Annotated in this window: 48 protein-coding genes and 1 other RNA gene (2 of these 49 only partly in view); 18 read left to right on the plus strand and 31 right to left on the minus strand. The window is 74.4% G+C overall.

Features of this window, described 5'->3' with window-relative positions:
• The 3 genes in view from E8D37_RS03265 to E8D37_RS03275 are tightly spaced (each overlapping or abutting the next) and all read left to right on the plus strand, a layout consistent with a single transcriptional unit that may run on beyond the window.
• A protein-coding gene (locus tag E8D37_RS03265; RefSeq protein ID WP_136568322.1) for an arylsulfatase crosses the window boundary here: on the plus strand, positions 1-810 show its 3' portion. 1,578 nt of this gene lie to the left of the window's left edge; only the last 810 of its 2,388 coding nucleotides appear in the window; its start codon lies off the left edge, out of view; its stop codon occupies positions 808-810.
• Positions 807-1,490 (plus strand): GAP family protein, encoded by a 684-nt coding sequence (locus E8D37_RS03270; protein ID WP_136568323.1) that lies wholly within the window; start codon positions 807-809, stop codon positions 1,488-1,490. Before E8D37_RS03265 ends, E8D37_RS03270 begins: the two co-directional genes overlap by 4 nt.
• On the plus strand, positions 1,487-3,163 hold the full coding sequence (locus tag E8D37_RS03275; protein WP_206055541.1) for a SulP family inorganic anion transporter: 1,677 nt from the start codon (positions 1,487-1,489) through the stop codon (positions 3,161-3,163). The genes E8D37_RS03270 and E8D37_RS03275 overlap by 4 nt, the downstream gene beginning before the upstream one ends.
• Before the next feature lie 149 nt (positions 3,164-3,312).
• Here the strand turns inward: E8D37_RS03275 and E8D37_RS03280 are convergent, their stop codons facing one another.
• The 6 genes from E8D37_RS03280 to E8D37_RS03305 form a co-directional block, all read right to left on the minus strand.
• Entirely contained in the window at positions 3,313-3,786 is a 474-nt protein-coding gene (locus E8D37_RS03280; RefSeq protein ID WP_240770154.1) for an SHOCT domain-containing protein, read from the minus strand.
• Between the two features lie 80 nt (positions 3,787-3,866).
• Positions 3,867-6,518 (minus strand): LuxR C-terminal-related transcriptional regulator, encoded by a 2,652-nt coding sequence (locus tag E8D37_RS03285; RefSeq protein ID WP_168929591.1) that lies wholly within the window; start codon positions 6,516-6,518, stop codon positions 3,867-3,869.
• Between the two features lie 173 nt (positions 6,519-6,691).
• The gene (locus E8D37_RS03290; RefSeq protein WP_136568325.1) at positions 6,692-7,162 is read right to left on the minus strand and encodes a hypothetical protein; all 471 of its coding nucleotides are present in this window, start codon (positions 7,160-7,162) and stop codon (positions 6,692-6,694) included.
• 89 nt (positions 7,163-7,251) lie between these two features.
• Positions 7,252-10,794 (minus strand): SbcC/MukB-like Walker B domain-containing protein, encoded by a 3,543-nt coding sequence (locus E8D37_RS03295; RefSeq protein WP_240770155.1) that lies wholly within the window; start codon positions 10,792-10,794, stop codon positions 7,252-7,254.
• Entirely contained in the window at positions 10,791-11,633 is an 843-nt protein-coding gene (locus E8D37_RS03300) for a DUF4194 domain-containing protein (RefSeq protein ID WP_136568326.1), read from the minus strand. Before E8D37_RS03300 ends, E8D37_RS03295 begins: the two co-directional genes overlap by 4 nt.
• Entirely contained in the window at positions 11,630-13,240 is a 1,611-nt protein-coding gene (locus E8D37_RS03305) for a DUF3375 domain-containing protein (RefSeq protein ID WP_136568327.1), read from the minus strand. The genes E8D37_RS03300 and E8D37_RS03305 overlap by 4 nt, the downstream gene beginning before the upstream one ends.
• Before the next feature lie 385 nt (positions 13,241-13,625).
• Between E8D37_RS03305 and E8D37_RS03310 the strand changes: the two genes are divergently transcribed.
• Positions 13,626-13,928 (plus strand): hypothetical protein, encoded by a 303-nt coding sequence (locus E8D37_RS03310; protein ID WP_136568328.1) that lies wholly within the window; start codon positions 13,626-13,628, stop codon positions 13,926-13,928.
• A 303-nt stretch (positions 13,929-14,231) separates the two neighbouring features.
• Positions 14,232-18,080, plus strand: a complete 3,849-nt coding sequence (locus E8D37_RS19685) for an Ig-like domain-containing protein (RefSeq protein ID WP_168929592.1) — start codon at positions 14,232-14,234, stop codon at positions 18,078-18,080.
• A 167-nt stretch (positions 18,081-18,247) separates the two neighbouring features.
• On the opposite strand, the gene E8D37_RS03325 is transcribed toward E8D37_RS19685, so the two are convergent.
• Positions 18,248-18,517, minus strand: coding sequence for a metal-sensitive transcriptional regulator (locus tag E8D37_RS03325; protein WP_136568329.1), 270 nt, complete (start codon positions 18,515-18,517; stop codon positions 18,248-18,250).
• 218 nt (positions 18,518-18,735) lie between these two features.
• Here E8D37_RS03325 and ilvD point away from each other — a divergent pair, with 218 nt between their 5' ends.
• Entirely contained in the window at positions 18,736-20,586 is a 1,851-nt protein-coding gene (gene ilvD, locus E8D37_RS03330) for a dihydroxy-acid dehydratase (protein ID WP_136568330.1), read from the plus strand.
• 97 nt (positions 20,587-20,683) lie between these two features.
• Here the strand turns inward: ilvD and E8D37_RS03335 are convergent, their stop codons facing one another.
• From E8D37_RS03335 to galE, 13 genes are all read right to left on the minus strand, one after another.
• Positions 20,684-21,100, minus strand: coding sequence for a pyridoxamine 5'-phosphate oxidase family protein (locus E8D37_RS03335; RefSeq protein WP_136568331.1), 417 nt, complete (start codon positions 21,098-21,100; stop codon positions 20,684-20,686).
• Positions 21,101-21,105: 5 nt separating this feature from the next.
• Positions 21,106-21,501 (minus strand): pyridoxamine 5'-phosphate oxidase family protein, encoded by a 396-nt coding sequence (locus E8D37_RS03340; RefSeq protein ID WP_136568332.1) that lies wholly within the window; start codon positions 21,499-21,501, stop codon positions 21,106-21,108.
• 200 nt (positions 21,502-21,701) lie between these two features.
• Positions 21,702-22,559, minus strand: a complete 858-nt coding sequence (locus E8D37_RS03345; protein WP_240770156.1) for an FAD:protein FMN transferase — start codon at positions 22,557-22,559, stop codon at positions 21,702-21,704.
• The gene (locus tag E8D37_RS03350; protein WP_136568333.1) at positions 22,556-23,134 is read right to left on the minus strand and encodes an FMN-binding protein; all 579 of its coding nucleotides are present in this window, start codon (positions 23,132-23,134) and stop codon (positions 22,556-22,558) included. Before E8D37_RS03350 ends, E8D37_RS03345 begins: the two co-directional genes overlap by 4 nt.
• A 4-nt stretch (positions 23,135-23,138) precedes the next feature.
• Entirely contained in the window at positions 23,139-24,563 is a 1,425-nt protein-coding gene (locus E8D37_RS03355; protein ID WP_240770157.1) for a ferric reductase-like transmembrane domain-containing protein, read from the minus strand.
• The gene (locus E8D37_RS03360; RefSeq protein WP_136568334.1) at positions 24,560-25,264 is read right to left on the minus strand and encodes a hypothetical protein; all 705 of its coding nucleotides are present in this window, start codon (positions 25,262-25,264) and stop codon (positions 24,560-24,562) included. The genes E8D37_RS03355 and E8D37_RS03360 overlap by 4 nt, the downstream gene beginning before the upstream one ends.
• A 355-nt stretch (positions 25,265-25,619) precedes the next feature.
• Entirely contained in the window at positions 25,620-26,786 is a 1,167-nt protein-coding gene (locus tag E8D37_RS03365) for a beta-eliminating lyase-related protein (RefSeq protein ID WP_136568335.1), read from the minus strand.
• A 62-nt stretch (positions 26,787-26,848) separates the two neighbouring features.
• Positions 26,849-29,857 (minus strand): bifunctional [glutamine synthetase] adenylyltransferase/[glutamine synthetase]-adenylyl-L-tyrosine phosphorylase, encoded by a 3,009-nt coding sequence (locus tag E8D37_RS03370; RefSeq protein WP_136568336.1) that lies wholly within the window; start codon positions 29,855-29,857, stop codon positions 26,849-26,851.
• Positions 29,858-29,859: 2 nt separating this feature from the next.
• Positions 29,860-30,630 (minus strand): type 1 glutamine amidotransferase, encoded by a 771-nt coding sequence (locus tag E8D37_RS03375; protein WP_136568337.1) that lies wholly within the window; start codon positions 30,628-30,630, stop codon positions 29,860-29,862.
• 13 nt (positions 30,631-30,643) lie between these two features.
• Positions 30,644-31,984, minus strand: coding sequence for a glutamine synthetase family protein (locus E8D37_RS03380; protein ID WP_136568338.1), 1,341 nt, complete (start codon positions 31,982-31,984; stop codon positions 30,644-30,646).
• Positions 31,985-32,054: 70 nt separating this feature from the next.
• Complete coding sequence (locus E8D37_RS03385) at positions 32,055-32,717, minus strand: hypothetical protein (protein ID WP_136568339.1); 663 nt, start codon at positions 32,715-32,717, stop codon at positions 32,055-32,057.
• A gap of 148 nt (positions 32,718-32,865) precedes the next feature.
• Positions 32,866-34,932 (minus strand): NAD(+) synthase, encoded by a 2,067-nt coding sequence (locus E8D37_RS03390; RefSeq protein WP_136568340.1) that lies wholly within the window; start codon positions 34,930-34,932, stop codon positions 32,866-32,868.
• A gap of 57 nt (positions 34,933-34,989) precedes the next feature.
• Positions 34,990-36,027 carry a UDP-glucose 4-epimerase GalE gene (gene galE / locus E8D37_RS03395; RefSeq protein WP_136568341.1) on the minus strand — a complete coding sequence of 346 codons (1,038 nt, stop codon included), beginning with the start codon at positions 36,025-36,027 and terminating at the stop codon, positions 34,990-34,992.
• A gap of 120 nt (positions 36,028-36,147) precedes the next feature.
• Between galE and E8D37_RS03400 the strand changes: the two genes are divergently transcribed.
• The 4 genes from E8D37_RS03400 to E8D37_RS03415 all read left to right on the plus strand — a co-directional run bounded on the left by E8D37_RS03400 (position 36,148) and on the right by E8D37_RS03415 (position 40,406).
• A complete protein-coding gene (locus E8D37_RS03400) occupies positions 36,148-36,639 on the plus strand; it encodes a VOC family protein (RefSeq protein WP_136568342.1) in 492 nt (163 codons plus the stop codon).
• A 61-nt stretch (positions 36,640-36,700) separates the two neighbouring features.
• A complete protein-coding gene (gene panB / locus E8D37_RS03405; RefSeq protein WP_136568343.1) occupies positions 36,701-37,621 on the plus strand; it encodes a 3-methyl-2-oxobutanoate hydroxymethyltransferase in 921 nt (306 codons plus the stop codon).
• 88 nt (positions 37,622-37,709) lie between these two features.
• The gene (locus tag E8D37_RS03410) at positions 37,710-38,975 is read left to right on the plus strand and encodes a PQQ-dependent sugar dehydrogenase (protein WP_136568344.1); all 1,266 of its coding nucleotides are present in this window, start codon (positions 37,710-37,712) and stop codon (positions 38,973-38,975) included.
• A 132-nt stretch (positions 38,976-39,107) separates the two neighbouring features.
• Positions 39,108-40,406 (plus strand): hemolysin family protein, encoded by a 1,299-nt coding sequence (locus tag E8D37_RS03415; protein ID WP_136568345.1) that lies wholly within the window; start codon positions 39,108-39,110, stop codon positions 40,404-40,406.
• A gap of 57 nt (positions 40,407-40,463) precedes the next feature.
• On the opposite strand, the gene E8D37_RS03420 is transcribed toward E8D37_RS03415, so the two are convergent.
• Together E8D37_RS03420 and E8D37_RS03425 are read right to left on the minus strand one after the other, a co-directional pair.
• Positions 40,464-40,748 (minus strand): hypothetical protein, encoded by a 285-nt coding sequence (locus E8D37_RS03420; protein ID WP_136568346.1) that lies wholly within the window; start codon positions 40,746-40,748, stop codon positions 40,464-40,466.
• A complete protein-coding gene (locus tag E8D37_RS03425; RefSeq protein ID WP_136568347.1) occupies positions 40,745-40,951 on the minus strand; it encodes a hypothetical protein in 207 nt (68 codons plus the stop codon). The genes E8D37_RS03420 and E8D37_RS03425 overlap by 4 nt, the downstream gene beginning before the upstream one ends.
• A gap of 59 nt (positions 40,952-41,010) precedes the next feature.
• On the opposite strand from E8D37_RS03425, the gene map reads away from it, so the two are divergent.
• From map to E8D37_RS03445, 4 genes are all read left to right on the plus strand, one after another.
• Positions 41,011-41,874 (plus strand): type I methionyl aminopeptidase, encoded by an 864-nt coding sequence (gene map, locus E8D37_RS03430; RefSeq protein WP_136568348.1) that lies wholly within the window; start codon positions 41,011-41,013, stop codon positions 41,872-41,874.
• Between the two features lie 209 nt (positions 41,875-42,083).
• Entirely contained in the window at positions 42,084-43,751 is a 1,668-nt protein-coding gene (locus E8D37_RS03435; protein WP_136568349.1) for a circularly permuted type 2 ATP-grasp protein, read from the plus strand.
• The gene (locus tag E8D37_RS03440; protein ID WP_136568350.1) at positions 43,751-44,686 is read left to right on the plus strand and encodes an alpha-E domain-containing protein; all 936 of its coding nucleotides are present in this window, start codon (positions 43,751-43,753) and stop codon (positions 44,684-44,686) included. Before E8D37_RS03435 ends, E8D37_RS03440 begins: the two co-directional genes overlap by 1 nt.
• The gene (locus E8D37_RS03445) at positions 44,686-45,525 is read left to right on the plus strand and encodes a transglutaminase family protein (protein ID WP_136568351.1); all 840 of its coding nucleotides are present in this window, start codon (positions 44,686-44,688) and stop codon (positions 45,523-45,525) included. Before E8D37_RS03440 ends, E8D37_RS03445 begins: the two co-directional genes overlap by 1 nt.
• 65 nt (positions 45,526-45,590) lie before the next feature.
• Here E8D37_RS03445 and E8D37_RS03450 read toward each other — a convergent pair whose 3' ends face one another.
• Both E8D37_RS03450 and E8D37_RS03455 read right to left on the minus strand, forming a co-directional pair.
• Positions 45,591-46,154, minus strand: coding sequence for a GNAT family protein (locus E8D37_RS03450; RefSeq protein ID WP_136568352.1), 564 nt, complete (start codon positions 46,152-46,154; stop codon positions 45,591-45,593).
• Entirely contained in the window at positions 46,151-46,813 is a 663-nt protein-coding gene (locus tag E8D37_RS03455; RefSeq protein ID WP_136568353.1) for a GNAT family protein, read from the minus strand. The genes E8D37_RS03450 and E8D37_RS03455 overlap by 4 nt, the downstream gene beginning before the upstream one ends.
• Positions 46,814-46,843: 30 nt before the next feature.
• Here E8D37_RS03455 and rnpB point away from each other — a divergent pair.
• Positions 46,844-47,227, plus strand: an RNA gene (gene rnpB / locus E8D37_RS03460) — RNase P RNA component class A.
• A 39-nt stretch (positions 47,228-47,266) separates the two neighbouring features.
• On the opposite strand, the gene E8D37_RS03465 is transcribed toward rnpB, so the two are convergent.
• Positions 47,267-47,584: a hypothetical protein gene (locus E8D37_RS03465; protein WP_136568354.1), complete on the minus strand. Its 318-nt coding sequence runs from the start codon at positions 47,582-47,584 to the stop codon at positions 47,267-47,269.
• Between the two features lie 417 nt (positions 47,585-48,001).
• Between E8D37_RS03465 and arr the strand changes: the two genes are divergently transcribed.
• Both arr and E8D37_RS03480 read left to right on the plus strand, forming a co-directional pair.
• On the plus strand, positions 48,002-48,460 hold the full coding sequence (gene arr, locus E8D37_RS03475; protein WP_136568355.1) for an NAD(+)--rifampin ADP-ribosyltransferase: 459 nt from the start codon (positions 48,002-48,004) through the stop codon (positions 48,458-48,460).
• A gap of 63 nt (positions 48,461-48,523) precedes the next feature.
• A complete protein-coding gene (locus tag E8D37_RS03480) occupies positions 48,524-49,183 on the plus strand; it encodes an endonuclease/exonuclease/phosphatase family protein (protein ID WP_136568356.1) in 660 nt (219 codons plus the stop codon).
• Positions 49,184-49,269: 86 nt separating this feature from the next.
• Here E8D37_RS03480 and E8D37_RS03485 read toward each other — a convergent pair whose 3' ends face one another.
• Together E8D37_RS03485 and E8D37_RS03490 are read right to left on the minus strand one after the other, a co-directional pair.
• Positions 49,270-50,343 carry an extracellular solute-binding protein gene (locus tag E8D37_RS03485; protein WP_168929593.1) on the minus strand — a complete coding sequence of 358 codons (1,074 nt, stop codon included), beginning with the start codon at positions 50,341-50,343 and terminating at the stop codon, positions 49,270-49,272.
• 162 nt (positions 50,344-50,505) lie between these two features.
• Positions 50,506-52,566, minus strand: coding sequence for a CocE/NonD family hydrolase (locus tag E8D37_RS03490; protein ID WP_240770172.1), 2,061 nt, complete (start codon positions 52,564-52,566; stop codon positions 50,506-50,508).
• A gap of 108 nt (positions 52,567-52,674) precedes the next feature.
• On the opposite strand from E8D37_RS03490, the gene E8D37_RS03495 reads away from it, so the two are divergent.
• Positions 52,675-53,826, plus strand: coding sequence for a pyridoxal phosphate-dependent aminotransferase (locus tag E8D37_RS03495; protein ID WP_168929594.1), 1,152 nt, complete (start codon positions 52,675-52,677; stop codon positions 53,824-53,826).
• Here the strand turns inward: E8D37_RS03495 and E8D37_RS03500 are convergent.
• The 4 genes in view from E8D37_RS03500 to E8D37_RS19690 are tightly spaced (at most 19 nt apart) and all read right to left on the minus strand, a layout consistent with a single transcriptional unit that may run on beyond the window.
• Positions 53,801-55,285, minus strand: a complete 1,485-nt coding sequence (locus tag E8D37_RS03500; protein WP_136568360.1) for an aldehyde dehydrogenase — start codon at positions 55,283-55,285, stop codon at positions 53,801-53,803. The two genes, E8D37_RS03495 and E8D37_RS03500, sit on opposite strands and share 26 nt — an antisense overlap.
• Positions 55,282-56,409 carry a zinc-binding dehydrogenase gene (locus E8D37_RS03505; RefSeq protein WP_136568361.1) on the minus strand — a complete coding sequence of 376 codons (1,128 nt, stop codon included), beginning with the start codon at positions 56,407-56,409 and terminating at the stop codon, positions 55,282-55,284. Before E8D37_RS03505 ends, E8D37_RS03500 begins: the two co-directional genes overlap by 4 nt.
• Positions 56,406-57,530: a M20/M25/M40 family metallo-hydrolase gene (locus E8D37_RS03510; protein WP_168929595.1), complete on the minus strand. Its 1,125-nt coding sequence runs from the start codon at positions 57,528-57,530 to the stop codon at positions 56,406-56,408. The genes E8D37_RS03505 and E8D37_RS03510 overlap by 4 nt, the downstream gene beginning before the upstream one ends.
• A 19-nt stretch (positions 57,531-57,549) precedes the next feature.
• Positions 57,550-57,671, minus strand: partial view of an ABC transporter ATP-binding protein gene (locus E8D37_RS19690; protein ID WP_168929596.1) — the 3' end only. Its footprint extends 982 nt past the window's final position; 122 of the gene's 1,104 nt are visible here — the last part of the coding sequence; its start codon lies beyond the right edge, outside the window — the gene reads right to left on this strand; the stop codon is at positions 57,550-57,552.

Consider the following 57,671-nt stretch of genomic DNA (forward strand, 5'->3'; position numbering starts at 1 on the left):
GCGTTCCGCGACGACACCTGGGAGCTCTACGGGCCCGACGACTGGACCCAGGCCCACGACCTCGCCGCCGAGCAGCCGGAGAAGCTCGCCGAGCTGCAGGACCGCTTCCTGCTCGAGGCCACCCGCTACCACGTCCTCCCGCTCGACGACCGGCAGCGCGAGCGGTTCGACCCGAACATCGCCGGCCGCCAGGACCTCATGGCGGGCCGCACCCGGATGGTGCTGCTGCCCGGCATGACCCGGCTCAACGAGAACACCGTGCTCAACGTCAAGAACACCTCGTTCACCGCCACCTGCGTGCTGGACCTGCCCGAGGCCGTCGACGGGCAGCGGGCCGACGGCGTGATCGTGGCGCAGGGCGGGGGCTTCGGCGGCTGGTGCCTGTACCTGGACGACGGGGTGCCGGTGTACGTGCACAACTACGTCGGGCTCGAGGTCACCCGCGTCCGGGCGGACGCTCCGCTCCCCGCCGGACCCATCACGCTCGTCCTGCGCTTCGACTACGACGGCGGCGGGGCCGGGCGCGGCGGCGACGTCCGCTTCCTCGCCGGGACGGGGCACCCGGACGGGGAGGCCCAGCCCACGCTGGACGAGATCGGCAAGGGCAGGCTGGAGCGGACGGTGCCCGCGTTGTTCTCCTTCGACGAGGGCCTCGACGTGGGCCTGGACAGCCTGGACCCGGTCGTGCCGGACTACCCCACGCCGCAGGGACGCTTCACGGGGACGATCCACCGCGTCGTCCTGGACATCGACCCCGAGGCGTACCACGACCCGGACATGGTGGTCCGGGCCCGGTACCGCAAGCAGTGAGCGACGCGCTGGGCGCCGTCGGCGCCACGCTCGGCGGCGCGGTGGGCGTGGCACTGAGCCCGCTGCCGGTCATCGCCCTGCTCCTCGTGCTCGTCGGCCCGCGCGGTCGGTCCGCGGGGCCGGCCTTCCTGGCGGGGTGGGCGGGCGGGCTCGCCGTCCTCCTGGTCGCCGTGCTCGTGCTCGACCCCGGTGGGTCGGGCAGCGAGAAGGGCCTGGCCGCCGGCCTGCTGGCGATCGTCGTGGGCCTGCTGTTCTGGGCACTCGCCGTGCGGCAGGTGCGCGGGCGACCACGGCCCGGGCAGCCCGCCGAGCCGCCGGCCCTGCTCGCCGCCGTGGCCGGCATGGCGCCGGGGCGCGTCGTCGTCACGGCGGCCGCCCTGGCGACGGTCAACCCGAAGAACCTGGGCCTCACCCTCGCCGCAGGCGTCGAGGTGGCCGGCCGGGGCCTCACGGGCGCGGGCACCGCGGTCGTGGTCGTCGTCTTCGTGCTGGTCGCCTCCCTCAGCGTGCTCGCGCCCGTGGGCTACCTGCTGGTGGCCGGGGAGGCGGCGCGCCCGCTGCTCGACGGGGTGCGCAGCTGGCTCGACGCCCACGGCTGGGCCGTCATGCTCGTCCTGTTCCTCGTGCTCGGGGCCAAGCTCGTCGGGGACGGCCTCACCACCGTGGCCGTGTCCTGGTGAGCACCCCGACACCGGGCGCGCTCGCCCCCTGGCGCCGCGGCTACGACCGCGCCTGGCTGCGGCCGGACGTCCTCGCGGGGCTCACCGTGTGGGCCGTCCTCGTCCCGGAGTCGCTGGCCTACGCGACCGTGGCGGGGCTGCCGCCGGTGGTCGGTCTGTACGCCGCGGTGCCGGCCCTGGTCCTGTACGCCCTCCTCGGCACCTCGAGGCACCTCGTCCTGGGGCCGATGTCGGCCACCGCGGCCCTGAGCGCCACCATCGCGCTGACCTGGTCGGACGGCACGCCCGAGGACGTCCTGCGCGTCGGCGTCAGCCTCGCCCTCGTCACCGGGGTCCTCGGGGTCCTGGCCGGCCTGTGCCGCCTGGGGTTCCTCTCCGCCTTCGTCTCCGCCCCTGTGCTCCGCGGCTTCGTCGTGGGCCTCGCGCTCACCATCCTGGTGGGTCAGCTGCCCGCGCTCATCGGGGTGGAGAAGGCGGACGGCGGGTTCCTGGCCCGCTCCTGGGGGCTGCTGCGCGAGCTCCCGCACCTCCACCCGACGACGGCCGTGCTCGGCGTCTCGGCCCTGGCCGTGGTGCTCGGCCTGCGGCGCTGGGCGCCGCGCGTGCCGGGCTCGCTGGTGGTGGTCGTGCTGGGGGTGCTCGCGGTCGCCGTCGGGCACCTGGACGCCCACGGGGTCGAGGTCGTGGGGCACGTGCCCTCGGGCCTGCCGCGTCCCGCGCTCCCGGGCTCCGACCTCGGGCAGTACCTCTCGCTGCTGGGTCCCGCGGCCGGCGTCCTGCTCGTGGGGTTCGTGGAGGGCCTCGCCGCGGGGTCGGCCTACGCGACCCGGGACGGCTACGAGGTCGTCCCCGACCGCGAGCTCACCGCCCTCGGCGCCGCCAACGCCGGCTCCGGGCTGCTCGGCGGCATGGTGGTGAACGGCAGCCTCTCCAAGACCGCGGTCAACGGTCAGGCCGGTGCGCGCACCCAGCTCTCCGGCGTCGTGTGCGCGGCGCTCACGGTGCTCACGCTGCTGCTGCTCACCGGGCTGTTCGCCGACCTCCCGGAGGCCGTGCTGGCCGCGGTGGTCGTGGCCGCCGTGATCGACCTGGTGGACGTGCGGGGCATGCGGCGGCTCTGGGCCGTGGGCTCGTCCGCAGTGACGCCCCGGCCGGCGGCCCGAGCGGACTTCGCGGGAGCCCTGGCGGCCCTCGTGGGCGTCCTCCTGCTCGACACCCTGCCGGGGCTCCTCGTGGGCGTCGGCGTCTCGCTGCTCCTGCTGCTCCAGCGGGCCTCCCGGCCCCGCGTGGCGCGGCTCGCGCGCGTGCCGGACGCCCCGGCGGGCTCCTGGGTGGACGCCGAGCGCCACCCCGACCTCGCCGTCGAGGACGACGTGGTGGTGGCCCGGGTCGAGGGCGGGCTGTTCTTCGCCGGCGCCGCCCACGTGCGGGAGCGGCTGCTGGCGCTGCCCGGGCCGGGCACGCACACGCTCGTCCTGGACGCCAGGACGATGCCCGCGCTCGACGTCACCGGCGCGGCCGCCCTCGACGGGCTGGAGCGCGACCTGGCACGGCGCGACGTCCGGCTCGTCGTGGCCGGCGCCGTGGGCCAGGTGCGGGACGTGAGCGCGGCGGGCGAGGAGGTCCTGGCCGTCGACGAGGCGGTCGCCCTGGCTCGCAGCCGTCGCGACTGAGCGGCGGGGGGTGCCCCGGCGACACCCCGCACAGGGTGTCGACGGGGCTCCCCCGAGGCGGGAGGGGTGCGGCACCCTGTGCGTGGTGCTGCTCCGCCTCGGGGGGTGAGGGCCCAAGGGGGGCTCGGACCCTCAGACCGTGACGGGGCTCAGACCGCGATCGCGCGGGCCTTGAGCGCCTCGTACTCGGACTCGCTGATCGCGCCCTGCTCCAGGAGCCGGTGGGCGTGGGCGATCTCCGCCGCCGGGCCGGAGCCGGCGACCGAGCGGATGTACTCCTCGGTCTGCTCCTCGACCTTCTTCGAGGTCGCCGCCGAGCGGGCGGCCATGCCGTTGCCCCGGGCGATGAGGTAGACGAGCGAGGTGAGCAGGGGGAAGAGGATCAGGCACACGACCCAGACCGCCTTGAGCCAGCCGCTGGTCGAGTCGTCCCGGAACAGGTCGACGATGACCGAGAACATGATCATCAGGTAGGCGACGAGGGCGAAGCCGACGAGCATCGCCCAGAGGACGTCGAGGAACGACATGTAGCACCACTTCCGTGAGGAGACGGAGGACGGTCCGCCGGCCGGCAGCGGCGATGCCGCGGCGGCTCCCACCTTCGTGAGGCGGGTGAGCGGCACGACTCACCCGACGCGGGTGAACCCTGCAGGTGTCGTGGCGGTGCACGCTCGCGCGCCCGCGCGCAAGAGGGAGAGACCCGTCACAGGAGCCCGGCACGGCGGGCCTCGACGATGGCGTCACGGCGCGACGTCACGCCCAGCTTCCGGTACACGCCCCGCAGGTGCGTCTTGACCGTGTTGACCGAGAGGACGAGGGACTCCCCCATCTCCTCCACCGTGCGCAGCGTGGCCAGCTCACGCAGGACGTCGACCTCCCGGTGCGTCAGCGGCACCGCCGGCCCGGCGTCGCGGACCGCCAGCGGGAGCAGCTCGTCGACGAACGGCTGCCACGGCCCCCACGCCCCGGACTCCTCGCGCAGCAGCCCGACCACGTCCGGGCCGCCGAGCTCGAGCAGGGGACGCGGCATCGACAGGCCCTCGGCCAGCGCCAGGGCGTCCCGGCAGCGCGAGACCGCGCGGAACCGGTCGCCCGCCTGGAGGTGGAGCCTGGCGAGCAGGACGGCGGCCTCGAGCCGCGTCGAGCGCGAGACGCACCGGGCCCGACCGTCCGTGACGGCGGAGAGCCGCTCGACGGCGGCGGCCCGACGCGATCGGAGCAGCTCCAGGGCGGCCGTCGCGACGAGCACCTCCCCCAGGTCACCGACCTCGCTGGCGGGTCCGCGGGCGCCGTCCAGGCGCCTGCGCATCACGTCCAGCACCTCGCGCAGGCGTTCCGGCCGCTGCTGGGCGAGGCAGACCTGGACGTCGGCCATGGCGATGTAGACCACCGCCTCGGCCGAGACCGACTGGTCGTCCATGCTCTCCCACACGCGGTGCAGCCGGTCGGCGTCCTCCGCCGTGCCCTCGTGCCCCTCGAGCCGGGTCGCGGCCGCCAGCGCCCACGTGCTCACCCGGGCGCTCGGGTCGTCGGCCGGGCCGACCAGCTGGAGGGCCAGCTGGGCGTGGTGCCGGGCCTCGACGTCGCGCAGCTGCACCCGAGCGGCCCAGCCCGCCAGCAGGTGGAGGTGCCCGGCGCGCGCGTTGTCGGACCAGCCGCGGGCGCGGGCCACCTCGAGGCCCGCGGCGGCGCGGCGCGCGGTGAGGGCGGCGTCGGAGCGCGCGGCACCGGCGACGGCGTGCATGGTCATGAGCCCCAGCGCGGCGGCACAGCGGTGGAGGCCCTGGGCGAGGGTCATCGCCTCGACGACCACCGCCTCGCCCTCCTCGAGGCGGCCCTGGCGCAGCAGGACGGCGCCCCGGGCGAGCGCGTGCTGGAGCTCGACGTCCGGGTCCAGGGTGGCGGCCGCCTCGGGGGCCTCCTCGACCCGACGGCCGCGGAGCCGGGCCAGGTCCAGGTCGACGGCCTCCCGGACGAGGCGCAGGTCCTCGTCGGCCTCGGCCGGCAGGGGTCGGAGCACGGCCCTCGCCTCCTGCACCCGCCCGGTGTCGAGCAGGGCGCGGGCGACGACCGCGTCGATCCAGGCCGCCGCGCAGCCCGATCCGTCACCGGGGCAGCCGGGCAGGTGCACGCCCTCGCCGGGGTGGGCGTCCTCGGGCGTCAGCAGGCCGAGCAGCTCCTCGGCGGCGCCCTCGTTGACGATGCGGGGGCCGACGAGGGAGAGCACCTCGGCGAGGAGGGGCTCCGAGGCCGACCGGACGGCCTGGGCCACGGCCTCGAGCCCCTGGCTCCGCACGAGGTGCCAGCGCGCGGCCGCGGCCGCGAGGGCCCGGACGCCGGGGAGGTCGCGACGGGCGTGCTCGCCCTCGAGGTAGGCGCGGAGCCCGGCGTGCAGGCGGTAGCTGGGCAGCGGGTCGCTGCCCTCGCGGGTGACCAGGCCGGTCGTGGCCGCTGCCCGCTCCATCACCTCGCCGGCGTCGCCCCGACCGGTGAGGTGCACCAGGAGCTCCAGCGGGACCTGCTCGGCGGAGGCGGCCGCGAAGAGGACCGGCAGGTCCTCGTCCGGGTGCCGGCGCAGCGTCTCGAGCATGACCTCCTCGAACAGCGCCCGCTGCTGCGGCCAGGTGCCGCCCAGCACGGAGCCCTCACCGACGGCGGCGGCCACCAGCCGCGTGAGGGCCGGCCACCCCTCGGTGCGGTCGAGGACGGCGGACAGGACGGCCGGGTCCAGGTCGGGGCAGGCCCGACGGGCCTCGGCCGCCGTGAACGCCAGGTCCTCGGCGCCCAGCGTGAGGAAGGCTCCGGACAGGCGCAGGTCCAGCGCCGTGTCGGGGCTCGCGACCGGTCGCCCGACCAGGGCGAGCCGCAGCGAGGCGGGGGAACGCCGGACGAGCTCGTCGACGTCGTCGACCACGCTCCGCCCGTGCAGGAGGTGGACGTCGTCCAGGACGAGGAGCAGGGGGCGGGGCGTCCCGGCCAGCCGGTCGAGCAGGTCGAGGAGGTGGTGGACGTCGCCGACCCGGTCCGGGGCGGTGAGGCCCTCGAGCGCGGCGGCCGTCTCCGGCCCCGCCGCGCGCAGCGTGTCGAGCAGGGTGCGCCAGAACAGCCGAGGGCTCACGTCCGAGCGCGTGAGGCGGCAGGTGGCGGTGTCCCACCCGCGCTGGCCCGCGCGGTGCGCCCAGGCGCTCGCCAGCGTCGTCTTGCCGAAGCCCGGAGGCGCGCTGACCAGCGCCGCCCGGGGGCCCCCGGGGGTGCCGTCGAGCAACGCGTCGACGGCGTGCTCGAGCCGCGGCCGCACGACCACGGCTGCCAGGTCCGGCCCGCCGCGGGGGCGGTGGGCCACTTGCGTCTCCACCCCGACCCCCCTTCGTCGGCGGAACGCAGGAACCCGGGGATGTCGCACCCCGGGAACCCCACTCGAGCCTCAATGTAAAGAACCCTCTGGGGCATCCCGGAGTTATCCCGCGGCCGGGAGCGTCGCGGAACGGAGCCGTCCGTGGCCGGGGGACGGCCCGATCAACGCGTGGTTCAGCGGTCCGTGCGGGCGCCGAGCTCCTCCAGGAGGTCGCGCAACGCCTCGTCGCCCCCGGTCGCGTACGCGTCCCAGGCGGGCCCGCGCGCCGCCATCGGCGCCTGCTCCGCCCACCACTGGTCACGCACGCGGGTGACCACCTCGAGGAGCTGGCCGTCGCAGGCGGAGCCGGGCCCGGCCGCGCGCTGCGCCCGCAGCACGAGGCCGAGGGCGACCACGGCGCCCTCGTGGAACGTCGCCGCGGGCAGGGGGTGGCCCGAGCGGGCCAGCGAGCACAGGGACGCTCCGCCGGTGGCCTCCTGCAGCGCCCGCTGGGCGCAGACGCGGTGGGCCAGCACCAGCGCGACGCAGTCGGGCACGGGCTCGTCAGCGGCCCCGGTCCCGGCCGCCCCCGCAGCTGCCTCGAGCGCCGTGCTCGACGGCGTCGACGCGGGCAGCGCGGCACGCAGGCGGCGGAACGGGCTCAACGTCGGCCTCGGGTGGTCTCGGCGGGCAGGGTCCCCGGGAGAACCCGCCGACGTCGACGGGTGTTCCCGGGGGGCCACCGGTCCCGGCCTCAGCCCGCGGTCGGGCTGACGGGGGTGATCCAGCTGCGGTGGGTGGTGGGGTTCTTCGTGATCGCGAGCAGCTCGTCCATGTGCGGCTCCAGCCCCGTCACCTTGTCGAGCGGGACCCCGATGACGAGCTGGAAGCCCAGTCCGCGCCAGGCCCGCACGGCGCGCCCGGCGAACTCGGAGTCTGCCTTGACGAAGCCCTCGTCCAGGAAGACCGGCGCGAACCGGGGGCGCGAGCGCAGCTCGTCGCCCAGCCGGAAGCGGAGCGCCGAGCCCACGATGAACGCCACGAGCTCCTGGCTCTCACCGCCGGACTTCTCCCCCAGCGTCCGGTAGGTCGCGCGGACCTCGCCGGTGGCGGCGTCGAAGCGCTCGGCGGAGATCTCCACGTGCCGCCGCACGTCGAGCAGCCGGTCGCGGTCGCTCGTCTCCCCCGGCACCGCCGAGGGCCGCAGCTGCGTCATGAAGCGGGCGAGGTCGGTGAACCGGCGCTCCAGGCCCTCCTCGTCGAGGTGGCCGGGGTCGCCCGCGGCCAGTGCCCGCAGGTCGCGCAGGAACGCGCCGACGTGGGCCGGCGAGAGACGGCGCAGGCGGATGCGCAGCCGGTCGCCGGCCGCGCCGAACTCCAGGCGGCGCAGGATCGCGTTGATGGGCTCCAGCCGGTCCTCGATCTCCTCGACGGAGGAGGACATCGCCCCCAGGAGCGGCACGAGGTCCTGCCCCGACCACTCCGTCAGCCGGCGCCGCCACTCGGCCCGGCGCTCGGCCAGGCCCGTGCCGCGGACCTGCTCCAGCACGGCCGCGTAGTCGGCGTAGGACGCGGCGCCGGTGCCGAGGTTCGGGCTCGGCCAGCGCAGCTGGTAGAGGCGGAACACCGACGCCAGCTCGTCCTCGGCCCGGGCGATCTCCGCCTCGGCCTCGGCGACCGCGTCGCGCAGCCGCGCCGCGAGCCGCTGGCTGTGCTCGGTGAAGCGCGCGAGGTCGTCCGGGTCCGCCGGGGCGACGGCGGCCGTCAGCTCGGCGCGCAGCGCGGCGTCCTGCTCGGGGGTGAGGGCCACGGACCCGGCGCGCTCGCTCGCCTCGAGACGGTCGGCGACCAGGTCCTGGGCGTCGACGAGCTCCGCGTGCTCGTCGGCGAGGGTGCGCCGGCGCTGCTCCAGCCCGAACCGGTGGGCGCGCGCCTCGTCGAGCCGGGCCTCGAGCTCGCCGACCTGGGCCTGCCGGACCTGGAGGCCGTCGTCGGAGGACAGGATCTCCGCCCGGCGCCGCTCCAGCTCGGCGATCCGCCGGGCGGACGCGGCGACGTCGAGGTCGTCGAACCGCGCCGCGACCAGCGCCTCGGAGGCCGCGCGCCGCTGCTCCAGCGCCAGGGCCCGGCGGTCCAGCCGCTCGACGTCCGCGTCGAGGTCGCGCAGCTGCTCCTCGAGCCCGACGAGCTCCTCGTCCAGGTCGCCGATCGCGTCGGCGTTGGAGAAGCCGATGATGGGGCGGGGGTCGGTGCGCCCGTGGGTGCCCCGACGACCGCTGCGGGTCTGGCCGGCGAGGGTCACCCGGAGCCCGTCGCCCTCGAGACCGGCCGCCGACTCCACGCACAGCGCGTTCCGGCCCGGCTCGCGGACGTGGGCCGCGACCCAGCCCGCGAACGGCGAGTCCGCGAGCACCACCTTGCCGGCGACCCGGTCGGGGTCGGCCGAGCCGGGGAGCGGGAGGTCGAGCTCGGCGCCCTCGAACACCAGTCGCCCGCGCAGGCGCAGGCCGTCGATGGCCCGGGAGAAGCGGGCCAGCTCGGGGAGCGGCACCAGCATCATCCGGGCGGAGCCGCCCAGGACCGTCTCCACCGCGGTGCGCCAGCGGGCGTGCTCGGGAGCCACGTCGAGCAGCTCGGCAACATAGGGCAGCTCGCGCGGGTGAAGCCCGCAGGCCGCGGCGACCTCGTCGCGCAGCTCGTGCATGCGGGCGGGCACCCGTCCGCCCCGCACCTCGAGGGAGGCGCGCTCGGCACGCAGCTCGGACTGCCGGGCCTGGATCGGGTAGCGGCGGTCGCGCACGGAGTCGCGCTCGGCACGGAGCCGCTCGGACTCCTCCTCGGCCACGGCCAGCCGCGCGCGGGCGTCGGCCTGCAGGGCGGTGAAGGCCGCGGCGTCGTCGAGCGCGGACAGGGGGTCCTCCCCCGACCCCGTCTCGCTCGCCTGGAGGGCCAGGGGACGCAGCCGCTCGGCCAGGGCGTCCCGCCGGGTCTCGCGGGTGGCCAGCACGGCCTGCTCCTGCTCCAGCGCGGTCGCGAGCTGCTGGAGCGTCCCGCCGCCGGCACCGGCGTGGGCCTCCTTGGCCACCTCCAGGTCCGCGGCCAGGGTGGCCTCGGCGGAGCCGGCGGCGGCGAGCTCGTCGGCGGTCCGTGCGCGGGCGTCACGGTTCTCCTCGACCGCGGCGTCCAGCAGTCGCGCGTGGGTGCGCAGGAGCCACTGGCGCAGCGGGCTGTCGCCGGTCGCGGTCACGCCGTAGGCGTCGAGGTCCGCCCGGCGCCGGGTGGCCGCGACGCGCCGCGACTCCAGCGCGGTGATCGGCCCGAGGAGCTCGAGCTTGGCCTCCTCGGTGCGCATCGCGTCGTAGGCGGCGTCCAGGTCGTCGAAGTGGGCGACCGCCCGGTCGGCCGCCGCGTAGGTGGCCGGACGCTCCAGGACCATGTCCTTGTAGAGCTCGTCGACGCTGCGGACCTGGTTGCCCGCCTGGATGCGGGCCAGCAGCCGCAGCGCCTTGCTGCCGTCGCCCCCGGCCCCGATCCCCAGCCGGGCGTGCAGGACGGCGGCGAACTCGGCGTAGGTCCGGTGCACCCGGACCCCCGGGTAGAGCTTCTTCAGGGCGAGCGCGTGGAAGCGGTCCGGCACCGCGTGCTCGAGCATCGCCAGCGACAGCGGGGCGTCGAGCGTGAGCAGCTGCATGGAGACGTCGGCGGAGCGGGTGGCACGGCGGCCGACGTAGTAGGTCCGCGCGACGGTGAACCGGCCGCCGGAGTCGTTGCGGAAGGTCATGGCCACGGCGCCCCAGGTGTCCACGCCCTTGCCGCGCAGCAGCCGCTCGACCGGCTTGCCGGTGCGCGGGTCGTCGACGACGTCCACCGCACCGCGCAGGTAGGAGAGGAGGTTGCGCTGGCCGGCGCCCCGCGCGCGGCCCGAGACGGCGTCGTTGGAGGCGCCGTTGAACTTGGTGTCCGAGGACATCATCAGCGCGGTGTACGCGTCGAGCACGGTGCTCTTGCCGACGCCGGAGGCGCCCGAGATCATCGTCGCCGCCGCTCCCAGCGGCACCCGGGTGAGACCGGTGAAGCCGCCCCAGTTGACCAGCTGCATCTCCTCGGCGCGCCACTGGGCGGTGTCGTCGGAGGGCGTGAGGACGGCCTCGGGGTCGAACAGGCCGTCGGTGGGCGGCGGGTCGCCCTCGCCGTCGTCGACGGGCCGGCTCAGGGGCGGGTCCGCGGGTGCGGCGCCCGGCGCGGTGTCGTCGAGCGTCTCCGGGGCGGTGCGCTCCTCGATGGTCTCCCGGCTCACGCCTGCTCCTCCTGCTCGGCCTCGGCGGGCTGCTCGGCCTCGGCGGGCTGCTCGGCCACGTCCGCGGGGACGGTCCCGGCCTCGTCGTCGAAGAGCGCGGTGTCGTCCTCGACCTCGACCTGGGTGCCGTTGGCCTGGCGCAGCGCGTCGAGCAGGTCGCGCAGCAGGTCCAGCGGCAGCAGCGGCTCGACGGCCTCGCTGATCTCGAAGCGGTCGTCCGACGCGGTGGGCACGAGGAGGCCCGCCTTCGCGACGGCCAGCACGGCGTTGCGCGCCCGCCGCTCGTCGCCGGCCACGTCGGTGGCGTGCACGGGCCGGAAGCCGGCCACGTAGCGCAGCAGGTCCTCACGGTCGACGTAGACCCGCGCCTCGCCGCCGGCCAGCCCGGTGCGCAGCCGGTCGCGCAGGTGCACGAGGACCAGCGTCTCCTCGCGGGTCCAGGCCGCGTCGTGCAGCAGCGTGGGGAAGCGGCTGCCGGTCTCGGAGACCGCCTGGCGCTTCCAGGCCACCTCCCGCTCGCGGTCGATGGCCAGCTCGAGGAAGAGGTCGGCGAGCCGGGCGCGGATCACCCGCTCGTTCTCCACCAGGACCGGCCAGTCACGCGCGTGGGTGCGTGCGGAGACGAAGCGGTTCTTCAGCAGCGCCACCAGGCAGTGCCGCTGGGCGTACTCCAGCCCGCCCTCGTCGCCCTCCCACAGCGAGACCGATGCGGCCTCGCGCTCCTCCTCGGGCGCGGCGTCGTCCCAGGTCTCGGCCCGCTCGGTCGCGTCGGTCGGGTCGGTCGGGTCGGTCGGCTCGAGCGCGTCGGCCGTCGCGGCCTGGTCGAGATCGGTGCTCACGAGCGGTCCTCCTCGGCGTGGTGGGTGTGCGGGGTCTCGGGCTGGTCGGAGGCGGGCTGGTCGGCAGCGGGCAGGTCGGGGTCCGGCAGGTCGAGGCGTGGCACCTCGAAGGCCCGGGTCGACCCGTCCGGTCGCACCGTGGCGTACCGCTCCAGCGGCCTGGCCGGCAGCACCGCACCCGGCGCGTCCGTCTCGTGGTCGGGCAGGCCGACCGGCTCGGGCACGGCCCAGTCCCGCTCGGCGGCGAGGTGGAGCAGGCCGAAGATCTCCACCGGTCGCCGGAGGTCGTCCTCCAGGCGCGAGAAGACCTCGCCGAGGGAGTCCGCGGGGTCCAGCGAGGTGAGCGCCTCGTCCAGGCGGGCGCGCAGGCCGCCGATCCGGGGGCCGCCCTGGGCGACGAGCTCCGACATCGTGACGGGCTCGGTGTCCGCGTCCTCCGCCACCAGCCGCTCGGGGGCGACGTCGTCGGCGGGGTCGAAGAAGCGCTCGCGCAGGTGCTCGACGCCCACCCGGGCCGGGAGCAGCGGGACGTCGTGGGTGGCGCGCGGGCCGGTGGCGGCCATCCACGTGGTGAGCTCGGCCTCGAGGTGCCGCAGCGTCTGCTCCAGCTCACGGTCGCGCTGGGCGTCGTGGCTGACGATGTACTCCTTGAGCGTCGCGGTGACCCGCGAGCGCTGGGCCAGCACCCGGTCGAGACCGTCGCGGACCAGGCGCACCGTCCCCCGCAGCTCGGCCCGCTCGGCGTCGCCGAGGATGCCGTCCGAGAGCGGGTGCTCGAGCAGGGCGGCCAGGTCCTCCCGGAGCTGGCCGACCGTCTGGTCGTCGCGCAGGAGCGCGAACGCCCCCTCGAACGCACGCCCCTCGTGGGTCGCGGTCATGAGGGCGTCCGCGCGGGCGAGGTAGGCGTCGATGACCTCGCCGGCCGGCCGCTCCTCGGCGCGGAACGCCGCCAGGATCTCCGTGCGGATGGTCGCGAACCGCTCCTCGACCCGGGCGAAGTCGGAGGGCAGCGCCGAGACCAGGCTGAGGAGCTCGGTGAAGCCCTCGGACATGTAGTCGGTGTCGGCCCCGCCGAGCTCCCCGCCGTCCACGAGCCTGTCCCGCTCCGCCTCGAGGCGCGCGATCTCCTCGTTGAGCAGGCTGACGCGGGCGCCCCGGTCGGGGTTCGCCTCCGCGTTGAACCGACGGGTGGTCGAGAGGATGGTGGCGATCCGGTGCTCGCTCAGGGTCGCGCGGTCGCGGGTGAGGGTGGTGACGAGCTCGAGGGCCTGCTGGGCGTGCGAGGTGAGCGTGTAGACCTCGCGCCCGCGCTCGTCGAGGGCCCGGACGAGCCAGCGGCCGCGCATCCAGCGCTGGCACAGCTCCCGCCCGGAGCCCACCGGCAGCAGCTCCGCGGCGAGCTCGGCCCCGATCGCGCCGCGGACGGCGGCCAGGTGCTCCTCGACCTGCGTGTGCAGGCGGGCGGTCTCCACCGGCCGGTTCTGCCGCCCGAACGCCTCGCGGAACAGCGTCATCACCACGGGGGCCTGCCGCTGGTGCAGGAGCGTGAGGGTCGGCTGGGCGAACGCGTGCTGCACGCGCGCCAGCTCGGCGGCGACGTCGCTCACTGACCCTCCCTCGCGCTCGAGCGCCTCCCGGCACCCCTGGTGGCGCGCCGTCACCGCGGGAGCGGCGGGCGCAGCGGCCCAGCATCCCAGAGGCACCCGGCGAGCCACGAAACCGGCCCGCAGGACGCCCAGCCGGCCACCCGGACCCCCATAACCCCGGAGGGGGTTCTTGACGTTGGTCCAGGGCCGCGCGACCCGGTCGCAGAGGCCGGGAGACCGCCGGAGCCGGGGCCGTGAGGCCGCTCGAGCAGGGGCCGCGGCCCCTGACCCGCGACCCCGCGCGCCAGCGACGCTCGGACCCATCACCGCACGGCCCGCACCCGCGGCCGACGTGGACCACCGCCCCGCAGCCACCACGCCGCGGACGAGCACCCAAGGAGTCCCCATGGAGAGCGCCGGCGCCCTCGGCATGTACGACCACCCCTTCGCCCACACGTCGATGTGGTGGGTGGCCTACCTCAGCATCGTCGCCGTCGCCGTGTTCGCGCTCATGGGCTTCTACCTCGTCATGGCGACCCGGGTGTACAGCAACCAGACCCCGCGCGCCGCCGCCCCGGCTCCCGAGGCCACCGCCGTCGGTGCCACCGAGGACGCCCCGGTCCTGGCCCAGGCCGCCCCGATCGCGCCCCTGCCGGCCGACCAGGCGGCGGTCGACGCCGAGCACGCCAAGGAGCTCCAGGCCGTCTGACCCCGCCGCAACCACGGCCGCCCGCACGGGGGCGCACACCGGACTCCTCCCCGGGTGCGCCCCCGTCGTGCGTCCCCGTCGTGCGTCCCGGCGACGCCGCGCCTACGGGGTGCGAGCGGCTCGCACACGGGGTCCGGCTCCGCCCTGCACGGGCCGGGGGACGACCACGCACGGGTTCTCGTCCCCCACGCACGGGTACCGCCCCGACACCTGAGAATTGCCCTGCGTCGCATCCCCAGAAGTCGTGAGAATCCAGCGTCCGTCCGACGGACTGTCTCGGTCCTCCCGCTCCTCGAGGTGCACATGCCCGTCCTGTCCCGCCCCGCCCGCGCGCGCCTCCTGCTGGCGGCCGCCACTGCCGCGGGGCTGCTGGTCCCCGTCCTCGTCGCGCCGGACCCGGGCCTCGCCGCGACCGACGAGTCGGGCTCGGTGATCACCGTGCCCTCCTACGCGGCCTCGCTGGTCACCGCCGACAGCGGCCTGGCCTACACCTCGATGAAGGAGGAGGGCGTCCTCACCGAGGACTTCGGGCTCGCCACCGGTGAGACCTTCACCGACGCCACCTCGGACACGGACCGCTGGACGAGCAGCCAGGACTACGGCGAGGACGCCGGGACGACCGTCTCCGCCGTGGACGGCACCGCCGACGGGCTCTGGACGGTGGTCGTCACGCGGGCGCGCACGGCCACCGACGGGACCCGCCTCGCCCCGACCGGCGCCGAGACCTACGCGGTGACCTACGACCAGTCCGCGAAGCGGCTGGTGCTGCGCGGGCCGGAGTCCGCGGGCTTCCCGGTGGTCAGCACGCTCAGCTTCGTCGGCACCGCGGCCTCCGGCCTCACCGGGCTCGACGCGAGCGACGGCAGCCACGACCCGCTGGTGCTGCTGCGCTACTCCGACCACGTGCAGGCCGTCGCCGTCAGCAGGACGGGCTTCTGGACGCCGACCAACGGGAGCTACACGCCGGACTCCTCCACGTCCCTCCTCGCCGCCTACCACCGTTCCTTCGCCGACTACCCCGCCGACAGCGACACCGCCACCTACCTCACGACCCCGATGGACTTCGTCGTGGCGCTCGGGGACGCCGAGTCGCTGCTGGTCGAGCGCGAGCGGGCCTCCTGGAGCGGCACGTCCCTCACCTGGAGCCACGTGTCGTTCGCCGGGCCCGCGAGCACCACCTGGACTGCGGCCTCCGACAGCGCCTCGTCCTCCGCGGGCTGGTCCGGGGCGTCCCTGTCCTACGACCGCCTCGGGGTCTACGGGGAGACGCTCGTGGTCGGCGCCCGGGGCGGCGGCGGCACCAACTACGTGAAGGTGGCCGAGGCCGACACGGCGGCGCAGTACCCCGACCTCGACGCCAGCTGCCAGGGCAGCGGCACGCCCGCGGTCTCGGTGGACGTCGTCGACCTGGCGCCCTCGGACTCCGCCGAGATGGCGGGGGTGGTCTCCTGCGCGGCCTTCAGCAAGGCGGCCGGCACCCTCGACGTCGGGCAGTCGGTGGTCTCGGGCAAGGCGGCCCGCACCCGCGGGTGGACGCAGTCGGTGACGGCGGCCGGCACCGACGTCCAGGGCGTCCAGGTCAGCACCGAGATGCCCTGCCTGTGGCTGCAGAGCCAGAAGGCCGGGGTCGGCTACCAGACCGGCTACGCCCACGGCGCCACCGCGTCGTCCGTCTGCTCCGCGAGCGCCCACGAGATCGGCGCGACGACCACGCGGGTCACCTACTCCGAGGCGGTGACCGCCGACGCGGACGGCTCGTGGCAGCCCCGGCTCTACGTCGGCAGCTGGAAGCTCGCCTCCACGGGCAGCACCCAGGTCGTCGCCTGGGACCAGGCGCTCCTCACCGACGGACGCCACACCGCCCACCCGGCCGACGCGGCGGCCCTCCCGCCCACGGACGTGTCCGTCACGCTGAGCGACGGGAGCTACAGCCACGTCGTGAGCGTGCCGGCCCTCCCCGTCGCGTACCTGCAGGCTCCGCCGACGGTCGCCGGCACGGGTCAGGCCGAGGACGCCTCGAGCTACTTCGCGACCGAGACGGACACGACCGACACGGACGCCTACTCCGACGAGGTCCACGTCGGGGCGTCCGTCGGGGTGGACTTCGAGGACCCGACGGGCACCGTCGGCGCCGGTGTCGAGGTCGCCGTCGGCGAGGCCGTGGGCGAGGAGACCTCGGTGAGCAAGAGCATCACGACGGGGACGACGCTGACCGGCGACGGCACCGACGACACCGTCGTGTACCGGACCATGAAGTACAAGCAGTACACGGGCACGGTGGACGCCTCGAGCACCGGGCTGGCCCTGGGCGACGACGTGACCTACAACGTCCCGATGGGCTCCTCGATGGCCACGGGGGTCATGCACCTGGCCGACATGGCGGCCGCGGACGCCACCTGGGGCCCGACCGGCGCCTGGGGCAAGGCCGCGGCCCAGGTCTTCCCCGAGACGATCGGGGACCCCGGCACCTACTTCACCTCCGAGGCGGAGGTGAACGAGTACTGCGACGGGACCCTGGAGTCCGGGGCCTCGGCCGCGGACCGCGACATCGACCTGTGGACGGGCAGCCTCCTGCCGCAGTCCGCCTCCGACTGGAGCGCCGACCTCCTCCCCGACGGCCCCGACATCCTGCTCGGCTCCGAACAGGTCGTCGCCTTCGGAGCCACCTCCGACGGGTCCTCCCTCGCGATCACCACCGCCGAGGCCCACAGCCGCTCGGTCACCAACTCCGTCGACGTGAGCGTCACGGCGAAGGCCGGCTACGCGACCGTCGGCCTCACCGGCGGCGCCTCGTGGGGCGAGAGCCTCAGCCAGGAGATGTCCACCAGCAACGAGGTGGGCGGGGAGGTGCCCAACTTCGCGCACCGCACCGCCGACACCCTGGCCCAGACCTTCAGCTACCAGGCCGTCATGTGCCAGAAGACCGTGCAGGTCAGCGGCACGCCGGTGACCACCTGGGTGCTCGGGTGGCTCGTCCACGACTACGACGGGGGCGGCGGCATCGACGACGCCGTCGCCGCGACCCCCGGCGCGCCGGTGGCCGGCACCGTCGTGGACGCCGACGACGTGACGCTGTCGTGGACCCAGTCCCAGGGCGTCACCCAGGACTGGCAGTGGCAGGTCCTGGACAACGACGAGGAGGTCGTCGCCGAGGGCACCACCGACGGCTGGACGGACCTGGACGCCTACCGGGCCGCCCAGGACAGCGCCGACCCGACCGACGACTCCCCCACCTGGACGGCGGACGTGACCGGGCTCGACCCGGGAACGCGCTACCACTGGACCGTCACGGGCACGGACGTCTTCGGCAACACCGTCCCCGTGTCGTCCACGAAGTACTTCCGCACGGACGGGCCCCCGGTGGTGTCCCTCGACACCGACGACACCGTCGTCGACGCCGGCACCGAGGTGACCCTGCACAACACCTCGACCGACTCGCTCGGCGCCACCACCTACGACTGGTCCTTCGGCGACGGGACGACGCTGCTCGACCAGCCGAACGGCGACGTCACGCACACCTGGGACACCGCGGGCGACTACACCGTCCGGCTGACCGGCACCAGCGAGAAGGGCAGCGCCACGGCGAGGACGCGGGTCAGCGTCGTCCCCGTCACCGAGGACGACACCTACGAGGGGACCGAGGACACGCTGCTCCACCCCGCCCGCTCGGTGCTCGCCAACGACACCGGCGCGACCTCCGCGGCGGTCTACAGCAGCCCGGCGCACGGGACGCTCACGCTGGACGGTGACGGCACCTTCCGCTACCGACCCGACGCGGACTGGTGCGGCACGGACACGTTCCGCTACCGCGCCGACGACGCGCGCAACGCCCGGGTCACGCTCGAGGTGGCGTGCGTCGACGACGCACCCGTCACGAAGGCCGACACCTACCGGGTGCGGGCCTCGGCGACGGTCCGGCGTGTGGCCTCGCCCGGCGTCCTGCGCAACGACGACGAGGTGGACGGGCAGGCCATGACGGCGCGCCTCGTGCGCCGACCCTCGGTGGGCTCGGTGACGCTGCGCAGCAACGGTGGCCTCGTGATCCGGGTCCCGGCCGGGCGCACCGGGCGGCGCACGTCCTTCACCTACCGCGCCTGCGACGACGGCGGGACCTGCTCCGCGACCACGAAGGTCGTGCTGCGGCTGAGGTGAGCAGCGGCTCCCGGGCTGACCCGGGAGCACCGACGGCCCCGCCGCGCCAGGGGTCGGTCACGAGCGCCGGGACGGGACGCTCGTGACCGGCCGCTCGTGCGGCGGGGCCGTCCGCGTCCCGGGCCTGCTCCGGGTGCCTGGGGGGGGTCGGGTGCTCGGGTCCTCGCTCAGGTGAGCGAGAGGAAGAGCTTCTCCATCTTGGCGGCGTCCATCTCCGGCTCCAGCCCGTCCGCCTCCGCCTTCATGCACTGCCGCATGCCGGTGGCGACGAGCGCGAAGCCGGCCCGCTCCAGCGCCTTGAGGACGGCGGCGTACTGGGTCACGACGTCCTCGCAGTCGCGGCCCTCCTCCAGCATGCTGATCACCTTCGCCAGGTGGCCGTGGGCACGCTTGACGCGGTTGAGGACCGGAACGACCTCGGCGGGGTCCAGCTGCATGGTTACCTCTGCTCGATGTGGGGGGGACGCAGGTGTGGGCGACGGAAGGAGCCGTCCCGAGAAACCTATCCCCCCGACCGGACCCAGTCTGCGCCTCCCGCGCAACCGTGGCGGAGGTCCACACGCTTTCCTCACGGGCACGTGACCGGCACCACCACACGTGTCCGACATGCGACCCGGGCTGGGCGTACTTGACTCGGGGGCGGAGACTGGGAGGCATGGCTCGACCCCTGCGCTCCGCGACGTCCACCCAGGGCCGGAACATGGCCGGCGCCCGCGCCCTCTGGCGCGCGACCGGCATGACCGACGACGACTTCGGCAAGCCCATCGTGGCCATTGCCAACTCCTTCACGGAGTTCGTGCCCGGTCACGTGCACCTGCGGGACATGGGCAAGCTCGTCGCCGACTCGGTGAAGGCCGCCGGCGCGAACGCCAAGGAGTTCAACACCATCGCGGTGGACGACGGCATCGCCATGGGCCACGGGGGCATGCTCTACAGCCTCCCCAGCCGCGAGCTCATCGCGGACGCCGTGGAGTACATGGTCGAGGCGCACTGCGCCGACGCCCTGGTCTGCATCTCCAACTGCGACAAGATCACCCCGGGCATGCTGCTGGCCGCGCTGCGCCTCAACATCCCGACCGTCTTCGTCTCCGGCGGCCCGATGGAGGCCGGCAAGACCACCGCCATCGAGGGCGTCGTCCACGAGAAGCTCGACCTCATCGACGCGATGGTCGCCTCGGCGAACGACTCCGTCGACGACGCGACGCTCTCCACCATCGAGCGGTCGGCCTGCCCCACCTGCGGCTCCTGCTCCGGCATGTTCACCGCGAACTCGATGAACTGCCTCACCGAGGCGATCGGCCTCAGCCTGCCGGGCAACGGCTCCACGCTGGCCACGCACGCGGCCCGCCGCGACCTGTTCCTCGAGGCCGGCAGGCTCATCGTCGACCTCGCGAAGAGCTACTACGAGGACGAGGACGACAGCGTCCTGCCGCGGGCGATCGCCACGCGCCCTGCCTTCGAGAACGCCGTCGCCCTGGACGTCGCGATGGGCGGCTCCACCAACACGGTGCTGCACCTGCTGGCCGCCGCCCGCGAGGCGGAGCTGGACTTCAACGTCGCCGACATCGACGCCGTCTCCCGCCGCGTCCCGTGCCTGGCCAAGGTCGCGCCGAACAGCCCGAAGTACCACATGGAGGACGTCCACCGCGCCGGTGGCATCCCCGCGCTCCTCGGCGAGCTGAACCGCGGCGGCGCGCTGCACACCGACGTCCGCTCGGTGCACTCCCCCGACCTCCAGTCGTGGCTGGACGAGTGGGACGTCCGCGGCGGCAAGGCCTCCGAGAAGGCGCTGGCGCTGTTCCACGCGGCGCCCGGCGGCGTCCGCACCACCGAGGCGTTCTCGACCGAGAACGTCTGGGCGACGCTGGACACCGACGCGGCTGAGGGCTGCATCCGCGACCTGGAGCACGCCTACACCGCCGACGGCGGCCTCGCGATCCTGCACGGGAACCTCGCCGTGGACGGCTGCGTCGTCAAGACCGCCGGCGTCCCCGACAACTGCCTGGTCTTCCACGGCACGGCCCGGGTCTACGAGTCCCAGGACGACGCCGTGCAGGGCATCCTCGCCAAGGAGGTCGTGGAGGGCGACGTCGTCGTCATCCGCTACGAGGGCCCCAAGGGCGGCCCCGGCATGCAGGAGATGCTCTACCCGACCTCGTTCCTCAAGGGCCGCGGGCTCGGGCAGAAGTGCGCGCTGATCACCGACGGCCGCTTCTCGGGCGGCACCAGCGGCCTCTCCATCGGCCACGTCTCCCCCGAGGCGGCCGGCGGCGGCCTCATCGCGCTCGTCGAGACCGGCGACCCGATCGAGATCAACATCCCCGAGCGGTCGATCAACCTCGCCGTCGACGACGCGGTGCTGGACGAGCGGCGCATCGCGCAGGAGAAGCGCGACCGTCCCTACACCCCCGTGGACCGGCAGCGGCACGTCTCCGCCGCGCTGCGCGCCTACGCCTCCATGGCCACCGCGGCCTCGGACGGCGCGTACCGCAACGTCCCGCTCTGATCGACCCCGCGCGTCACGCGCACGCACGAACGGGCCGGCAGCCTCTCGCTGCCGGCCCGTTCGCGTCCCCGCTGCCCGCCGCGCGGCGGTGCGGGGCTCAGCCGTGCGGGATCTGGCCCTCGTCGTCGACGAGCACCCTGCCCGTGACCTCGCGCGCGTGCACCGTCACCGTGACCGGCCGGGCGCCGCGCAGCCAGGGCTCGGCCGGGGAGGCCTCCTCCGAGGAGAACGACACGGACGCCGTGCCGCGGACGAGGACGCTCCAGCCCGTCCGCTCGACACCGTCGGTGGCACCCACCTGGAGGGCGACGAGGCTGTCGTCGACCTGCTGGGTCATCGCCGAGCCCGCCGCCGTGCGGAACGTGATCGTGCGCCCCGCCACCGCGAGGTTCACCGGCCGCACGGTGGGCCCGTCCGGCGCGGTCCAGGCCAGGAGGCCGACCCGCGAGCCCTGGAGCAGGCCCCAGCAGGCGTCGGTGGCGAGCTCGACCAGCGCACGCTCGCGCGCGGCCATCCCGCTCACGCCTCGACGACGCGGCGGCCGGTCACCTCGCGCGGGCGGATGGTGATCGTCACCGGCTTGGCACCGTCGAGCCACGGCTCCGCCGACGAGCCGGCGTCCACGCCCTCGAAGGTCGTGCTCGCCACGCCGCGGACCAGGACGGACCAGCCCGTCCGAGTCTCGCCGTCGACGTCGTCGACCTCGAGCGCCACCGGGCTGTCGTCGACCTGCCGGGTCATGGCGGAGGCCGAGGAGGTGCGCAGCGTGACGGTGCGGCCCTCCACCGCGATGTTCACCGGGAGGATCACCGGCCCGTCGGGCGCGTTCCAGCCGAGCCGCGCGACGGTCGCCGACGCCAGCAGGTCCCAGCACTCCTCGACCTCGATCTGCAGTGCGGTCCGGTTCTCGCTCATCGTCAACCCTTCGTCGCTCGGGGCCCTCGGCCCGCCGTCACCTCGACGGCACGCCTCGATCCTGCCCCCGTCGCGGCGCTCGCCGAAGCCGTGTCCGGACTGTGGCGGGACTCGGGACCGATGCTCTGACCTGCAATGACGAAGGTCCCGTCGCCTTGCGGGCGACGGGACCTCCGGTCGGCCCGAGGAGCTCTCGGGGCTCAGAGCCCGTACGGCTCCACGGTCCCGTCACGCCACACGACGATGCCCTTACGGGCACGCTGCGCGAGCCACGTCGGCGCCTGCGCGTCCGCGACGAAGCCCGCCGTGGCGTCGATGTCGGCCCAGGTGAGCGACTCGGCGATCACGGTCACGGACCCCAGGGAGCCGGGCACGAGACCGGTGCGCGGGTCGACCAGGTGCGCACCGCGCCGGGAGAGCCCGGACGTGGCGAGCGCCCCGTCGCGCAGGGTGATCACGGCCTTGACCCGCGTGGGGTCGGCCGGGTCCTCGATGCCGACGCGCCAGCCCGGACGGTGCGGGTCACGCACGCGGCACACCATGTCGCCACCGGCCGAGAGGCACACGTCGGTGTCCTCGAGGGCCAGGAGCGGACGGACGGCCCGCTCGACGGCCCAGCCCTTGACGACCCCGCTGGGGTCGAGCCGGCCGCCGAGGTGGATGTTGAACCGGCCCTCGGTCGAGACCCGGGCGCGCTCGCCGAGCTCCAGCACGTCGGCGACCTCGGGCGGGCAGTCCTCCACCCGCACCTCGCGCCGGTCCAGCCGGCTGATCCAGGACTCCGGCTTCCAGGTGGAGAACACCTGGTCGACCCAGCGCAGCTCGGCGAGGGCCTCGTGCCAGGCCTGCTGGCCGGCGTGCGTCCCCGCCTCCCGGCCACGCAGGGCGAGGGAGATCGGCATGCCCATGACCTGCTCCGCGGCCCGCCACGTCGGCGGCGTCGCCGGGGCGTGCTGCGGGGCCGGCTGCTGGGCCTGCTGCACCTGGAACGCGGGCGGCTGCTGGGGCTGCTGCGGCTGCTGGGGCTGGGCCGGGGCCGTCGGCCCCCAGCTGCTCACAGGCCCGCCTGGTCGAGCGCGGACTGGAGCGAGGTCAGGTAGCCGTTCGACGTCACCGTCGCACCGGAGACCATGTCGATGTCGGCGCTCTGCGCGTCGATCGTCTCGTCGATGAGGATCGGCAGCGCGTAGGCGTTGATCTGCTGGTCCTTGGGGTTCTCGGTCGGGTAGACCGGCACCTCGACGTCCGTGATCTGGCCGTCGGAGACGGTGATCGCGACCTGCACGTCGCCCCACTCGGTGGAGGCGGCGGTGCCGGTGTACGTGCCGTCGGCCGCCGACGAGCCCGAGCTGGAGCCCGAGCTCGAACCCGAGTCCGAGCTGGAGCTGGAGCCGTCGCTGGGCTCGGCGCTCGCGCTCGACCCGTCGCTGCTGGAGTCGCTGCTGGAGTCGCTGCTGGAGTCGCTCGACGGCGGGGCGCCGGACGCCTGGTCGTCGGAGGAGGAGTCGGAGCCGCTGATCACGGCGCTGTCGCCGGAGGTCGCGGTGAGGGAGCCGGCCGTGGAGGTGTGGTAGCCGAACAGCAGCACCACCACGGTCAGCGTGGACAGGAACGTCAGGACGATGCGGCGCATCGTGTCACCACCGGAAGGTCTCGAGATGGATCTGGGACTCCGGGAGGCCGGCCTGCAGGGCCACCTCCCGGACGCGGCCCACCCAGGCGTCGGGGCCGCAGAGGTACAGGTCTCGCTCGGGCAGGTCGGGCACCCAGGCGAGGAGGGCGCTCACGTCGTCCACCGCGCCGACACCGGCGGGGAGCCAGGAGTCGTCGCCGCGGCGACGGCCGGTGAGCGTGAGGACCTGGAGGCCGCGCTCGGCGGAGAGCACCTCGAGCTCGCGGGCGAACAGGGGCGCCTGGGTGCAGCGCTGCACCAGGATCGCCTCGCCCGGGGCGTAGGCCAGGCCCTCGGCGAGGGCCCGCAGCGGGGTGATGCCCACGCCGGCCCCCATGAGCAGGACCTTGCGCTGCGTGCGCGGTCGCGCCGAGAGCCGGCCGTACGGGCCCTCGATCAACACCTTGGTACCGGGGCGCAGGGCAGCGATGGCCCGGCCACCGTCACCCTCGACCTTGACGGTGAACCGCAGGCTGTGGCCGTCGGGGGCGGCGGAGAGCGAGTAGGGGTGGGCGCGGGACCAGCCCTTGCCCGACAGGAAGCGCAGGGAGAAGAACTGGCCCGCCTGCACGGGCATCCGGTCCATGTGGCGTCCCGCGAGGTAGACCGAGACGAGCCACTCCCCCGGGCCCGCGGGCTCGCGCACGACCGAGGTGACCACCATGCGGTGGCGCAGCGTCCGGTACAGGGGCAGGGCCACGCGCCAGATGAGCACCGCGGCGGCGCCGGCGATCCACCAGCCCCACCAGAAGACGGTGCGGGCGGTCGAGGCCAGGAGCTCCTGACCGGTCCACAGCTGGTGCGGCAGCGCGAGGCCCGCGCCCAGGTAGGCGTAGAGGTGCAGCAGGTGCCAGGTCTCGTAGCGGGTGCGCCGGCGGGCGAACTTCATGCTCGTCACCACGACGAGGATCAGCGCCAGCGTGCCTGCGTCGGCCAGCAGGATGCCCGGGTAGTCCGTGGTGAGGTACCAGAACATGCCGGGCGTGGCGAGCAGGTCGGCGGCCGCGTAGCCCCAGGTGATCAGGACGACGTGGGCGATCATCAGGTTGAACGAGGTGAACCCGACGACGCGGTGGATGCGGGCCAGGCGGTCCTGGCCGTAGGCCTGCTCCAGCCACGGCACACGAGCCATGAGGACGACCTGGGCGAGGAGCAGGACGCTCGCCACCAGACCGGTCTCCCGGCCGAGCGAGGTGAGCGCCTGCTCGGCGTCCGTCAGCTCGGAGAGGCCCCCGCCGGCGACCCACCAGTAGGTGACGAGCAGCAGGCTGAGCCACAGGGCGGCCATGCCGACCAGCCGCACCGCCTCGTCGAAGCGGGCGCGGCTGCCGGGCACGTGGGTGGGGAGGATGTCGGGCTGGACGCGCCGCACGGCGGGGGCGAGGCTCACGTGTCCGACCCGTCGGTCGTGGAGCCGTCGGAGGTGGAGCCGTCCGAGCCGGGAGCGTCGGGCATGGTGCCCGAGTCGCCACCGGGGAAGCTGCCGTCACCGTGGTCGAAGTCCGGCTTGCCGTAGTCGCCCGTCGGGCGCTGGTCGAAGCCGGACGTCGGGGTGACGCCGTCCTCCGCCGTCACGTGCCCGATCGCGAACCCGACGCCACCGCTGACCAGCACGACGGCGACGGCGCCACCGGCGAGCGCGGCGCGGCGGGTGCCGCGCGAGCGGGAGGCCCAGCCGGAGCCGAGGCGGGCGCGGGCGGCGCCGAGGCGGCCGCGGACGCCGCGGGCCGCGGCGGGCCCCTCGGAGCCCTGGGGGGCCTCGGCGTAGGTGCCCGGGCTGGCGGCGTAGGCGGCAGCGCCCCCCTCACTCCCTGCGCCGACCACGGGGCCGGACCAGGTCACGGGCTGCACCGGCTGGGCGGGCTGTGCGGGCTCCTGGGGCGGGCGGACGTCGGCGACCGGCTGGTCGGGCTCGCTGACCGGGGCGTCGACCGCCGGCTCGGCGGCGGCACCGGCGGGCTCGGCGGGCTGCCCGGGGGCGGCGGGGGCCGAGGACGGCTCCCAGCGGGAACCGCTGGACAGGGGCGCGGTCTCGTCGGGGTCGTACTTGTCGTTCACGGCGTGCTCCTTCTTCGGGGACGTCGTCAGCATCTTGGTCTCGCCTGAGCACGGTCGCTCGACCTCCTGTGCCGAACCTGTGTGCTTCTGGTGGCGGATCGGTGCAGAGTCACAGAACGATCACGAAGGTCTCGAAACGATAACGGCCAGGTCACTGATCGTGACCTGGCCGGCGAGCGCGGTCCGTGCGCGAGGACGCGCGACAAGACGGTCCGGCCGAGCGGGGGCCCGGCTGCAGACGTCCGGAAACCTAGACGGGGCGTGTGTCGGGAATGTTTCGCCGCGGTGCCGGACGGCTTCCGACGGCCCGGTGAGAGGCACGGCACACCCGTCCACCCCTCCAACCCTCAGCCGCCCCGGCCCTCGCACCGGCCAGGAGGACGACCCGTCAGCGACCGACGGTCTCCGCGAGCCAGCCGGCCGCGGTGTCCGGGGCGAGGTCGAGGACGCCCTCCCCCGCGGTCACCTCGGTGACGACGTGCCCCGGTACGTCCGCGGGACCCCACGGCCAGGCCAGGGCCACCCCCTCCCGTGCCGTCACCTCCGCCCACCCGGCACGCGCCGCGGCCAGCGGGTGGTCGGCGAACACCTGGAAGGTCGTCGTCTGGACCGGGGCGGGCCGGACCCGCAGCCCCCGCGCCTCGAGCCCGTCGCCCACGGCACGGGCCCACTCCACCATCCGCGGCACGAGCGGCATCCGGTCGCGCAGCCCCACGAGGGCCTCCAGGGCGACGGGCGTGAGCCGGTAGAGCGTGCCACCGAGCCGGTGCCGCCACAGCCGCACGTCCTCGGCGAGCTCCTCGCTGCAGGCCACCGCCGCGCCCGAGCTCGCGCCCAGGCCCTTGTAGAACGAGACGTACACCGAGTCCAGCAGCCCGACCACGTCCTGCGCCGGTCGGCCCAGCGCCGGGAGGCTCTCCCAGAGCCGCGCCCCGTCCCCGTGCAGCGGGACGCCGAGCTCGCGCGCCGCCTCGGACAGGGCGACCAGGTCCTCCCACGAGGGCAGCAGGCAGCCGGCGTCGCGCAGGGGCAGCTCCACCAGGGCAGCACCGAGCGAGGCGGGATCGTGCAGGCCCCGCAGGTCCGCGGCCACGGCGGTGCGACGTCCCGTCGTGAGGTGCTCCACCTGGAGGCCCTGCACCACCCGCACCGCGTCGTCCTCGTGGACGACGAGGTGGGAGAGGTCCGGCAGCGCCACCCGGCGCGAGCCGGACCGGTCGCACCAGGCGCGCAGCACGGCCTGCTGGGCCATGGTCCCCGAGGGCACGAGGACGGCGGCCTCGGTGCCGAGCAGCGCGGCGAGCTCCTCCTCGAGCCGGGCGACGGCGCCCCCGCGCCCGTAGACGTCCCACTCGTCGACGCCCAGCTCCTCGCAGGCCGTGGCCAGCGCGGCCAGGTGGGCGGACGGGGCCACGCGCCGGCGTCCGCCCACCACCGCGGCGCCGGCCATGGCCGACTCCACCGCCGACTCCACCGCCGACTCCACCGCCGACTCCACCGCCGGCACGGCGACCGCTCCGCTCGTGGTCTCCTGGCCGTCCGCCTCGTCGTCCATGACGGCAGTCAAGCACCCGGGGCGCTCGCCCGCGCGAGGCGTCGCTGCGGGCGCCCTTCTGGTCAGTCCTCCCAGAACACCCGGTCGACGACGGCGCGGGCGGTGCGGGTGCGGCGCAGGTGCTCCTCCACCAGGTCCTCGGACGCCGAGAGCCCCAGCAGGGCGGCCACGCCCGAGCGCTCCTGCGCCTCGCGGGGGATCTGGTCGCTCGGCGTGCCCCGCACCAGCGTCACCGCGTTGCGCACGCGGCTCACCCAGCGCCAGGTCTCGGCGAGCACCTCGGCGTCGTTCGCGCTGACGAGGCCCGCCTCGGCCGCCGCCCGCAGCGCCGGCAGGGTGCGGCTGCGACGCAGGCCCGGCACCTCGTGGCCGTGGCGCATCTGGAGCAGCTGCACGGTCCACTCGACGTCCGCGAGGCCCCCGCGCCCCAGCTTGAGGTGGGTGGCCGGGTCCGCGCCCCGCGGCAGCCGCTCGCGGTCCACGCGGCCCTTGATCCGCCGCACCTCGAGCACGTCGTCCTCGGTGAGGCCGCCCTCGGGGAAACGCAGGGGGTCGATGAGCGCGGTGAAGCGCTCCCGCAGGTCGGCGTCGCCGACGACGGCGTCGGCGCGCAGCAGCGCCTGCGCCTCCCAGACCAGGGACCAGCGCGCGTAGTAGGCCGCGTACGAGTCGAGGGTGCGCACCAGCGGGCCGCTGCGCCCCTCGGGCCGCAGGTCGGCGTCGACGACCAGCGGCGGGTCCCCACCGGGGAGCGCGAGCAGCCGGCGCAGCTCGTGCGCCAGCGCCTGGGCGTAGGCGCCCGCGACCTCCGGCTCGGCTCCGGGGTACGGGTCGTGGACGAAGAGGACGTCGGCGTCGCTGCCATAGGAGAGCTCGAACCCGCCGTAGCGGCCCATGGCGATGACGGCGAACCGCGTGGGCGGCTCGGACAGGCCGCGGGCGGCCAGCACGGAGCGCTGCACCACCGAGAGCGCGACCTCGAGCGTGGCGTCGGTGAGCCGAGAGAGCCCCGCGCCGACCGTCTCGACGTCGCACAGCCCCAGCAGGTCCCCCGACGCGATCCGGAAGAGCTCGCGGCGGCGCACGGCCCGCAGCGCCCGGACCGCCGCCTCCGGCCCCTCGCGGCGGTCCGCGTTGGCCTGCATCTCCTCGAGCATCGGCTCCATCGTCCGCGGGCCGAGAGTGTCCTCGGCCAGCACGCGCAGGCCCTGCGGCTCGTGCTCGAGCAGGGCGGTGGCGTAGCGCGAGGTCGCCAGGACGTGGGCGAGGCGCTCGGCGACCTCGCCCTCGTCCCGCAGGAGGGCCAGGTACCAGGGGGTCTGCCCCATCGCCTCGCTGATCCGGCGGAAGCCGAAGAGCCCCGCGTCGGGGTCCCCGCCGTCGGCGAACCACTGGAGCATGGCGGGCAGCAGGGTGCGCTGGATGGCGGCGGCCCGGCCGACGCCCTGGGTGAGTGCCTCGAGGTGCCGCAGCGCGGCGGTCGGGTCGCGGTAGCCGAGCGCGGCCAGGCGGTCGCGGGCCGCCTCCGGCGTCAGGCGCGCGTCGGGCCCGGGGATGCGGGCCACGGCCGCCAGCAGCGGCCGGTAGAAGACCTTCTGGTGCAGGCGGCTGACCTCGAGCCGCACCCGCCCCCACTCCGCCTCGAGCTGGGCCGCGGAGTCCTTCATCAGCCCCATCGAGCGGCCCAGGCGCCGCAGCGTCGGCTCGTCGTCCGGGACGACGTGGGTCCGACGCAGCCGGTAGAGCTGGATGCGGTGCTCGAGCCGCCGCAGGAACTCGTAGGCGCGGCTGAGCGCCTCACCGTCCTCCCGCCCCAGGTACCCGCCGCGGGCGAGCTGGAAGAGCGCCGAGAGCGTGGCGGTGCCGCGGATGCTGGTGTCGGCCCGCCCGTGCACCAGCTGGAGGAGCTGGACCGCGAACTCCACGTCGCGCAGCCCGCCGACGCCGAGCTTGAGCTGGCGGTCGGCGTCCTTGCTCGGGAGGTGCTCGAGGACGCGGCGGCGCATGGCCTGGGTCTGCACGACGAAGCCCTCGCGCTCCGCCGCGGTCCACACGAGGTCCTCCAGCATGGCGCACCACTGGCGGCCGACCCCGAGATCGCCCGCGACCGCGCGCCGCTTGAGCAGCGCCTGGAACTCCCAGGTGCTGGCCCAGCGCTGGTAGTAGCCGAGGTGGGAGTCGAGGGTCCGGGTGAGCGGGCCCGCCTTGCCCTCGGGTCGCAGGGCCGCGTCCACCTCCCAGATCTCGCCCTCCCGCGTGGGGTCGGAGCAGACCCGGATGAGGTGGGAGGCGAGCTGCGTCGCCGTGCGCCGGACGCGCTCGGGGTCCAGGTCCGGGTCGTCGGGGTGGGCCGGCTCGTGGGCGAAGACGACGTCGACGTCGGAGACGTAGTTGAGCTCGCGTCCCCCGCACTTGCCCATGGCGATGACGGCGAGGCGGACGTCGGACGCGGCCGCCCCCACGCGTTGCCGCGCCACCGCGAGGCCGGCCTCGAGCGTCCCGGCCGCGAGGTCGGAGAGCTCGGCGGCCACGTCGTCGACGCCCATGTGGTGGGCGAGGTCGCGGGCGGTCAGCCGGACCAGCAGCCGCCGGTAGGCCACCCGCATCGCCACCATGGCCTGGGCGTCGGGGACGGTGGCGACGGGAGCGGCGTCGGCCGGGTCGGCACCCACCGACCGCAGCAGCTCGGCGCGCAGGTGGAACGCCGGGGGTCGGGTGCTGCCGAGCAGGGGGTCGTCCAGGTCCCGCCACGTCTCGGGGTGCCGGACCAGGTGGTCCGTGAGGGCCTTGCTGGCGCCGAGCACCGACAGCAGCCGCATGGCCGTGCCGTCGTCCTCGGCCAGGCAGGTGAGCAGCGCCTCCCGGTCCCCCGGGCGCGCCGCAGCGTCCAGCGCCTCGAGCAGGCGCAGGAGGCCGTCGAGGGCCAGGTCGGGGTCGGCGGTGCGGGCCAGGAACCACAGCACCGTCTCCGCGGCCTCACCGAGCCCGTGGAGCCTCTCCTCGGCCGCGTCGAGGTCGACGAAGCCGTGGCGGGCCAGCGCGGAGCGCGTCGTGAGCGGACGGGCGGGCACGCTCAGGCCTCCGCGGGCACCGACCCGGGCGACCCGGCGCGGGCCGCGTGGCGCTGCGCCGCCATGTCGGCGAGGCGGCGCGCCGCCGGGCGCCACGAGATCTCGAGCTCGGGCAGCGCCTCGCGCACCACCGGCACGACGGCCTCGGTCTCCGGCCAGCCGGCCACGATGTCGGCGTCGGCCTCGGGGTGGCACTGCACGCCCCAGACCCCGGGGGCGTGGCGTGCGGCCTGCACGTCGCCCAACGGCGAGCTGGCCAGGCGGATCCCGCCCGCCGGCAGCTCGGCGACGACGTCGTTGTTCCAGTGCATCGCCCGGTCGGCGAGGAGCCCACCGAGGAGGGCGTCCGACTCCGCCTCCTGCGTCCAGGCGACCGGGGTCAGGCCCATGGTCCGGCCCTGCGGGTTCACCACCACCCGGCCACCGAGCGCGCTGGCGATGACCTGGTGGCCCAGGCAGATGCCCAGGGTCGGCACGTGGGTCACCGCGGCCTCCCGGACGAGCGCCTTGAGCGGCACCAGCCAGGGGTGCTCGTCCTCGTCGTCGGCGCCCATCGAGCCGCCGAGCACGACGAGGGCGTCCACCTCCTCGAGGTCGGCGGGCAGCGCGTCGTCCGCGTAGGTGCGGCACTCGACGAGGTCGCAGCCGGCCTCGACGAGCCACCGGCCGAGCATCCCCGGCGGGTCGTTCTCGTCCGGTCGGACGACGAGGACGACGGGCCGGGAGGCGCCGGCGTGGGTGCCCCCGGGGCGCTGCTCGGTGGGTGCGGTCACGGCCGGGCTCGCCTCACAGCACCGGCAGCATGCGGTCGCGCTCGAAGGCGGAGACCTGGCCGCGGTACTCGTCCCACTCGGCGCGCTTGTTGCGCAGCAGGAAGTCGAAGACCTGCTCCCCGAGCGTCTCGGCCAGCAGCTCGGACTCCTCCGCGATGGCGATGGCGTCGTTGAGGTTCTTCGGCAGCGGCTTGATGCCCAGGGCCGTCCGCTCGCGCTCGGAGAGCGCCCAGACGTCGTCCTCGGCCTCCCGCGGCAGCGGGTACTCCCCCTCGATGCCCTTGAGGCCGGCGGCGAGGACCGCGGCGTAGGCGAGGTAGGGGTTGCAGGCGGCGTCGAGCGAGCGCAGCTCCACGCGGGTCGACGGGCCCTTGTTCGGCTTGTACATGGGCACGCGGATCATCGCGGAGCGGTTGTTGTGGCCCCAGCAGATGTAGCTCGGTGCCTCGGAGCCGACCATCATCCGCTTGTAGGAGTTGACCCACTGGTTGGTGACGACGGAGATCTCCGGCGCGTGCGCCAGGATGCCGGCGATGAAGTGCCGGGCGGCGGGGCTGAGCTGGTACTCCGCGCCTGCCTCGAAGAACGCGTTGTCGTCGCCGTCGAAGAGGCTCACGTGCGTGTGCATGCCGGAGCCCGGGTGCTCGGTGAAGGGCTTGGGCATGAAGGAGGCCCAGATGCCCTGGCTCAGGGCCACCTCACGGATGACCGTCCGGAACGTCATGATGTTGTCCGCCGTCGAGAGGGCGTCGGCGTAGCGCAGGTCGATCTCCTGCTGGCCGGGGCCGCCCTCGTGGTGGCTGAACTCCACCGAGATGCCCATCGCCTCGAGCATGCCGATGGCCTCGCGACGGAAGTCGGCGCCCTCGGACTGCGCGGTGTGGTCGAAGAAGCCGCTGCGGTCGACCGGGATCGGCTTGCGGCCCGCCGACGGCAGCTCCTTGAACAGGTAGAACTCGATCTCGGGGTGCGTGTAGAAGGTGTAGCCCTTCTCGGCGGCCCGCGAGAGCGTCCGCTTGAGGACGTGGCGGGGGTCCGCGAAGGACGGGCTGCCGTCCGGCATCTCGATGTCGCAGAACATGCGCGCGGTCGCGGGGCCGTCCCCGCTGCGCCACGGCAGGATCTGGAACGTCGAGGCGTCCGGCTTCAGCAGCATGTCGGACTCGAAGACGCGGGCGAAGCCCTCGATCGCCGAGCCGTCGAACCCGATGCCCTCCTCGAAGGCGCCCTCGAGCTCCGCCGGCGCGACCGCGACCGACTTCAAGGAGCCGAGCACGTCGGTGAACCACAACCGCACGAAGCGGACGTCGCGCTCCTCGAGCGCCCGGAGCACGAAGTCTTCCTGCTTGCCCATGTCGCCACCCTAGTGGGGCGACGGCTGGGTTCCGTGCACGGGCGTCCGTGGCCCGCGCCGCGCGCCCGCGTCAGGCGGCGACCGGTGCCTCGCAGGTGGTGGTGCCCTGCGCGCCCAGCACCCCGTCCGTCGTCCGGTAGCCGGGCGCGAGGGTGGGGCGGGCGGTCCTCGCCCAGGCGAGGACGGCGAGCGCGTCGCCGTCCGGGGTCGCGACCGTGCGACGACGCACGGCGACCCTCAGCCGGGCCGAGTCCGACGAGGTCCCCGCCCAGCAGCCGAACGCCCGCTTCCCGCCCCGCGCGGCCGAGGCCGGCACGGCGTCCCCGGCGTCGTCGTCGGCGTAGCGCAGGGCGACCAGCGAGACGAACTGCTGCTGGGTGACCCACGGGGCCCGCACGGCGATGGTGAGGCCGACGGTCCGGGACGTGGGCACGGTGAAGGTCACCTCGCCGTCCGTGGCGCGGCGGAAGCGCGTGTGCCAGACCGTGTCGGCCCGGTCGGTGGAGGAGGTGAGCGAGAACCGGCAGCCGGAGCAGGCGGTGACCAGCGTGAGCGTGGTCGTCCCGGTCGATCCCGTCGCGGCGGCGGTGCCGTCGCCCGCGCTCGCCCCGTCGGAGGGGAGCACCAGGGCGAGCACCGCCACGGCGGCGCCGGCCGCGAGCAGCACCAGGCCCCGCGTCAGCCGCGACGGACGCCCAGCGTTCGCGTCCCCGCGTGCGTGCCTGCCTGCCACCGTGCGCTCCTCGTGGTCCTGAGCGCTCCACCTCGCCGGGCGCTCCTGACGGAACGGTTACCCGGCAGCCCCGCCGCGCACACCTGCGCGGACGGGTGAGGGTCCGGGATCACTGGGCCCGCTCACTGCACCGGCTCAGTGGGCCAGGTCATTGGGCAGGGACGTGCGCCTCCAGCTCGGCGAGCCAGGCGGTGGGCGCCGCGTCGGACGGCATCCGCCAGTCGCCCCGCGGCGACATCGTCCCGCCGGCGGAGACCTTGGGCCCGTTGGGCAGCGCGGAGCGCTTGAACTGGCTGGTGAAGAAGCGGCGGTGGAAGACGGTCAGCCAGTGCCTGATCGTGGCCAGGTCGTAGGCGCGACGCGAGTCGGCGGGGAACCCCGGCGGCCACGGCCCCTCCTCGACGTCCCGCCAGGCGTGCCACGCGAGGAAGGCGATCTTCGACGGCCGGTAGCCCAGGCGCAGGACGTGGTGGAGCGTGAAGTCCTGGAGGGCGTAGGGGCCCACGAAGTCCTCCGTGGCCTGCACGCGGCCGCCCGCGTCGGCGGGGACGAGCTCGGGGCTGATCTCCTGGGCGAGGATCTCGCGCAGGATCGCGCCCGTGGTCTCGTCGAACTGGCCGGAGTCGGCGACCCACCGGATCAGGTGCTGGATGAGGGTCTTCGGGACGCCCGCGTTGACGTTGTAGTGCGACATCTGGTCGCCTACGCCGTAGGTGCACCAGCCGAGCGCGAGCTCGGAGAGGTCGCCGGTGCCGACGACGAGCCCGCCGCGCTGGTTGGCGAGCCGGAAGAGGTAGTCGTAGCGCAGCCCCGCCTGGACGTTCTCGAAGGTGACGTCGTAGGTCGGCTCGCCCTCGGCGAACGGGTGCCCGAGGTCGGCGAGCATCTGCTTCGCGGCCGGCCGGATGTCCAGCTCGGAGAACGTGACGCCGAGGGCCGCGCCGAGCCGGTGGGCGAGCGAGCGGGAGGTCTCCCCCGTCGCGAACCCCGGCATGGTGAACGCGAGGATGTCGCTGCGCGGCCGCCCGAGGCGGTCCATCGCGCGGGCGGCGACGATGAGCGCGTGGGTGGAGTCGAGGCCGCCCGAGACGCCGATGACGGCCGTCGGCTGCCACGTGCCGCTGCTCATGGCGGCCATCCGCTGCTCCAGGCCGAAGACCTGGATGTTGTAGGCCTCGTAGCAGTCGAGGGCCAGCCGCTCGGCGTCGGCGGGGACGAACGGGAAGCGCTCGACGGTGCGCCGGAGCCCGAGGTCTCCGCTCGGCGGACCGAGCTCGAAGCGCACGGTGCGCCAGCCCTCGACGCGGTCGGCGAGCGTGCGCCGGTTGTCGTCGAAGCTGCCCTGGCGTTGCCGCTCCTGGCGCAGCCGGTCGAGGTCGATGTCGGCCACGGTCCGCACCACGGCGTCCGGGAAGCGCTCGCCGTCGGCCAGCAGGTCCCCGCACTCGTAGACCATCGTCTGCCCGTCCCAGGACAGGTCGGTGGACGACTCCCCCGGCCCGGCCGCCGCGTACACGGACGCCGCCAGGCACCGCGCGCTCGCGGAACGGACCAGGAGCCGCCGGTCCTCGGCGCGCGCCACCGTGATGGGGCTGCCCGACAGGTTCGCGAGCACGGTGGCGCCGGCGAGCGCGGCCTCCGCGTGGGGAGGGACGGGGACCCACATGTCCTCGCACACCTCGGCGTGCAGCACCAGGCCGGGCACGTCGTCGGCTGCGAAGAGCAGGTCCGTGCCGAACGGGGCCTCCTGGCCCGCGACGACGACGGTCGAGCCGGGGCCGTCGCCGCGCCGGTCGTCGCCCGGGGCGAAGTGCCGCTTCTCGTAGAACTCGCGGTAGTTCGGCAGGTACGACTTCGGCGAGACGCCGAGCACCCGACCCCGGTGCAGCACCAGCGCGCAGTTGAGCAGGCGGTGGCCGACCCTCAGGGGCGCGCCCACCACGAGCACCGGGGTGAGCGCCCGCGTGCCCTCGAGCAGGGTCGCCAGCGCGGCGTCCACCGCCTCGAGCAGGACGTCGGAGAGGAACAGGTCCTCCACCGAGTAGCCGGAGAGGCAGAGCTCGCCGAACACCGCCACGGCCACGGCGTCCTCGTGACAGGCGCGCGCCTGGTCGAGGACGGCGGCGGCGTTGGCGGCCGGGTCGGCGAGCACCACCGGCACCGTGCACGCCGCGACGCGGGCGAAGCCCTGGTCGTAGGCGTTGTAGAAGTCCACGTCGCGAGTCTAGGGACGTGGGCCGACCCAGCTCCGACGGCGGTCTCGCCGAGCGGCTCAGGCGACGGGGTCGGAGCCGTCCGGGTAGCCGCGCGGGTTCTCGGACTGCCAGCGCCAGGTGTCGGCGCACATGTCCTCGATCGTCCGCGTGGCGCGCCAGCCGAGCTCGGCCTGCGCCCGCGTCGGGTCGGCCCAGAAGGCGGGGAGGTCGCCGGCGCGGCGGGGGGCGATCTCGTAGGGCAGCTCGCGGCCCACGGCCTGCTCGAAGGCCTTGAGGAGCTGGAGCACGGAGGTCCCGGTGCCGGTGCCGAGGTTGAACGGGCGGCAGGCGCCCTCCATCGAGTCGAGGTGCTCGAGCGCGGCGACGTGACCCTCGGCCAGGTCCATCACGTGGAGGTAGTCGCGCTCCCCGGTGCCGTCGGCGGTCGGGTAGTCGTCGCCGAAGACGTTGAGGTGGCTGCGACGACCCACGGCCACCTGCGCGATGTAGGGCATGAGGTTGTTCGGGATGCCCTGGGGGTCCTCGCCGATCGTGCCCGAGGGGTGCGCCCCGACCGGGTTGAAGTACCGCAGGAGCGCGACCTTCATGCCGTCGGTCGCGGCCGCCACGTCGGTGAGGATCGTCTCGATCATCGCCTTGGTGCGGCCGTAGGGGTTGGTGGACTCCAGGTGGCGCCAGCCCTCCTCGTAGGGCACCGGCGCCTCCTCGCCGTAGACCGTGGCCGAGGAGGAGAAGACGAGCTTCTTCACGTCGTGGCGGCGCATGGCCTCCAGCAGCGACATGGTCGAGTCGAGGTTGTTGCGGTAGTACTCCAGCGGCTTCTCGACGCTCTCGCCCACGGCCTTGAACCCGGCGAAGTGGATGACGGCGTCGATCTCCTCCATCGAGAAGAGCTGGGCGGTCTTGTCGGCGTCCTTGAGGTCGAAGGCGTGGACGGGGACGTGGGTGCCCGTGAGCGACTCCAGCCGGCCCACCACCGTGGGCTTGGAGTTGGAGAAGTCGTCGACCACGACGACGTCGTGGCCGGCCTCCACGAGGGAGACGACCGTGTGGGACCCGATGTAGCCGGCACCGCCGGAGACGAGGACGCGCATGGGCGTCACGCTAGCCGAGGAGCGACGGGGCCGATGAGTTCGCGGCGCGGCGCCGGTCCGTACCGTCCGACCCACCGTCTCCCCACCGTCCCCGCGCCGCCGACCACCTGGAGGAAGCCCGTGCCCTCGATCATCACCCCGTGCCTGTGGTTCGACGACCAGCTCGAGGAGGCCGCCGCGTTCTACTGCTCGATCTTCCCGAACAGCTCCGTCGGCTGGACCGTGGAGCACTCCGAGTCAGCGCCCGGCGAGACCGGCACCGTCATGACCGGCGACTTCGTGCTGGACGGCCTGCGCTTCCGCGGCATCAACGGCGGCCCGATGTTCTCCTTCACCGAGGCCGTCTCGTTCGAGGTGGCGTGCGAGGACCAGGACGAGGTCGACCGGTACTGGGAGGCGCTGCTGGCCGACGGCGGCACCGAGTCCCGCTGCGGCTGGCTCAAGGACCGCTTCGGCCTGTCGTGGCAGGTCGTGCCGCGCCGGCTGGGCGAGCTGCTGACCGACCCGGACGAGGCCCGGCGCAACGCCGCGATGCAGGCGATGCTGGGCATGTCCCGGATCGTGGTCGCGGACCTGGAGGCCGCGGCGGACGCCGCCGGAGCCGTCGTGTAGCCCGCCCGCGGGCGCACTAGCCTGGGTCGCACGTCCGTGGACTCCAGCAGGGAGCCGCGAGATGACCCAGGAAGGCTCGACGATGAGCAACGAGGAGACCGCGCCCTACGGCAGCGGCCCGGGCGGCGCGACCGCTGCGACGCCGACAGGACCGGCTGCAGGAACCGCGAGCACGGCGCCCGTGCGCCGCATCCGCACCCACCACCTCCAGGCGATGAAGCAGCGCGGCGAGAAGATCACCATGCTCACCGCCTACGACATGTTCACCGCGGAGGTCTTCGACCAGGCCGGCATCGAGATGCTGCTCGTGGGCGACTCCGCCTCCAACAACGTGCTCGGCAACGAGACCTCGCTGCCGGTCACCGTGGACGAGCTGCTGCCGCTGACCCGCGCCGTCGCGCGGGCGGCCCGCCGCGCCATGGTGGTGGGCGACCTGCCCTTCGGCTCCTACCAGGCCTCGCCCGAGCAGGCGTACCTCACCGCGGTGCGGTTCATGAAGGAGGCCGGCGCCCACTGCGTGAAGCTGGAGGGCGGCGCCGAGATGGCTCCCGTCATCGAGAAGCTCACCCAGGGCGGCATCCCCGTGTGTGCCCACATCGGCTTCACCCCGCAGTCCGAGCACGCCCTCGGCGGGTACCGGGTGCAGGGGCGCGGCGAGACGGCGGAGCGGCTGCGCCGCGACGCGCTGGCCGTCCAGGAGGCCGGCGCCTTCGCCGTCGTGATGGAGATGGTGCCCGGCGAGCTGGCCGCGAAGATCTCCGCGGAGCTCGCCATCCCGACCATCGGCATCGGCGCCGGCAACGGCTGCGACGGCCAGGTGCTGGTCTGGCAGGACGCCTTCGGCCTGCGCGAGGGGCGCCTGCCGCGCTTCGTCAAGCAGTTCGCGGACGTGCGCAGCGTGCTCCTCGACGGCGCCCGTGCGTACGCCGACGAGGTCCGCAGCGGGTCCTTCCCCGCAGCCGAGCACACCTTCGAGGGCTGAGCCCACCCCACGCCCCACCCGACGCCCCACCCCGCGCCCCACCCGGCGGTGGGGCGCGGCGGTCGGTCGTCACGCCTACGCTGACGACGTGACCCCCACCACATCCCGCCCCCTGCGTCCCTCGTCCGCCACGACGTCTCGCCGGCCACCTCGCCGGCTCGGCACGGCCGTCGCCGCGCTCCTGCTGGCACCGGGCCTGCTCGGCGCCCCCGCGCCGGCCCCGGCGCTGGCCGCCGAGGACGGGGACGTGACCGCGCGCTCCACCGGCGGCTCGACGACCGACTCCGCCCCGGCCGTGCGCCGGGCCCGGCTGGTCGACGTCCGGGTGATGAAGGCGGGCCTCGACGTGCCGTGGGACGTCCGCTCGATCGGCCACCGCACCCTGCTGTTCACGCAGCGCGACTCCGCCACCCTGCACACGTTCCACGCCGGTCGGGTGCGCAAGGTCCGGTTCCCCTCCGGCCGGGTCTGGGTCTCCGGCGAGACCGGGCTCATGGGGCTGGAGGTCGACCCGCGCTTCGCCCGCAACCGCCGCTTCTACACCTGCCAGGGCCACACCCGCTCCGGCGGCGGGCACGAGGTGAGGGTGGTCGCCTGGACCCTCAGCAAGGACGATCGGCGCGCCCGCCAGCGCGACGTCCTGGTCTCGGGCATCCCGGCGACGTCCGGCCGCCACGGCGGCTGCCGCCTCACCGTCCTCGCCTCCGGCGCCCTGCTGGTGGGTACCGGTGACGCGGCCACCAGCAGCAACCCGCAGGACAAGACGTCCCTGGGTGGGAAGACCCTGAGGCTGAACCGGTTCACCGGGCGGCCCTGGCCGAGCAACCCGTGGCGGCACGCGGCCAACCGCAAGAAGCGGCTCGTCTTCACGTACGGACATCGCAACGTCCAGGGGGTGATGCAGCGACGCGACGGGACGCTGTGGTCGATCGAGCACGGCACCTACCGCGACGACGAGGTCAACCTGCTGCGCGCGGGCGGCAACTACGGGTGGGACCCGGGCCCCGGCTACGACGAGTCCGCCCCGATGACCGACCACTCGCTGCCGGGCCGGCAGCGCTCCGCGCGCTGGCGCTCGGGCAACCCCACCGTCGCGCCCAGCGGTGGCACGTTCGTGCAGGGCAAGGAGTGGGGGCCGCTCGCCGGGACGATGGCGATGGCCGTCCTCAAGGACTCCGAGATGTTCTTCCTCCGCTTCGACGCCGACGGGCGCTTCGTGCGCTCGCGCCGCCCCGCCCAGCTCACCCACTACGGCCGGCTGCGGACCGTCGTCCAGCTCCCGGGTGGCGACCTGGTCGCGCTCACCAGCAACGGGGACGGCAACGACAAGCTGCTGAGGATCACGCCGGCCTGACGCCGGGCCTGACGCCGGGCCTTACCCAGGGCCCGACGCCGGGCCCGGCCGGGCGGACCCGGGGCCGGCGACGGCTCTTGGTCCGGTCCGGCACGATGTCCGTCCACCGACCCGCCAGGAGCCCCGCAGCCCGTGGACACCGAGATCCTCGTCAACTTCCTCCTCGTCCTGCTCTTCGTCCTCATCGGCGGCGTGTTCGCCGCGACCGAGATCGCGCTCGTCTCGCTGCGCGAGTCGCAGCTGGACGCCCTCGAGAAGCGGGGCGGTCGCGGGGCCCGTGTCGCGCGGGTGGCCCGCGACCCCAACCGCTTCCTCGCCGCCGTGCAGATCGGCGTGACGCTGGCCGGGCTCTTCTCGGCGGCCTACGGCGCCTCCACGCTCGCGCCGGACGTCGCCCCGCTCCTCGTGGGCCTGGGCCTGCCCGATGGCGCCGCCGACACGGTGGCGCTGGTCCTGCTCACGCTGGTCGTCGCCTACCTGTCGCTCGTGCTGGGCGAGCTGGCACCCAAGCGCATCGCCCTCCAGCGGGCGGCCGGCGTCGCGCTCGTCGTCGGCCCACCGCTCGACCGCTTCGCCACCGCGGTGCGCCCCGTGGTCTGGCTGCTCTCCCGCTCCACCAACGCCGTGGTCCGGCTCCTGGGCGTCGACCCCGAGGCCGGCGGAGAGGAGATGACGGACGCCGAGCTGCGCTACCTGGTCGCCGAGCACGAGGGCCTGGACGACGGCGAGCGGCGCATCCTCGTGGACGTCTTCGACGCCGCCGACCGGTCGCTGCGCGAGGTGATGCAGCCGCGCGGGGACGTCGTGATGGTCCCGGTCGCCGCGACCGTCGGCGAGGTCCTGGCCGTCGCGGCGCAGCACCCCTGGTCGCGGTACCCGGTGCACGGCGAGAACGCCGACGACGTCCGCGGCTTCGTCCACCTCCGCGACCTGCTGGGCGTCGAGCCCTCGACCCCCGTGAGCGCCGTGCTGCGCGAGATCGGCTTCCTGCCGGGCACCAACCGCGTCCTGCCGACGCTGGCGCGGATGCGGCAGAGCGGGCCGCACATCGCGGTGGTCGTCGACGAGTACGGCGGCACCGACGGCATCGTGACGCTGGAGGACCTGGTCGAGGAGCTGGTCGGCGAGATCGTCGACGAGCACGACGCCCCGCTGCCGACCCCGGGGGCCACCGACGACCTCGAGGCGGGCGTGAGCATCGAGGAGTTCGCGGCCCGCACCGGTGTGCCCCTGCCCGACGGCCCGTACGAGACGGCCGCCGGCTACGTCCTGCACCGGCTGGGTCGGCTGGCCGAGGTGGGCGACCGCGTCGAGGTCGTCCAGGACGGGGCCGAGGCGCCCGCGGAGGCCGTCGCGATCCTGGAGGTCACGGCCGTCGACGGGCGACGCCTCACCCGCCTGCGTCTGCGCCCGGCCGAGCCGGACCGGTGAGGGGCTGGGTGAGGGGCTGGGTGAGGGGCTGGGTGAGGGGCTGGGCGAAGTGAGGGGCTAGGCGCCGACCGCCACCGCGCCGGCCCACAGCAGCGCCAGGACCCCCGGCACGGCGAGCACCCGCAGCGGGTGCGACGTCCACCAGCGGTAGCCCCGCTCGAGGCCGAGGAGCCAGAGCAGGAGCAGCGGGACGAGCGCCCACCAGGACAGGAACGGGGTGCTCCCCAGCAGGAGGAAGAGCATCGCCGCGTGGGCGACCGCACCCACGAAGGGCCACGGCGAGAAACTGCCGCGGCGCAGGTTCTCCAGGAGCGGATGGTCGGGACGGGTGAACGGGCTCACCCGTCGTTCCGTGCCGCGTCGTCCCAGGCCGGGTCCTCGTCCCACTCCCTGTTGCGCTCCTCGGCCTTCTCCAGCGCGCGCCGCGCCTCGGCCTCGCTCGGGTAGGGGCCGAGCCGGTGCTTGGCCGGGCACAGGTTCTCGGTCGTCTCCACGCGGTGGTGGCGCACGCAGAACCAGAACTCGTCGGGGTTGCCTCCGTCCATGCCCCCGACGCTAGCGCCACGATGGAGGAGGCGGCACCACCCGCGGCTAGCCTCGCCCCGTGACGCTCCCCCGCCGCGCACCGCTGCGCCCTGCTCCGATCTCGCCCCGCCGCGCCGTGCCCGCCTCCATCGAGCGGCCGGAGTACGTCGGCCAGCCCGCCCCGCTGCCGTTCCGCGGCAGCGAGGTCAAGGACGCCGAGACCATCGAGCGGATGCGGGCCGCCTGCCGGCTGGCGGCGCAGGCCCGCGAGGAGGTCGGCCGGCACGTCGCCCCCGGGGTGACGACGGACGAGCTGGACCGCGTCGGCCACGAGTTCCTCTGCGACCACGGCGCCTACCCCTCGACGCTGGGCTACCGCGGGTACCCGAAGTCGCTGTGCAGCAGCGTCAACGAGGTCGTCTGCCACGGCATCCCGGACGCCCGGCCGCTCGAGGACGGCGACATCGTCAACATCGACATCACCGGCTACCTGGACGGCGTCCACGGCGACACGAACGCCACCTTCCTCGTCGGTGACGTCGACGAGGAGACGCGTCTGCTGGTCGAGCGCACCCGCGAGGCGACCCTGCGCGGCATCCGCGCGGTGAAGCCGGGTCGTCGGATCAACGTCGTGGGCCGGGTCATCGAGGCCTACGCCGCGCGGTTCGGCTACGGCGTCGTCCGGGAGTTCACCGGGCACGGCATCGGCACCGCGTTCCACTCGGGCCTGATCGTCCCCCACTACGACGACCCCGAGCACGACGACCTCATCGAGGTCGGGATGACGTTCACCATCGAGCCCATGCTCAACCTCGGCACCCACGAGTGGGAGATGTGGGACGACGGGTGGACCGCCACGACCCTCGACAAGCGCCCGTCGGCGCAGTTCGAGCACACGCTCCTGGTGACCGCCGACGGCGCGGAGATCCTCACCGAGCCGTGAGCCACGCCTGAGGCAGCCCCGGAGGAGTCCCTGGCGCGGGCCGAGGACGTCCCACCTGTCGGACGCCGCCACCTACCCTGATCCGAGGAACCCACGGGACACCCCGACAGGCATCGCCGGACGGGTGTCGGGGAGCGTTCGTCGGTCCGGTGACCGGACACACGTCGAACTTACGTCGAGGAAACATTTGCCCTTGTAGGGTCCGCCTCATGACGGCCATGTTCGAGGGCTACGGGTCCAGCGGACCGGCCTACGACGAGATGTTCGACGGGCAGCGACTCCGCCCGCCGTACCGGCGCCTGCGCCACTCGTTGCGGGCCCTGACCACACCGGAGCTCGTGCAGAGGGTCGAGGCCCTCCAGGCGAGCTACCTGGACCAGGGCGTCACCTTCGACATCGGAGGCGAGGAGCGGGCCTTCCCGCTCGACATCCTCCCCCGCGTCATCGAGATGGACACCTGGACGACCATCGAGAAGGGCGTCCAGCAGCGGGTCAAGGCGCTCGAGGCGTTCCTCGCGGACGTCTACGACGCCGGTCAGATCTTCGGCGACGAGGTGATCCCGCGGCGGGTCATCATGACCTCCTCGCACTTCCACCGCGAGGCGGCCGGCGTCCGGCCCCCGAACGGCGTGCGGGTGCACGTGGCCGGCATCGACCTCATCCGCGACAACGCGGGCGAGTTCCGCGTCCTCGAGGACAACTGCCGCGTCCCCTCCGGCGTCTCCTACGTGATGACGAACCGCCGGGCGATCACCGCGGCGCTGCCGGAGACCGTCGCCCAGCACCGCATCCGTCCGGTCGCCGGCTACCCGCAGCGGCTGCTCGCCGCGCTGCGCGCGGCCGCGCCGGCCGGCGTGAGCGACCCGACGGTCGTTGTCCTCACCCCCGGCGTCTACAACGGCGCCTACTTCGAGCACGCGCTGCTCGCCCGGACCATGGGCGTGGAGCTCGTGGAGGGCCGCGACCTCCTCTGCCAGCGCGGCCGCGTCTTCATGCGCACCACCAAGGGCCTGGCCCCGGTGCACGTGATCTACCGCCGCATCGACGACGAGTTCCTCGACCCGGCCCACTTCCGCGAGGACTCCGTGCTCGGTGCCCCCGGCATCATCGACGCCTCGCGGGCCGGCAACGTGACGCTGGCCAACGCGGTCGGCAACGGCGTCGCCGACGACAAGCTCGTCTACACCTACATGCCCGACATCATCCGGTACTACCTCGGCGAGGAGCCGGTGCTGCGCAACGTCGACACCTGGCGGTGCGGGGACGCCGACGCCCGCGAGGAGGTCCTGGACCGGCTCGACGAGCTCGTGCTCAAGCCCGTGGACGGCTCCGGCGGCAAGGGCATCGTCATCGGCCCCCGCGCCGACAAGGCCGAGCTCGACGAGCTGCGGCAGAAGGTGATCGAGCACCCGCGGGACTGGATCGCCCAGCCCGTCGTCCAGCTCTCCACCGTGCCGACCTTCGTGGACGGCGAGCTCGGGCCGCGCCACGTCGACCTGCGCCCCTTCGCGGTCAACGACGGCAACCGCGTGTGGGTGCTCCCCGGCGGTCTGACCCGCGTGGCGCTGGCCAAGGGCGAGCTCATCGTGAACTCCTCCCGCGGCGGTGGCTCCAAGGACACCTGGGTGCTGGCCGGGCCGTCGACCGCCCCGGAGGGCTACCTCGAGGACGACGACCTCGACCTCACGCACGAGGTCGACCCGGCCGACGAGCTCGACACGCAGCCGACCTCGCCGCCCGCGCCCGTGACCGGGATGATGCCCGCCATCACCCCCGAGCTCGAGGCGGCCCTCGCCCGCCAGCAGGACCAGCAGCAGGGACAGCAGGCGAGCCGGCAGGCGCAGCCCGCGGCCCGCGACGAGGACGGGGAGGCCTGATGCTCAGCCGCATCGCGGAGTCGATGTTCTGGATCGGTCGCTACGTCGAGCGCGCCGAGGACACGGCCCACCTGCTCGACGTGCAGAGCCAGCTCCTGCTGGAGGACGCGACCCTCGACGAGTCGGTCACCTGCCGTGACCTCCTCTCGATCATGGGCGTGGAGATCGAGCCCGGCTCCGGTCCGCTCGGCCTGGGCGACGTCCTCGAGACCCTCTGCTACGACACCGAGCACCCCAGCTCCATCGCGGCCAGCCTCGGCGCGGCCCGCGAGTCGGCCCGCCGGGCCCGCGAGACCCTCTCGGTCTCGATCTGGGAGGCCATCAACACCACGTACCGCGCGATCCCGGCGGGTCACTTCTCGCGGATGCGTCCGCCCGGGGTGTTCGCCTGGGTGCGCGACCGGGTCTCGCTCGTCAACGGCATCGCGGACGGCACGATGACCCGCGACGAGAGCTGGCAGTTCCTCGTGCTCGGCCGCAGCGTCGAGCGCGCGGACATGACCAGCCGCCTCGTCGCCAGCGCGTCGCTCGCCTCGGGCCGGGAGGCCGCGTGGACGACCACGCTGCGCGCGTCCGGCTCCTACGACGCCTTCCTGCGTACCTACCGCGGCGTCGAGACCGAGCGGGCCGCCGCCGAGTTCCTGGTGCTGGACCGGCTCTTCCCCCGGTCCGTCGTGTACTCGCTGCAGCGGGCCGAGCAGTGCCTGGAGAACCTCGAGGCCGCCGACCCGCGCGCCGGGTTCCAGAACGAGGCCCAGCGCCTGCTCGGCCGGATGCGGGCCGAGCTGGAGTACCGCTCCCCCGCGGAGCTGATGACCGACCTGCCCACGGAGATGGAGCGGCTCCAGCGCACCTGCGCCGCCGCCACCGAGGCAGTGACGCGCCGCTACTTCGCGAGCGCGGAAGCGACGAGCTGGACCGGGGTGAGCGTCTGATGCAGCTGAGGATCGTCCACACGACCACCTTCGCCTACGACGGGAAGGCCAGCGCCTCGCTCAACCAGGCGCGACTGACGCCGGTCACCTCGCCGGAGCAGATCCTCGTGCACTCGCGCATCGAGGTGCACCCGACGCCGTGGACCTACGACTACCGCGACTACTACGGCAACCTCGTCACGGCCTTCGAGATCATGGACGAGCACGACCACCTCACGGTGACGGCGACGTCGACCGTGCAGACCGAGCCCCGCCACCCCGGCGAGCAGCACCTCGGCTGGGGCGACCTGGGCGCCTGGGAGGTCGCGGACCGCTGGACCGAGTTCCTCATCCTCCCCGACGTCGTGGCCCCGCCGGAGGACTTCGCCTCGCGGGTCAAGGACGTCGCGGCCGGCGCCGCGACCCCGGCCGACGCGGCGGCCGCCGTGGCCGGGCTCGTCCGCGCCGAGGTGGAGTACCAGCCCGGTGCCACCGGCGTGCACTCGCTCGCCGCGGACGCCTGGGGCCAGCGCGCCGGGGTCTGCCAGGACATGGCGCACCTCGTCATCGGCGGCCTCCGGTCGCTGGGCATCCCGGCCCGCTACGTCTCCGGCTACCTGCACCCCGCCCCGGACCCGATCGTCGGCCTCCAGGTCACCGGCCAGTCGCACGCGTGGGTGGAGTGGTGGGACGGCGCGTGGCGCGCCATCGACCCGACCTCGGGGGTCGGCCTGGACGACCGGTACGTGACCGTCGCGGTCGGCCGGGACTACTCCGACGTCAAGCCGCTCTCGGGCATCTACTCGGGCTCCGGCTCGTCCACCATGACCGTGGACGTGCAGATCACCCGGCTCTCCTGACCTGGCCAGTCCCCCGAACCTGCACTGACCCCGCGCCGGCCCGGCCACCTTCGCGGGTGGTCGGGTCAGGTCAGGTCGTCGTCGTGCAGGATGCGCTGGAACAGCCGGTGGTCCTGCCAGGCGCCCGCGATGAACAGGTACTTCTCGGCGTAGCCGAACTCGGTGAACCCGGCCGCGCGCAGCACCGCCTGGCTGGCGGTGTTCGCCACCACGGTCCCGGCCTCGAGCCGGTGCAGGCCGAGCTCCCTCGCGCGGCCGACCGCGTGCTCGACCAGCCCGCGGGCCAGGCCCCGGTGGAGGTGGTCACGGTCGACCCAGTAGCCGAGGCTGGCGGAGGCGAACACCCCGCGGACCAGGTTGTTGAGGTTGATCCGGCCGACGACGCGGTCACCGTCGAGGAGGAGCCAGCGGTCTCCCAGGCCGAGCCGGGTGCGCTCGGCGTCCTGCTCCAGGAGGCGGCGCTGGCCCGCCTCGGTGTAGAACGCGGCGTCGCGCCGCGGGTCCCACGGCTCGAGATGCTCGCGGTTGTGCAGGTAGGCCGCGCAGAGCCGACCGGCGTCGTCGGCCTCCGGGGGCCGGAGGGTGAGGCCGTCGAGCGCCGCGAGGGGGTCCTGGGCCCGCGGGCTCACCGCTGGACCGGCCGCTCGGAGTCGCCGGCGGGCGGGGCGTCGCCGAGGACGCGCTGCCACAGGTCGTGGTCGCGCCACGCGCCGTGGATGAAGAGCATCTGCCGGAGCACGCCGACCCGCTCGAAACCGCTGCGCTGCAGCACGCCCGCAGAGGCGACGTTGTCGGTCCTCGTGCCGGCCTCGATCCGGTGCAGGCCGAGCTCGAGGGCGCGGGTGCCGGCGAAGGTGACCATGGCGGTGGCCAGCCCGCGGCGGGTGTGCGCGGCGTCGACCCAGTAGCCGAGCCGGGCCGACTGCAGGCCGCCGCGCGTGATCGCCCCGAGCGAGACGTGGCCGACGACGGTGGGCCGCTCCGCGCCGTCCTGCTGGACCTCGTGGCACCACAGGTACCAGGTCTCCTCCTCGCCGGCCCGCTCCCGGGCCTCGGCGGCCGCGAAGAGGCGCTGGACGCCGACGGTGCTGGTGAGGTCCACGGACGCCTGCGGCTCCCACGGCTCCAGGTGGGCGCGGTTGCGCAGCCGGGCCTCGGCCACCGCCCCCGCGTCCTCCATCCGCAGGCGCCGGAGCCGGTAGCCGGCGGGCAGGCCGTCGGTGCGGGCCTCGTCGCGGCCCTCGGGGTCGAGGCTCGCGCGGAGGTGGGCTCGGATACTGCTGGACACGTCGCAGACGCTACGCTGCCGTACTGCGGACGGGCTGGTCGGGCGACCGCGTTGCTCCCTCACGGGGGCACCGAGGAAGGTCCGGGCTCCGAAGGGCAGGGTGGTGGCTAACAGCCACCCGGGGCAACCCGCGGGAAAGTGCCACAGAGAACAGACCGCCGGGCCCTCACGGGTCAGGTAAGGGTGAAACGGTGGTGCAAGAGACCACCAGCGGCCGAGGTGACTCGGTCGGCTCGGCAAACCCCACCCGGAGCAAGGTCAAGAAGCCACCTCACGGTGGCGCGCACACGTTCGAGGGCGGCCCGCCCGAGTGTGCGGGTAGACCGCTGGAGGGTGTCGGCAACGGCACTCGTAGATGGATGGTCGCCCCCTGGTCACCAGGGACAGAACCCGGCCTACAGACCAGCCCGTCCGCGCCCCTGCTCCTGTCCTCCCCCGGCTGCCGCCGTCGGGTCAGCCGCGAGCGTCGCGCCGTTCCTGGAGCCGGGCCTGCGCCTGGTCGAGGTAGGCCAGGCACGGGGCCTCGGCGTCGGGGTGCTGCGCGACGAGGTGGAAGATCCACCGGTCCATGGCGGCTATGTAGCCGTTGTCCTCGCCCTTGCGCCGGGTGCTCCACGCACGGGTGCCGGAGCCGGGCCGAGGGACCTCGCACTGCGTGCAGGAGATCTTGTAGGCGAAGGAGTCGTCCGGGCTCAGGTCGATGCGGACGTCGGCCAGCGGGCCGGCCTCGACGCCGGCCTTCCTCTGCCGGGCGGAACGGCTGGCGGGCACGGGACCTCATCTCGGGCTCGGGGACGGTGGGGTCAGCGTAGGCGGACGGCGCGCTGCGGCCCGACTCGGCGGCGCTGGGCGGCGGCTGGCGGCTGGCGGCTGGCGGCTGGCGGCTGGCGGCTGGCGGCTGGCGGCTGGCGGCTGGCGGCTGGCGGCTGGCGGCTGGCGGCCACGATTGGTCAGAGACCGCCGCGACACGCCGTGCCCACCGCACGTTGGTGACCAAACGTCGCCCCGCAGAGCCGAGGCCGTCCCCACCGCCGCCCCTCCAACGCCAACCACCACCCCCGCCCCACCAACCACAGCAAGCCGCCCGTCCCCGCCACGATTGGTCAGAGACGGCCGCGACACGCCGTGCCCACCGCACGTTGGTGACCAAACGTCGACCACCCACGGCCCGCCAGGCACCATGGCGGCGTGGACTTCTCCGAGCGCAGCCGCGTCCCCGTCACGCTGGAGTCGTGCGGCACCGTCGAGGGGCCGTTCTGGCACGGCACGGCGGCCGCGCTCCGGGTCGGCGACGAACTGGTCGCGGGGCACCGCTCGAACTTCCAGGCCGAGCGGGTGATGAACCACGTCTACTTCGCGGGGGACGTCGAGGCGGCGGTGTGGGGTGCCGAGCTCGCCTCAGCGCTCACCGAGGCGGGGCCGGGCCGCGTCTACCTGGTCGAGCCGACGGGGCCGTTCGAGGACGACCCGAACGTCACCGACAAGAAGTTCCCCGGCAACCCCACCCGATCGTTCCGCACCCGCCACCCGCTGCGCGTCGTCGGCGAGGTGGCCGACTGGCCCGCCCACGACCCCGAGGCCGTCGCCGGCATGCTCGCCGGCTTGGAGCGCCTGCGCGCCGAGGGCCGGGACGTCATCGAGGACTGACCCACCCCTGCCGGATCAGACGTTCGGCCACGGCACCCGGGCACCGAGCGCCATGATCCGTCCGTGCGCATCGGGACGTGGAACCTCGCCGGCCGCTGGGGCGACGCCCATCTCCGACTGCTGGAGAGCCTGGCGTGCGACGTCCTGCTGCTCACGGAGGTCTCGGAGCGCGTCGAGGTCCCGGGGATGCACCGGCATCTCACCCGGGGGGTCATGGCGCCGCGTCGACGATGGGCCGGCGTGTTCAGCATCGGTCCGCTGCGCCCGCTGCCCGAGCCCCACGGAGCCACCGCGCTCGCCGAGGTCACCGCGGACGATGGGGACGAGCGCGTCGTGCTGGCGTCCTCCGTCCTCCCCTGGCGGTCGTGCGGCTCCGCGCAGCCCTGGGTGGGCACGACGTCGAAGGAACGGACCGCCCACGCCGTCGACGCGATCGCGCAGGCGCGGCCGACGGTCTGGGGCGGCGACTGGAACCATGCGCTCCACGGACGTGAGTACGCGGGGTCGATGGGCGGGCGCGCCCACCTGCTCGCCGCGCTCGACGACCTCGGCCTGCGCGCGGCCACCTCTGACTCCCCACACCGGATCGACGGCCTGGCCAGCATCGACCACGTGGCCGTGCCTTCGGGCTGGGCCGCGGAGGCGACCCGGCACGTGGCCGAGCACGACGGCAGCAGGCTCTCCGACCACGACGCCTACGTGGTCGCCGTCGAGCACCGGTGAGCCCAGGCAGCACCCCACACACCCCAGCACGCCCCCACCCGCCGCCCAGCAGGACGACGGGTGCGGGAGAGAGCCGGGGACAGGCGTCAGGCGGCCTGGATGTCCGACCAGAGCGTGTTGCGGAAGTTCTGCAGCTCGCCGGAGACGTAGCCCTCGTAGACGATGGTCTGGTCGAGGTCGAGCGCCAGGGCGTCGTTGCCGGTGATGCTGGCGTCGATCTTGCCGGCCGCGTCGGGCATCAGGTACGAGGCACCGGTGGTGTTGATGAAGTCGGCGTAGTTCTTCGGCTCGAGGATGAAGTCCATGAGCGCGTAGGCGGCGGCCTGGTGCTCGGACTCACCGAAGATCGTCCAGCCGTCGAGGTAGGCGGGCATGCCCTCGGAGGGGGCGATCCAGCCGATGGTGTCGTCGACGCCGAGCACGCCGGCGGTCTCGTAGTCGTAGCCGACGGCCACGGTGGCGCTGCCCTTCTTGAGCGCCGCGACGCGGCCGCTGTCGAGGAAGGCCTTGATGTTCGGCTTGGCGTCGATGACGAGGTCGGCCGCGGACTGCAGCTCGTCCTCGCTCTCGGTGTTGATGTCGTAGCCCTGGGCGAGCAGCGCCATCGACATCACGTCGACGTCGTAGTTCGGCAGGACGACCTGGTCCGAGAGCGTCGAGCCCATCTGGTCGAACAGGTCGGCCCAGGAGGTCGGCGGGGAGTCGAGCAGGTCCTTGCGGTACATGATCCCGACCTTGCCCTGCTCCAGCGGCATCCCGTACGGGTACGCGGTGCGGAACTTCTCCGGGATGTTCGACAGGTTCGGCACCTGCGAGGAGTCGAAGTCGTTGAGGATGCCGGCGACCTGGGCGGCCTGGGCGCTCGCGTTGCCGAGCAGGGCCAGGTCGTAGGCCTTGGGGTTCTGCCGGATCAGCGTGATGATCGCGCCCGAGCCGCCCGAGGGCAGGCTCGGCTGCTTCACCGTGATCGCCGGGTACTGCGAGGTGAACCCGGAGACGGTCTTCTTGCCGATCCACCCGTCGTAGTTGAGGAACGTGAGGGTCTGCTCGTCGGTCAGCGCGAGGCCGCTCGACGACGAGGACGACGACGAGCTCGAGCTCGAACCCGAGCAGGCCGCCAGCAGGCCCGTCAGCGACAGCCCACCGACACCGGCGAGCACACTCCTGCGACTAAGCAACTTCTTCTCCGTTCGTCACCACTCCGGCTTCAACAGTCATTGACAATAGATCAACGAATGTTGCGCTCAGCGCCCGGAAACACGGACTTCGCCCACGTTTCACAGCCCTGAAATCCGGCCCTCGCGGGGGCAGGGAGTCGGGGGTCAGTGATGGTCACGCGGGACGACGTGGGTGCTGGACGCCCGGTGGAAGAGCTCCCCGTCGAGCACCGCCTCCTCGGCGATCTCCACCGTGAAGGTGTCCCTGTCGCAGCTCATCCGGCTCGTGAGGCGGATGGTCGCCTCGTGCCCGTCCCACGCGAACTCCTGGGCGCACCGGCGGGTCATCACCGCGCTGAGCGGGTCGCCGTCCTCGACCTCCCACTCCGCGTCGTCCTCCAGGACGCCGAGCCGCCACCCCTCCGCCGGCGAGCCGACCGAGGAGTACCCGGCGTGGCCCTTCGCCGTGACCAGGTGGCCGGGTCGGGGCTCCTCCGAGCGCCAGTACGCCGTGGACTCGTCGACCTTCTCCAGCTCCGGCGCCGGCGCGATGACGGGCGTGCCGAGGTCGGCGGCGTCCAGGGGGCGCACGACCGAGCGGTCGAGGACGGGCAGCACCACGGTGCTCGGCCCCACCAGCACGTCGAGGTCCACCAGGTCCGGCAGCGGCCAGATCCACGGCCAGTAGGCGGTGGAGACCGCCAGCCGCAGCCGGTGGCCCGGCGCGAACCGGTAGGCGGTGTGCTTCAGGCGCAACCGCCACTCCTCCGGCTCGCCGGGGCGCAGCGGGCGGACCTGCTCGGGCAGGCTCCCGTCCCGGTGCGCCAGGTTGAGGTTGCCCCACGAGACCAGGTGCGAGTGCCCGTCGGGGTCGACGTCGCACAGCCGCACGAAGACGCTCGCATCGGCCGTCGCGGCCACGGTCGTGAGGGCCAGCTCGACCTGGCCGAGGATCTCCAGCCCGTCGTCCCCGACCTCCAGGTCGAAGCAGAGCGAGCGCGCGTCGTCCTCGTCCTGGACGACGGGCAGGTCGGTGGGCACGCCCATCGGCAGCATGTGCCGCGCGCGGGCACCGACCCGCAGCGAGCCCTCGTGCCGGACGGCGGCCGCGGCCGGGCGGTCGGCGGCGAGCCGCCCGTCGGCGGTCGGGTGCAGCACCCGCGGCGTCGCGGCCCGGGCGACGTCCTCGGGGCGGTCGACGGCCAGCCAGGTGCCGGGCCGGTGGTCGAGGTCCTCGCGGCTCGGCGTGAACTCCTGCAGGTAGAAGGTGTGGGCGGGGTCGTCCTCGATCCCGTTCTCCTCCCCCAGCAGCCAGTGGTCCCACCAGCGGCGCGAGAAGGCCAGGAAGTCGATGCCCGGCCCGGGCTCGGGCCGCTCGGGCCAGGTGTGGCCCCACGCGCCGATCAGCAGCCGGGTGGAGTCGGGCTGCCGGGCCTGCACGCGGAAGGCCGCGTCCGTGTAGGCGTCCGCCCAGCCCCCGACCATGAGGGCCGGGCACCCCAGGCCACCCTCGGTGAACTGCACCGAGCCCTGCTGCCAGTAGGCGTCCTTGCGGGCGTGGGAGAGCCACAGCGCCGTGTAGTCGACGTTGGAGCGCAGGCGGGTGCGCCACTCCGAGCGCCAGTCGTCGTACGCGGCGACGTCCGAGCGCGGCGGCCGCATGTTGTAGAGGTGGAGCTCGCTGCCCCAGAGGTTCATGTAGAAGCCGAGCGGCGACCCGCCGAGGTAGTGGACGTCGGTGGCGAACCGGTCGTCGGTGGAGGCCTCGGAGATGACCGCCTTGAGCGCGGGCGGGCGGAGGGCCGCGACCTGGAGGGAGTTGAAGCCGCTCCAGGAGATGCCCACCATCCCGACGTTGCCGTTGCTCCAGGGCCGGGCCGCGAGCCAGGCGACGACCTCGCAGATGTCGCGCTGCTCCTGGGTCGAGTACTCGTCGAGCAGGACGCCGCCGGAGCTGCCCGAGCCGCGCAGGTCCATCCGCGCGCAGACGTACCCGTGGCCGGCGAAGTAGCCGAACCGCGTCTCGTCGTCGAGCACCGAGACGTCGTCCTTGCGGTACGGGATGGCCTCGAGGATCGTGCCGGTCGGCCGGTCGTGCCGGGGCCGCCAGAGCTTGACCGAGACCAGCACTCCGTCGGCCATCGGCACCTCGACGACCTCGCGGTCGACCTCGTATGGGAGGTCGGTGAGCACGGGGGTCGCGGCGACGGCGCCGTCGTTGTTCATCACCACGTGGGATCGGACTCCTTCAGTTGCGTCCACGACAACAGTAGTTGTTCACTGCACACGTTTCCTACGGCCTCCGCTGCCATCGACGCGACGAACGGAAGACCAGTGCGACTCAGCTCACGGGCCCAGCAGCTCCGCCCCTCGACGATCCGCGCCATCGCCGAGCGCGCAGGTCAGGTCACCCACCCGCTGGTCCGCCTCGACATCGGTGAGCCGGACTTCCCCGAGCCGGCCGTCCTCGCCGAGGTCGGCGGCGAGATCCTCGGCGCGGGCAGCAGCTACCTGCCCACCCGCGGCCTCCCGGCGTTCCGGGAGCGGCTCGCCGAGCACCTCACCGCGTCCCTGGGCGACTCCCTGGAGGCGCCCCTCACCGCGGACGCCGTGCACGTGACCGCCGGCGGCTCCGAGGCGCTCACCCTCGCCTTCGCGCTGTTCTGCGACGCCGGCGACACCGTGCTGCTGCCCTCCCCCGGCTACCCGGGCTACGGCATGTTCACGAGCACCCTCGGGGTCCACACACGCACCTACGCCCTGGACCCCGAGGACGGCTGGCGGCCCGACCTGGCTGCCATCGAGGCCGGCCTCGCCGACGGCGCCCGCGTCGTGGTGGTCAACAGCCCCAACAACCCGACGGGCTCGGTCGTGAGCCGCGAGGACCACCTGCGCATCGTCGAGCTGGCCCGCGCGCACGACGCCTGGGTCGTGGCCGACGAGGTCTACCACGCGATGCAGTTCAGCGGCGACGTCCTCAACGCCTACGCGCTGGCGCCCGACCGCACCATCGGCGTCTACTCCTTCTCCAAGACCTACTCGATGACCGGGTACCGGCTCGGGGTCGCGCTCGTGCCCGAGGCCCTGCGCGAGAAGTACACGATGCTGATGATGGGCGGCGTCTCCTCCATCGCCCAGGAGGCCGGCCTGCGCGTGCTCGACACCGACACCGCCCCCATGCACGCCTTCTACGCCGCCCGCCAGGAGCTGGCCACGAAGGTGCTCGAGGCCCACGGCCTGCCGTCCTGGCCGGCCGCGGGCACCTTCTACCGGCTCGTGGCGCTCCCGGACGGCGCGGACGACATGGCCGTGGCGCTGGCGCTCGTCGAGGCCGGCGTGGTGGCCGTCCCCGGCTCCGCGTTCGGCGAGCTGAGCGGTCACGGCACCTCCTACCTGCGCCTCAGCCTGACCCGGCCCGACGAGGAGATCGAGCGGGCCGTGGCCGTCATCGCCGAGGTGCTCAGAGGTGGAACCACCGGGTCTTGAGCCCGGTGTACTTGTCGAGGGCGTGCAGCGAGAGGTCCCGGCCGTAGCCGGACTGCTTGAAGCCGCCGAACGGCACCGTGACGTCGATGGCGTCGACCCCGTTGACGGTCACGGTGCCCGCGACGAGCGCGTCGCTCACGCGGTGCGCACGGCGCAGGTCGTCGGTGAACACCGAGGCGGCCAGGCCGTAGCGGGAGCGGTTCGCCAGCTCGACGGCCTCCTCCTCGGTGTCGAACGGCGTCACCGCCAGCACCGGGCCGAAGACCTCCTCGGCCCACAGGGGGTCGGTCGGCGAGACGTCCGCGAAGATCGTGGGCTGCACGTAGGCGCCCTGCTCGGGCAGGCCGGCCGGCACACCTCCGCCGGTGACGAGCCGGCTCGTGGCCCGCGCCGCGTCGACGTGCCCGAGCACGCGGGTGCGCTGCTCCAGCGAGACGAGCGGGCCCAGGTCGGTGCGCTCGTCGAGGGGGTCGCCGACGCGGAGGGCCTCGGCCTCGCGCCGGACGAGGTCGAGGAGCTCGTCCACGACCGGCCGCTGGACCAGCAGACGGGAGTTCGCCGAGCACACCTGGCCGGTGCAGAAGAAGACGCCCGCCGCGGCCCGGGCGGCCACGGCCGCCAGGTCGCCCGCGTCGGCGAAGACGAGGTTGGCGCTCTTCCCGCCGCACTCGGGCCAGACCTGCTTGAGGTTCGACTGCGCGGAGTAGCCGAGGAAGAGCTTGCCCACCTCGGTGGAGCCGGTGAAGGCGACCGCGTCGACGTCCTCGTGCAGGCCGATGGCGCGGCCGGCCTCGGCCCCGAAGCCCGTCACGACGTTGAGGACGCCGTCCGGCAGGCCCGCCTCGGCGCACAGCCTGGCGAACGCGAGCGCCGAGAGCGGCGTCTGCTCGGCGGGCTTGAGCACCACCGAGCAGCCGGCCGCCAGCGCGGGGGCCAGCTTCCACATCGCCATCTCGAGCGGGTAGTTCCACGGCACGACAGCCCCGACGACGCCGAGCGGCTCCCGGGTGACCAGCGCCAGCGAGGAGCGACCCGTGGGCGCCACCTCGCCGTACACCTTGTCGACGGCCTCGGCGTACCAGCGCAGGATCGCGGCGGTGCCCGGGACGTCCCAGGCATGGGTGTCGCGGACGAGCTTGCCGCCGTCGAGGCTCTCCATGAGCGCGAGCTCGTCGCGGTGCGCGTCCACCAGGTCCGCGACGGCGAGCAGCACCCGCTTGCGCTCGGCCGGGTCGGCGCGCGACCAGTGTCCCGCCTCGAACGAGCGGCGGGCGGCGGCGACCGCGCGGTCCACGTCCTCGTCTGCCCCGCGCGCGACCTCGGCGAGCACGTCCCCGGTGGCCGGGTCGACCGTCGCGAACCGCTCCCCCGACGCCGCGGGCACGAACGCCCCGTCGACGAACAGGTCCCGCTCCAGCGTCATCGACGCCCGGACCTCGGACCACACCGGCGTGCTCATCCCTGCTCCTCCATCTGTGCTTGCTCGTCCTGCTCGTCGTGCTGATCTGTCGGCTGGGGTGTGGGGTGCCGCTCCCCGGCGCCCGAGCCCAGGTCCACCCGCGGCGACCCGGGCACGACGAGGACCTTGACGGTCCCCGCGGCGGCGTGGGCGGCGGCGTGGGCCGCGGCCGGGACGTCCTCGACGTCCACCACGTGGGAGACGAGCGGCGAGGGGTCGAGGGTGCCCTCGGCCAGCAGCCGGATGGCGTGCCGGAACGAGGTCAGGCCTGGCTCGCTCTGCGCGCCCTGGGCCCCCACCAGGCGCAGGTCCTTGTGCAGGAGGTCGAGGACGCTCACGGCCAGGTCGCCCGGCTCGTCGTCCGGGAGGCCGAAGACCCCCATCGTCCCGCCCCGCGCGGTGCGCTCGTAGCACTCGCGGCGACCCTCCGGGGTCCCCGAGGCGTCCACGGTGAACGGCACCTGCGCGCGCTCGGCCGGCGCCTCGCGGGCGCCCAGGGCGAGGGCGAGGGCGAGGCGGTGCGGCACCGGTTCCGACACCTGGACGTCGGCGCAGCCCAGCGCGCGCAGCAGCTGGACGAACAGCAGCCCGGCGGGGCCGGCACCGCAGACGAAGGCCGCGGCGGGGACAACGGCGGGGACAGCGGCGGGGACGACGCCCGCCTCCAGCACCGCGTCACCGAGGAAGGTGCGCAGGCCGTGGACCACGGTGCCGAGCTGCTGGGCGAAGACCGCCACCTCGGGGTCCAGGTGCGAAGGCATCGGGAGGAGCTGCGACTCCCGCGCCGCCTGGTACGGCGCGCACACGCGACCCTCGGCCGGGAACGGCAGGTGCAGGACGCGGGTGCCGGGCGCCAGCGCGCCGGAGGGACAGGCGAGCACCTCGCCGAAGGACTCGTGCCCGAACACGTCGGTGTCCTCGCCGTAGGAGTGCGAGCCACGGAAGCGGTGGAGGTCGGAGCCGCACAGGGCCGAGGCGAGGGTGCGCAGCAGCACCTCGCCCTCCCCGGGGACCGGCACCGGCAGGCGCCGGACGGAGAGCGCCCCGTCGGGCTCCACGTAGACGGCCGGCATCAGCCCGCCGCTCGCCTCGCCGCTCGCCTCGCCTGGTGTCGCCCCGGTCATCGCCCCGCCTCCTCGACCCACGCGACCAGTAGGTCGGCGAGCAGGGCGGTGCGTCGCTCGACCGACTCCACGGTCACGTACTCGCCCTCGGCGCAGTTGTGGAAGCAGACCGGCCCGAAGCCGTCGAGGGTGGGGACGCCGGCAGCGGCGAACGTGCTCGCGTCCGACCCGCCGCGCTCGTGGACGCCGAAGGGCACCTGCCCGGGCCCGTGCACCGCCAGCAGCAGCCGCCACGGCTCGGCGGAGCGCTCGACCGGCAGGCCGGGCCGGGTGCGTCCGCCGTGCACGACGACCTCGCCCGCGAAGCCGTCCGCGACCCGCGCGGCGATCCGTCGCACCCCGTCGACCGCCGCCTCGAGCACCTCGTCGTCGTCGGCCCGCAGGTCGACCTCGAGGAAGCCGCGGCCGGCGGCGACCTGGCGCGACGCCCCGGCCTCCAGGTGGCACACGGAGACGAGGACCTCGGGGCCGCTCAGGGCGGCCACCTCGGTCGCGATCGGCACGAGCGCGTCCAGGGCGTTGACCCCACCGGGCTCGGTCACGTGGACCGCGCGCCCGGTGACCTCGACCTTCATCGCCCCCACCGCGCCGCGGGAGGTGACGTACCCGTCGCCCGGCTTGCCGGCCTCCAGGCCGACGCAGAGGTCCGCCTCCGCCACCCACCGGTCGACCAGCGGGCGCGAGGCCACGCTGCCGACCTCCTCGTCCGGGATCACCAGCAGGACGACGCGGGCGCCGAGCCCCCGCACGGCCAGGGCGTCCACGGCCCGCCGCCCGGCCTCCGCGGCGAGCAGGAGCGCAGCCTTCATGTCCCCGACGCCGGGTCCCTCCGCGCGGGTCCCGCCGAGCGTGAAGCGCCACGACGGGTCGTAGTCCGCAGGCCAGACGGTGTCGCTGTGCCCGACGAGCACCAGCGTCGGGGCCGGGCCGTCCCCGCCGGCGGTGAGCTCGGCGACGACGGCGTCGCCGTGGCCGGTCACCGGGTGGCGGGCCACCGCGTAGCCGAGGGCCTCCAGGTGCGTGGTCAGCAGGTCGCCGACCCGGTTGATCGCGTCGACGTCGAACGACCCGCCCGGCGTGTCGACGAGCCGACCGAGCAGCTCCCAGGGGAAGGCGGTCACGGGGTCGGGCACGGTGCGCTCAGGCGGCCGGGACGGCCGGGCAGACCCAGGCGTCCTGCGCGTCGAAGCCGAGCCGGACCGGCTCCCCCAACGCCAGGCCGGTGGCCGTGCGCAGGTCGGCGTTGGCGACGAGGTCGCCGG

This window comes from Nocardioides sp. GY 10127 (assembly GCF_004919085.1).
In the GTDB taxonomy this organism is placed as follows: Bacteria; Actinomycetota; Actinomycetes; order Propionibacteriales; family Nocardioidaceae; genus Nocardioides.

What these genes read in the sequence shown, in the direction of transcription:
- E8D37_RS03310 (WP_136568328.1), top strand. Translation starts at nt 13,626, where the DNA reads ATGGAGAGCGCCGGCGCCCTCGGCATGTACGACCACCCCTTCGCCCAC.
- E8D37_RS19685 (WP_168929592.1), top strand. Translation starts at nt 14,232, where the DNA reads ATGCCCGTCCTGTCCCGCCCCGCCCGCGCGCGCCTCCTGCTGGCGGCC.
- E8D37_RS03325 (WP_136568329.1), bottom strand. Translation starts at nt 18,517, where the DNA reads ATGCAGCTGGACCCCGCCGAGGTCGTTCCGGTCCTCAACCGCGTCAAG.
- ilvD (WP_136568330.1), top strand. Translation starts at nt 18,736, where the DNA reads ATGGCTCGACCCCTGCGCTCCGCGACGTCCACCCAGGGCCGGAACATG.
- E8D37_RS03335 (WP_136568331.1), bottom strand. Translation starts at nt 21,100, where the DNA reads ATGGCCGCGCGCGAGCGTGCGCTGGTCGAGCTCGCCACCGACGCCTGC.
- E8D37_RS03340 (WP_136568332.1), bottom strand. Translation starts at nt 21,501, where the DNA reads ATGAGCGAGAACCGGACCGCACTGCAGATCGAGGTCGAGGAGTGCTGG.
- E8D37_RS03350 (WP_136568333.1), bottom strand. Translation starts at nt 23,134, where the DNA reads ATGCGCCGCATCGTCCTGACGTTCCTGTCCACGCTGACCGTGGTGGTG.
- E8D37_RS03360 (WP_136568334.1), bottom strand. Translation starts at nt 25,264, where the DNA reads ATGCTGACGACGTCCCCGAAGAAGGAGCACGCCGTGAACGACAAGTAC.
- E8D37_RS03365 (WP_136568335.1), bottom strand. Translation starts at nt 26,786, where the DNA reads ATGGACGACGAGGCGGACGGCCAGGAGACCACGAGCGGAGCGGTCGCC.
- E8D37_RS03380 (WP_136568338.1), bottom strand. Translation starts at nt 31,984, where the DNA reads ATGGGCAAGCAGGAAGACTTCGTGCTCCGGGCGCTCGAGGAGCGCGAC.
- galE (WP_136568341.1), bottom strand. Translation starts at nt 36,027, where the DNA reads ATGCGCGTCCTCGTCTCCGGCGGTGCCGGCTACATCGGGTCCCACACG.
- panB (WP_136568343.1), top strand. Translation starts at nt 36,701, where the DNA reads ATGACCCAGGAAGGCTCGACGATGAGCAACGAGGAGACCGCGCCCTAC.
- E8D37_RS03425 (WP_136568347.1), bottom strand. Translation starts at nt 40,951, where the DNA reads ATGGACGGAGGCAACCCCGACGAGTTCTGGTTCTGCGTGCGCCACCAC.
- E8D37_RS03435 (WP_136568349.1), top strand. Translation starts at nt 42,084, where the DNA reads ATGACGGCCATGTTCGAGGGCTACGGGTCCAGCGGACCGGCCTACGAC.
- E8D37_RS03440 (WP_136568350.1), top strand. Translation starts at nt 43,751, where the DNA reads ATGCTCAGCCGCATCGCGGAGTCGATGTTCTGGATCGGTCGCTACGTC.
- E8D37_RS03445 (WP_136568351.1), top strand. Translation starts at nt 44,686, where the DNA reads ATGCAGCTGAGGATCGTCCACACGACCACCTTCGCCTACGACGGGAAG.
- E8D37_RS03490 (WP_240770172.1), bottom strand. Translation starts at nt 52,566, where the DNA reads ATGAACAACGACGGCGCCGTCGCCGCGACCCCCGTGCTCACCGACCTC.
- E8D37_RS03500 (WP_136568360.1), bottom strand. Translation starts at nt 55,285, where the DNA reads ATGAGCACGCCGGTGTGGTCCGAGGTCCGGGCGTCGATGACGCTGGAG.
- E8D37_RS03505 (WP_136568361.1), bottom strand. Translation starts at nt 56,409, where the DNA reads ATGACCGGGGCGACACCAGGCGAGGCGAGCGGCGAGGCGAGCGGCGGG.